This is a genomic window from Deltaproteobacteria bacterium, assembly GCA_029210625.1.
Taxonomy (GTDB): Bacteria; Myxococcota; Myxococcia; order SLRQ01; family SLRQ01; genus JARGFU01.
The window spans coordinates 1-55,906 of record JARGFU010000017.1 but is presented as its reverse complement, the minus strand read 5'-3'; the positions used below and the strand labels follow the sequence as shown (position 1 = coordinate 55,906).

General features: G+C 72.1%; 49 protein-coding genes, 1 tRNA gene and 2 pseudogenes (1 of these 52 cut by a window edge). 25 read left to right on the top strand and 27 right to left on the bottom strand.

The window, feature by feature from the left end; all coding sequences use genetic code 11:
• The 4 genes from P1V51_16485 to P1V51_16470 all read right to left on the bottom strand — a co-directional run.
• Positions 1-236: the 5' portion of an NUDIX hydrolase gene (locus tag P1V51_16485; protein ID MDF1564642.1), read on the bottom strand. The gene continues 193 nt to the left of window position 1, outside the view; the window shows 236 of its 429 coding nt (coding positions 1-236); it begins with the start codon at positions 234-236; its stop codon lies beyond the left edge, outside the window.
• Complete coding sequence (locus tag P1V51_16480) at positions 233-2,047, bottom strand: ABC transporter ATP-binding protein (GenBank protein MDF1564641.1); 1,815 nt, start codon at positions 2,045-2,047, stop codon at positions 233-235. Before P1V51_16480 ends, P1V51_16485 begins: the two co-directional genes overlap by 4 nt.
• Complete coding sequence (locus P1V51_16475) at positions 2,037-3,845, bottom strand: ABC transporter ATP-binding protein (GenBank protein ID MDF1564640.1); 1,809 nt, start codon at positions 3,843-3,845, stop codon at positions 2,037-2,039. Before P1V51_16475 ends, P1V51_16480 begins: the two co-directional genes overlap by 11 nt.
• A gap of 94 nt (positions 3,846-3,939) precedes the next feature.
• Positions 3,940-5,565 carry a hypothetical protein gene (locus P1V51_16470; protein ID MDF1564639.1) on the bottom strand — a complete coding sequence of 542 codons (1,626 nt, stop codon included), beginning with the start codon at positions 5,563-5,565 and terminating at the stop codon, positions 3,940-3,942.
• Positions 5,566-5,664: 99 nt separating this feature from the next.
• Here P1V51_16470 and moaD point away from each other — a divergent pair.
• The 4 genes and pseudogenes from moaD to P1V51_16450 all read left to right on the top strand — a co-directional run bounded on the left by moaD (position 5,665) and on the right by P1V51_16450 (position 8,827).
• Positions 5,665-6,338, top strand: a pseudogene (moaD, locus tag P1V51_16465) (molybdopterin converting factor subunit 1).
• Positions 6,339-6,410: 72 nt separating this feature from the next.
• Entirely contained in the window at positions 6,411-6,602 is a 192-nt protein-coding gene (locus P1V51_16460) for a hypothetical protein (protein ID MDF1564638.1), read from the top strand.
• Positions 6,603-6,773: 171 nt separating this feature from the next.
• Positions 6,774-8,303: a polyphosphate:AMP phosphotransferase gene (gene pap, locus P1V51_16455; protein MDF1564637.1), complete on the top strand. Its 1,530-nt coding sequence runs from the start codon at positions 6,774-6,776 to the stop codon at positions 8,301-8,303.
• Between the two features lie 14 nt (positions 8,304-8,317).
• Complete coding sequence (locus tag P1V51_16450) at positions 8,318-8,827, top strand: histidine phosphatase family protein (protein MDF1564636.1); 510 nt, start codon at positions 8,318-8,320, stop codon at positions 8,825-8,827.
• A gap of 4 nt (positions 8,828-8,831) precedes the next feature.
• Here the strand turns inward: P1V51_16450 and P1V51_16445 are convergent, their stop codons facing one another.
• Entirely contained in the window at positions 8,832-9,773 is a 942-nt protein-coding gene (locus tag P1V51_16445) for a CHAD domain-containing protein (protein MDF1564635.1), read from the bottom strand.
• A gap of 62 nt (positions 9,774-9,835) precedes the next feature.
• On the opposite strand from P1V51_16445, the gene ppk1 reads away from it, so the two are divergent.
• Complete coding sequence (gene ppk1 / locus P1V51_16440) at positions 9,836-11,890, top strand: polyphosphate kinase 1 (protein ID MDF1564634.1); 2,055 nt, start codon at positions 9,836-9,838, stop codon at positions 11,888-11,890.
• Positions 11,891-12,049: 159 nt separating this feature from the next.
• Here ppk1 and P1V51_16435 read toward each other — a convergent pair whose 3' ends face one another.
• From P1V51_16435 to cdd, 3 genes are read right to left on the bottom strand one after another with little or no spacing between them, the layout of a single operon-like run.
• Positions 12,050-12,487, bottom strand: coding sequence for a hypothetical protein (locus P1V51_16435; GenBank protein MDF1564633.1), 438 nt, complete (start codon positions 12,485-12,487; stop codon positions 12,050-12,052).
• Positions 12,488-12,504: 17 nt separating this feature from the next.
• Positions 12,505-13,836 (bottom strand): 5'-deoxyadenosine deaminase, encoded by a 1,332-nt coding sequence (locus P1V51_16430; protein MDF1564632.1) that lies wholly within the window; start codon positions 13,834-13,836, stop codon positions 12,505-12,507.
• Between the two features lie 60 nt (positions 13,837-13,896).
• A complete protein-coding gene (gene cdd / locus P1V51_16425; GenBank protein ID MDF1564631.1) occupies positions 13,897-14,334 on the bottom strand; it encodes a cytidine deaminase in 438 nt (145 codons plus the stop codon).
• 68 nt (positions 14,335-14,402) lie between these two features.
• Between cdd and prfA the strand changes: the two genes are divergently transcribed.
• The 4 genes from prfA to P1V51_16405 all read left to right on the top strand — a co-directional run bounded on the left by prfA (position 14,403) and on the right by P1V51_16405 (position 18,364).
• The gene (prfA, locus tag P1V51_16420) at positions 14,403-15,473 is read left to right on the top strand and encodes a peptide chain release factor 1 (GenBank protein MDF1564630.1); all 1,071 of its coding nucleotides are present in this window, start codon (positions 14,403-14,405) and stop codon (positions 15,471-15,473) included.
• Complete coding sequence (gene prmC / locus P1V51_16415) at positions 15,470-16,339, top strand: peptide chain release factor N(5)-glutamine methyltransferase (GenBank protein MDF1564629.1); 870 nt, start codon at positions 15,470-15,472, stop codon at positions 16,337-16,339. Before prfA ends, prmC begins: the two co-directional genes overlap by 4 nt.
• Before the next feature lie 244 nt (positions 16,340-16,583).
• Complete coding sequence (gene murA / locus P1V51_16410) at positions 16,584-17,858, top strand: UDP-N-acetylglucosamine 1-carboxyvinyltransferase (GenBank protein ID MDF1564628.1); 1,275 nt, start codon at positions 16,584-16,586, stop codon at positions 17,856-17,858.
• 119 nt (positions 17,859-17,977) lie between these two features.
• Complete coding sequence (locus P1V51_16405) at positions 17,978-18,364, top strand: zf-TFIIB domain-containing protein (protein ID MDF1564627.1); 387 nt, start codon at positions 17,978-17,980, stop codon at positions 18,362-18,364.
• 7 nt (positions 18,365-18,371) lie between these two features.
• On the opposite strand, the gene P1V51_16400 is transcribed toward P1V51_16405, so the two are convergent.
• A complete protein-coding gene (locus P1V51_16400; GenBank protein MDF1564626.1) occupies positions 18,372-19,244 on the bottom strand; it encodes a hypothetical protein in 873 nt (290 codons plus the stop codon).
• A gap of 90 nt (positions 19,245-19,334) precedes the next feature.
• On the opposite strand from P1V51_16400, the gene P1V51_16395 reads away from it, so the two are divergent.
• Positions 19,335-19,410 (top strand) — tRNA-Gly (locus tag P1V51_16395).
• 93 nt (positions 19,411-19,503) lie between these two features.
• On the opposite strand, the gene P1V51_16390 is transcribed toward P1V51_16395, so the two are convergent.
• From P1V51_16390 to P1V51_16380, 3 genes are all read right to left on the bottom strand, one after another.
• A complete protein-coding gene (locus tag P1V51_16390; GenBank protein MDF1564625.1) occupies positions 19,504-20,448 on the bottom strand; it encodes a hypothetical protein in 945 nt (314 codons plus the stop codon).
• A gap of 70 nt (positions 20,449-20,518) precedes the next feature.
• A complete protein-coding gene (locus P1V51_16385; GenBank protein ID MDF1564624.1) occupies positions 20,519-20,947 on the bottom strand; it encodes a hypothetical protein in 429 nt (142 codons plus the stop codon).
• Positions 20,947-21,927, bottom strand: coding sequence for a diguanylate cyclase (locus tag P1V51_16380; protein MDF1564623.1), 981 nt, complete (start codon positions 21,925-21,927; stop codon positions 20,947-20,949). Before P1V51_16380 ends, P1V51_16385 begins: the two co-directional genes overlap by 1 nt.
• 88 nt (positions 21,928-22,015) lie before the next feature.
• On the opposite strand from P1V51_16380, the gene P1V51_16375 reads away from it, so the two are divergent.
• Positions 22,016-23,413, top strand: coding sequence for a hypothetical protein (locus P1V51_16375; GenBank protein ID MDF1564622.1), 1,398 nt, complete (start codon positions 22,016-22,018; stop codon positions 23,411-23,413).
• Positions 23,414-23,461: 48 nt separating this feature from the next.
• Here the strand turns inward: P1V51_16375 and P1V51_16370 are convergent, their stop codons facing one another.
• From P1V51_16370 to dusB, 7 genes are all read right to left on the bottom strand, one after another.
• Positions 23,462-24,367, bottom strand: a complete 906-nt coding sequence (locus tag P1V51_16370; protein MDF1564621.1) for a DUF4388 domain-containing protein — start codon at positions 24,365-24,367, stop codon at positions 23,462-23,464.
• Positions 24,368-24,485: 118 nt separating this feature from the next.
• Positions 24,486-25,124, bottom strand: coding sequence for a site-2 protease family protein (locus P1V51_16365; GenBank protein ID MDF1564620.1), 639 nt, complete (start codon positions 25,122-25,124; stop codon positions 24,486-24,488).
• 13 nt (positions 25,125-25,137) lie between these two features.
• Positions 25,138-25,896, bottom strand: coding sequence for a tetratricopeptide repeat protein (locus P1V51_16360; GenBank protein ID MDF1564619.1), 759 nt, complete (start codon positions 25,894-25,896; stop codon positions 25,138-25,140).
• Positions 25,897-25,908: 12 nt separating this feature from the next.
• A complete protein-coding gene (locus P1V51_16355; protein ID MDF1564618.1) occupies positions 25,909-26,583 on the bottom strand; it encodes a hypothetical protein in 675 nt (224 codons plus the stop codon).
• Entirely contained in the window at positions 26,580-27,530 is a 951-nt protein-coding gene (gene bamD / locus P1V51_16350) for an outer membrane protein assembly factor BamD (protein ID MDF1564617.1), read from the bottom strand. Before bamD ends, P1V51_16355 begins: the two co-directional genes overlap by 4 nt.
• Before the next feature lie 50 nt (positions 27,531-27,580).
• Positions 27,581-28,582 (bottom strand): ATP-binding protein, encoded by a 1,002-nt coding sequence (locus tag P1V51_16345; GenBank protein ID MDF1564616.1) that lies wholly within the window; start codon positions 28,580-28,582, stop codon positions 27,581-27,583.
• A gap of 4 nt (positions 28,583-28,586) precedes the next feature.
• Entirely contained in the window at positions 28,587-29,669 is a 1,083-nt protein-coding gene (gene dusB, locus P1V51_16340) for a tRNA dihydrouridine synthase DusB (GenBank protein ID MDF1564615.1), read from the bottom strand.
• A 68-nt stretch (positions 29,670-29,737) separates the two neighbouring features.
• Between dusB and P1V51_16335 the strand changes: the two genes are divergently transcribed.
• Genes P1V51_16335 through P1V51_16325 form a run of 3 tightly spaced genes read left to right on the top strand, consistent with a single transcriptional unit; the run spans position 29,738 to position 34,520 of the window.
• A complete protein-coding gene (locus P1V51_16335; GenBank protein ID MDF1564614.1) occupies positions 29,738-31,126 on the top strand; it encodes a hypothetical protein in 1,389 nt (462 codons plus the stop codon).
• Complete coding sequence (locus tag P1V51_16330; GenBank protein MDF1564613.1) at positions 31,099-32,799, top strand: cytochrome c family protein; 1,701 nt, start codon at positions 31,099-31,101, stop codon at positions 32,797-32,799. The genes P1V51_16335 and P1V51_16330 overlap by 28 nt, the downstream gene beginning before the upstream one ends.
• Positions 32,796-34,520 carry a LysM peptidoglycan-binding domain-containing protein gene (locus P1V51_16325; protein ID MDF1564612.1) on the top strand — a complete coding sequence of 575 codons (1,725 nt, stop codon included), beginning with the start codon at positions 32,796-32,798 and terminating at the stop codon, positions 34,518-34,520. The genes P1V51_16330 and P1V51_16325 overlap by 4 nt, the downstream gene beginning before the upstream one ends.
• Here the strand turns inward: P1V51_16325 and P1V51_16320 are convergent.
• Both P1V51_16320 and P1V51_16315 read right to left on the bottom strand, forming a co-directional pair.
• On the bottom strand, positions 34,517-34,813 hold the full coding sequence (locus P1V51_16320; protein ID MDF1564611.1) for a hypothetical protein: 297 nt from the start codon (positions 34,811-34,813) through the stop codon (positions 34,517-34,519). The two genes, P1V51_16325 and P1V51_16320, sit on opposite strands and share 4 nt — an antisense overlap.
• 64 nt (positions 34,814-34,877) lie before the next feature.
• Positions 34,878-35,600 (bottom strand): hypothetical protein, encoded by a 723-nt coding sequence (locus tag P1V51_16315; protein ID MDF1564610.1) that lies wholly within the window; start codon positions 35,598-35,600, stop codon positions 34,878-34,880.
• Between the two features lie 185 nt (positions 35,601-35,785).
• Between P1V51_16315 and P1V51_16310 the strand changes: the two genes are divergently transcribed.
• The 3 genes from P1V51_16310 (at position 35,786) to P1V51_16300 (ending at position 38,263) form a co-directional block, all read left to right on the top strand.
• Positions 35,786-36,403 (top strand): hypothetical protein, encoded by a 618-nt coding sequence (locus P1V51_16310; protein ID MDF1564609.1) that lies wholly within the window; start codon positions 35,786-35,788, stop codon positions 36,401-36,403.
• 39 nt (positions 36,404-36,442) lie between these two features.
• A complete protein-coding gene (locus P1V51_16305) occupies positions 36,443-37,321 on the top strand; it encodes a hypothetical protein (protein ID MDF1564608.1) in 879 nt (292 codons plus the stop codon).
• A 207-nt stretch (positions 37,322-37,528) separates the two neighbouring features.
• Positions 37,529-38,263 carry a hypothetical protein gene (locus P1V51_16300; protein ID MDF1564607.1) on the top strand — a complete coding sequence of 245 codons (735 nt, stop codon included), beginning with the start codon at positions 37,529-37,531 and terminating at the stop codon, positions 38,261-38,263.
• Between the two features lie 42 nt (positions 38,264-38,305).
• Here P1V51_16300 and P1V51_16295 read toward each other — a convergent pair whose 3' ends face one another.
• The 3 genes from P1V51_16295 to P1V51_16285 form a co-directional block, all read right to left on the bottom strand.
• Positions 38,306-39,139, bottom strand: coding sequence for a cytochrome C (locus P1V51_16295; protein MDF1564606.1), 834 nt, complete (start codon positions 39,137-39,139; stop codon positions 38,306-38,308).
• 243 nt (positions 39,140-39,382) lie between these two features.
• Positions 39,383-40,150 (bottom strand): DUF4350 domain-containing protein, encoded by a 768-nt coding sequence (locus P1V51_16290; GenBank protein MDF1564605.1) that lies wholly within the window; start codon positions 40,148-40,150, stop codon positions 39,383-39,385.
• 83 nt (positions 40,151-40,233) lie between these two features.
• Complete coding sequence (locus P1V51_16285; GenBank protein ID MDF1564604.1) at positions 40,234-41,775, bottom strand: DUF4388 domain-containing protein; 1,542 nt, start codon at positions 41,773-41,775, stop codon at positions 40,234-40,236.
• Between the two features lie 82 nt (positions 41,776-41,857).
• Here P1V51_16285 and P1V51_16280 point away from each other — a divergent pair, with 82 nt between their 5' ends.
• Positions 41,858-42,769 carry a hypothetical protein gene (locus P1V51_16280; protein MDF1564603.1) on the top strand — a complete coding sequence of 304 codons (912 nt, stop codon included), beginning with the start codon at positions 41,858-41,860 and terminating at the stop codon, positions 42,767-42,769.
• Here P1V51_16280 and P1V51_16275 read toward each other — a convergent pair.
• Positions 42,760-43,401 carry a lysoplasmalogenase gene (locus P1V51_16275; GenBank protein ID MDF1564602.1) on the bottom strand — a complete coding sequence of 214 codons (642 nt, stop codon included), beginning with the start codon at positions 43,399-43,401 and terminating at the stop codon, positions 42,760-42,762. The two genes, P1V51_16280 and P1V51_16275, sit on opposite strands and share 10 nt — an antisense overlap.
• Positions 43,402-43,527: 126 nt before the next feature.
• Here P1V51_16275 and P1V51_16270 point away from each other — a divergent pair, with 126 nt between their 5' ends.
• A complete protein-coding gene (locus P1V51_16270; protein ID MDF1564601.1) occupies positions 43,528-44,148 on the top strand; it encodes a peptide-methionine (R)-S-oxide reductase in 621 nt (206 codons plus the stop codon).
• Here the strand turns inward: P1V51_16270 and P1V51_16265 are convergent.
• Positions 44,132-45,835: a hypothetical protein gene (locus P1V51_16265; protein MDF1564600.1), complete on the bottom strand. Its 1,704-nt coding sequence runs from the start codon at positions 45,833-45,835 to the stop codon at positions 44,132-44,134. The two genes, P1V51_16270 and P1V51_16265, sit on opposite strands and share 17 nt — an antisense overlap.
• Positions 45,832-46,575 carry a glycosyltransferase gene (locus tag P1V51_16260; GenBank protein MDF1564599.1) on the bottom strand — a complete coding sequence of 248 codons (744 nt, stop codon included), beginning with the start codon at positions 46,573-46,575 and terminating at the stop codon, positions 45,832-45,834. The genes P1V51_16265 and P1V51_16260 overlap by 4 nt, the downstream gene beginning before the upstream one ends.
• Positions 46,576-46,699: 124 nt before the next feature.
• On the opposite strand from P1V51_16260, the gene P1V51_16255 reads away from it, so the two are divergent.
• The 6 genes and pseudogenes from P1V51_16255 to P1V51_16230 all read left to right on the top strand — a co-directional run bounded on the left by P1V51_16255 (position 46,700) and on the right by P1V51_16230 (position 55,783).
• Complete coding sequence (locus P1V51_16255; protein MDF1564598.1) at positions 46,700-48,349, top strand: NAD(P)/FAD-dependent oxidoreductase; 1,650 nt, start codon at positions 46,700-46,702, stop codon at positions 48,347-48,349.
• Complete coding sequence (locus P1V51_16250) at positions 48,342-48,950, top strand: TetR/AcrR family transcriptional regulator (protein ID MDF1564597.1); 609 nt, start codon at positions 48,342-48,344, stop codon at positions 48,948-48,950. Before P1V51_16255 ends, P1V51_16250 begins: the two co-directional genes overlap by 8 nt.
• Before the next feature lie 478 nt (positions 48,951-49,428).
• Positions 49,429-50,988: pseudogene (gene malQ / locus P1V51_16245) on the top strand (4-alpha-glucanotransferase).
• 81 nt (positions 50,989-51,069) lie between these two features.
• On the top strand, positions 51,070-52,974 hold the full coding sequence (gene glgB, locus P1V51_16240) for a 1,4-alpha-glucan branching protein GlgB (GenBank protein ID MDF1564596.1): 1,905 nt from the start codon (positions 51,070-51,072) through the stop codon (positions 52,972-52,974).
• Positions 52,971-55,442: a DUF3536 domain-containing protein gene (locus P1V51_16235; protein ID MDF1564595.1), complete on the top strand. Its 2,472-nt coding sequence runs from the start codon at positions 52,971-52,973 to the stop codon at positions 55,440-55,442. Before glgB ends, P1V51_16235 begins: the two co-directional genes overlap by 4 nt.
• A complete protein-coding gene (locus tag P1V51_16230) occupies positions 55,439-55,783 on the top strand; it encodes a cupin domain-containing protein (GenBank protein ID MDF1564594.1) in 345 nt (114 codons plus the stop codon). The genes P1V51_16235 and P1V51_16230 overlap by 4 nt, the downstream gene beginning before the upstream one ends.
• Positions 55,784-55,906: the final 123 nt, after the last annotated feature.

Sequence of the window (55,906 nt, the reverse complement as noted above, 5' to 3'; positions counted from 1 at the left end):
CGGGCGGGATCGGAGTAGACCCCCAGCAGGCACTCGAGCTCGACGGTGAGCCCCGTCTCCTCCTTCGCCTCCCGCCGGGCGGCGTCGGGCAGCCGCTCGCCGTAGTCGACGAAGCCGCCGGGGATCGCCCAGCCGTGGGGCTCGTTCTTGCGCTCGATGAGCACGATCTTCCGCTCGGCGCCGAGCTCGATGATCACGTCCACCGTGGGGACCGGGTTCCGATGTCCTTCGATCATGTCGTCCTCGAGCTCGTCTCCGTGCCCCCTCCATACTGCAACTCGTAGAGCCGTGCGTAGTAGCCCCCGCGGGCCAGCAGCTCGGCGTGGGGTCCCTCCTCGACCACCCGGCCCTGATGGAGCACCACCACCCGGTCCGCCCGCTCGATGGTGGAGAGGCGGTGGGCGATGATGATCGCGGTGCGGTCCTCGAGGAGGGTCTCCATCGCCTCCTGCAGGAGGGCCTCGGTCTCGCTGTCCACGCTGGCGGTGGCCTCGTCGAGGACGAGGATCTCGGGATCCCGGATCAGGGCCCGGGCGAAGGCGACCAGCTGCCGCTCCCCCGCCGAGAGGTTCGAGCCGCGCTCGTCCACGGCCGCCTGCAGCCCCTCGCTGCGACGCGCCGCCAGGGCGTCGACCCGGGCGCCGCGAGCCGCGGCGGCGATCTCCTCCGGGGTGAAGGTCTCCTCGCCCAGCGTTATGTTCTCCGCCAGGGTCCCCTGGAAGAGGAAGGCGTCCTGCAGCACCACCGCGAAGTGGGAGCGCAGGGAGCGAGGGTCGAGCTCGCGGATGTCCCGTCCGTCGAAGGTGATCGTCCCCTGGGCGAGCGGTCCGCCGGGCTCGTAGAGGCGCAACAGCAGGCGGACGAGGGTGCTCTTGCCGGAGCCGGTGGCGCCCACCAGGGCCACCCGCTCGCCCTTGCGGACCTCGAGATCGACCCCGCGGAGCACCCGCTCCCGGCCGTCGTAGCTGTAGCTCACGCCCTCGAAGCGCAGGGCGTCGGCGAGGGGCGGGAGGGACTCCAGCGCTCCGCCCGGCGCGACCTCGGCGTCGAGGAGACCGAAGACCCGCTCGGCCGAGGCCATGGCCGACTGCATCACGGTGTACTTCGCCGAGAGGTCCCGGATGGGGATGAAGAACTTCTGGATGTACTCCACGAAGGCCACCAGCACCCCGAAGGTGAGGACCCCCGAGGCGATGTCGCCGGCCGCGTACCAGACGATGCCGGCCACGGCCACCGAGCCGATCATCTCCACCACGGAGTAGAGGAGCGCGTCGTAGCGGATGGCCAGGAAGTAGGCGTCCCGGTAGTCGCCGTTGAGCCGCCGGAAGACCCCCAGGTTGTGCTTCTCCCGCACGAAGGCCTGCACGACGCTCATGCCGGAGAGGTTCTCCTGCAGGTAGGTGTTGATCCGCGAGACCAGGGAGCGGGTCAGCCGGAAGGCCTCCCGGGCCCGGAGTCGGAAGGCGTTCACCAGGAAGGCCAGCGGCGGGACGACGGCGAAGGAGATCAGGGCCAGCTTCCAGTCGATCCAGAGCATCACCGCCACGATGCCCAGGAGGGTGACGAAGTCGGCGATCATCGTGACCACGCCCCCGGCGAACATCTCGGTGATGTTCTCGATGTCGTTGGTCATCCGGGTCATCAGCCGGCCGAGGGGCACCTGGTGGAAGGTGCGCTGGGGCAGGCGCTGCACCTTGGAGAAGACGTGCATCCGAAGATCGTTCGTCGAGCGCACGCCGAGGGCCTGCAGCTGGTAGAGCTCGGCGAAGGTGACCATCAGCTGCACCACGAGCGCGGCGATCAGCGCGCCGGCCAGCAGGCCCAGCCCCTCCAGCTTGCCCACCGCGATGTGCTCGTCGATGGCGATCTTCAGCAGGTAGGGCTGCGCCAGCTGCGCCGCCGAGGCCACCGGGATGAGCAGCATCACCAGGGCGAAGCGCTGGCGGTAGGGCAGTACGTAGCGCCAGAGGCGCCGGATCAGGCGGGCGTCGTAGGCCTTGCCGAGGACGGGCTCGTCCTCGAGGCCGCGGAGGGAGTCAAGCGACATCGGCGCCATCTCCCAGGGCATCGGCGGCCAGCGCCTGCAGGCTCGACTCGAGGCGCTGCCGCCGCCAGAGCTCGGCGTAGAAGCCGGAGCGCTCGAGCAGGGTCGCGTGGTCCCCCACCGCCGCGAGCCGGCCCTCCTCGAGGACCAGGATCGTCTCGCACTCCATCACCGCCACCAGCCGGTGGCTGACGACGACGCTCGTTCGCCCGGCGAGGACCTCCTCGAGGCCCGAGAGGATCCGGGCCTCGGTGTCGGCGTCCACCGAGGAGAGGGAGTCGTCGAGGATCAGCACCGCCGGATCCTTGAGGATCGCCCGGGCCAGGGCCACCCGCTGCCGCTGACCACCGGAGAGGGTCACGCCCCGCTCTCCCACCAACGTCTCGTAGCCCTCCGGGAAGCTGGCGATGTCCTCGTGGATCGCCGCCAGGCGCGCCGCCCGCTCGACCTCCTCGCGGCTGGCCTCGGGGCGGGCGAAGGCGATGTTGGCGTGGAGGGTGTCGGAGAAGAGGAAGGGCTCCTGGGGGGCGTAGCCCACCGAGCGGCGCAGCAGGCTCAGCGGCAGATCGTTGATGTCGATGCCGTCCACGAAGAGCTGGCCCCGGGGTACCTCCGCCAGGCGGGGGAGGAGGTCGACCAGGGTCGACTTGCCGCTGCCGGTGGGGCCGACGATGCCCAGGCGATGCCCGCGCTCGAGGCGGAAGGAGAGCCCCGTGAGGGCCGGGCCCTCGGCCCCGGGGTAGGTGAAGGAGAGCCCCCGGGCCTCGAGGCTCCCCTCGATGGCCTCGAGGGCGACGGGGTCCCGGTCCCGCAAGGTGGGCTCGGCGGTGAAGATCTCGTTGAGGCGCTCCATCGCGCTCAGCCCCCGCTGCCAGACCGAGAGCATCCAGCCCAGGGCGATGGTGGGCCAGGTGAGGTGGGCGAGGTAGCCGTTGAAGGCCACCAGGGCCCCGAGGGTGATCCGCCCGTCGATGACCGCGCTGCCCCCCAACCAGAGCACGACCAGGGTCTCGAGGCCGGTGATCAGGCCGAAGATGGGGACCATCGCCCCGCGGGTGAAGGCCAGATCCAGGCTGCGCTCGAGGAGGTGCTGGTTGCGGCCGGCGAAGCGCTCCTTCATCTCCTCCTGCAGGTTGTAGGCCTTCACCACCTGCTGGCCGGCGAGGTTCTCCTGCACGAAGGTCGAGAGGGTGCCCAGGCTCTCCTGGACCGCGCGGGACTGGCGGAAGAGGCGCCAGGAGAAGCGGCGCACCACCAGCAGGAGCAGGGGATAGGGGGCCAGCGCCGCCAGGGTCAGCCAGGGATCGATGGAGAACATCAGCCCCAGGCCCACGGTGTAGGCCACCGAGGTGTTGACCAGGTTGAGGATGCCCGGCCCGAAGATCAGCCGCACCTGCCCCAGGTCGTTCACCGCCCGGCTCATGACGTCGCCCACGCTCATCTGCTGGTAGTGGGCGGGAGGCAGGCGGGAGAGGTGCTCGAAGAGGGCGTTGCGGGTGTCGAACTCGATCTTGCGGCCGGCGTTGAAGATCACCACCCGGCTGAGGGTGCGCACGCCCCCCATCAGCACCGCGACCCCCGCGATGAAGAGGGCGTAGCGGCCCGCCTCCGCGGCCCCGCCCCCGGTGCCCCCCATCTCGGGGCTGGCCAGGGCGTCGATCGCCTGCTCGAGGAGCCAGGGAATCGAGAGCGCCAGGAGGTTGGTGGTCAGCAGCGCGAGGAAGCCCAGGACGAACTCCCCCCGGTAGCGGCGGAAGTCGTCACGCAGGCGCCTCGGCGCGTTGATGGACGGGGCAGACATGGGCGCTCTTCAGGCCTCGAAGCTGGGCCCGAGCTCGGGCCTCCGCCAGCTCACGGGCCGGCGGAAGGCCAGGAGGAGTGAGGGGCCGCCGGCGCTACTGGCAGAGATCCTGGCCCGGGAGGCAGACCTTGGTCGCGACGCAGCGGTGCTTCTGGAAGCCGGTCTCGGCGCAGCGAGTGTCGGTGGGGCAGTTGGTGTCGGCGGGCGCTCCACCCGAGGTGCAGTCGCAGACGTTGAAGGCCGCGTGGCACTTCTGCACGCCGTCGGCCGGGTCGGCCACGCAGGACTGGCCCGCGTCGGTGTTGCAGTCGTTGTCGCTGGTGCACTGCGGCCCGTAGGGGGCGTCGTCCACGCAGGAGCCTCCGGTGCCGCACTGGTCGGGCTGGGTCGGATCGCAGCCCGCGAAGAGGTACTGGCAGCCCCAGAGGGTCGGGCAGTCGGTGTTGGTCTGGCAGGTGGGGCTGCAGACGTTGTTCAGGCACTTCCCGGTGTCGCGCGCATCCTCGACCGGGTTCGAGCCCGCGCACTCGGCGTCGTCGCCGCAGGACTGACACCAGGGCGGGTTCGGGGCGATCACGCAGCCGTCGAGGGCCGGCTCGCCCTGCGGGGTCTCGGAGCCGTTGCAGGCCCAGGGATCGCAGGCGTCGCGGGAGGGGTTGCCCAGCACGTTGCGGCACTCACCGCAGCAGATGTTGTTGGGCAGGCAGGCCAGGGGGGCGCCGCCACGCTCGAGGCAGGTCATGGGCACGCAGGCGCCGCTGTTGTCACAGCGGTTGGGGAGCTTGCAGTCGGGGTTGCTGCCGTCGGCCTCGGTGCGCTCGGGGCGGCAGCGATCGAGGACGCAGGCGTGGCTGGTGAGCTCACAGAAGCCGACGTAGGGGCTGTCCTGCGGGACCTCGCACTCGATGTTGTCGATGCAGCCGTCGTGGCGGCAGCGCCAGTTCCCGCCGGTGTCCTCCTTGCAGATGAACTCCGGGTTGAAGTCGGCGCAGTTGTCGTTCTGCGGATCGCAGGGCAGGCGGCACTTCCCGTCCTCGTGACAGACCTGGTTGCTGGCGCAGGTCGAGTCGCCGGTCTCGAGGTCGAAGACGCAGCCCTTGGCGCAGGTGCCGGTGGAGAGGTTGCAGATCGGCCGCGCCGGCGGGCAGTCGGCGTCGGCGACGCAGGCGAAGACCGAGGCGCAGTCGCCGCCGGCCGGCACGCAGACGTTGTTGGCGTCGGGCTCGTAGCCCTGGGGGCAGCCGCGGGTGCCCGCGGGGGCCAGGCAGACCGTCTCACCGCCGTAGGAGACGCAGTCGGCGGGCCGGTCGTAGAGGGGGTGGTTGCCGCACTGCTCGTTCGACGCGCAGGGCTCGCAGAGGATGCGGCGCTCGCGGCAGATGCTGTCCGCCGGATCACAGACGCAGTCCTCGGGCCCGGTCATCCCGCAGCCCGCCCCGTCGGTGGGGAAGTTGCAGTTGGCGAAGCCCAGGGAGGGGTTGCAGGCGTTGCCGGCGATGCAGTCGCCGGTGGCGTCCTCGCAGATCTCACCGGTGTCGCACTCGTAGTCGGAGCGGCAGAGGGTGGGTCCGGCGTCGACGCCGCCGCCGTCGGTCCCGCCCCCGTCGCCCGAGGCGTCGGGGGTGCCGCCGTCCCCGTCGCCGTTGTTCTTGGGGCAGCCCGGGGCGAGGAGGAGTGCGCAGAAGAGCAGAGGGAGGGCGAAGCGGCGCAGGAGAACCATGAAGACGACCCTTTGCGAGGCGGGAGGTTTCACCCGTGAAAAAACCGGGGCAGTCCGGTCATCTTGGCAGTCCGGGAGGGGGTGTGCAACCATCCCCCGATGCAGCTTGAGATCCTCTTCTTCGCCGCGGCCCGGGACGCCGCCGGAGGCCAGAGCGAGGCCGAACTGGCCGTCGAGGAGGGCCTCGACGTGGGCGCGCTGCGGGTCCGGCTGGCGGCCGAGTGGCCCGGGCTCGAGCGCCTGCTGCCCCGCTGCCGGCTGGCGGTGAACGAGGACTTCGTGGACGACGACGCCCCCCTGCGGGAGGGCGACGAGGTGGCGATCATCCCCCCGGTGGCCGGGGGATGAGCGCGCATCCGGGCGCCATCGCCGTCCTCGACGCGCCGCTGGATCCGCGCGCGGTCGAGGCCTGCGTCACCGACGACGGCGCCGGCGGCGTCGTCACCTTCCAGGGGCAGGTGCGGCGCCAGAGCCGGGGCAAGCAGGTCGTGCGCCTGGAGTACGAGGCCTACCGGCCGATGGCCGAGCGGGTCCTGCGCCGGATCGCCGACGAGGTGGAGGCCCGCTGGCCGGGCGCCCGCTGCGCCATCCACCACCGGGTGGGCGTGCTCGGCCTCGGTGAGCTGGCCGTGGTGATCGCGGTGGCCGCGCCGCACCGGGCGGAGGCCTTCGAGGGCTGCCGCCACGCCATCGAGGCCCTGAAGGCCGACGTCCCCATCTGGAAGCGCGAGGTCTTCGAGGACGGCGCCGAGTGGGTGGGTCTGGGCCCCTGAAGGAGGAGTCGGCACCCCCGGTGACACTTTCCCGAAGCCCCGGTGTTGAAGGGGGCGAAAGGAGAGCCAACCGTGCTCAACCCCCGCTTCGACGCCACCCTCGCCCTCGCCCTCGTCCTCCTCACCTCCGCCGCCTGCCTCCCCGTGGAGCACGATCGCCGGTCCCAGGTCTTCGACGAGGCCCGTCCCGCCCCTCTCCCACCCCCGGGAGAGGGGCGTCTTCTCGTCAGCCCGCCTGCTGCGCCGCACGCGCCGGCGCGCTAAACCAGAGATCATGATTCCCGAACAGCGGATGGCGCCGCGGACGTGCCCGGATGCAAGGAAGGGTGAGGGAGCCTAGCCTTAGCTAGGTGACCGAGGCCTGACGCCGCAGGCGGGTGCGGCCTGCAAGCCGGGCGTGTTCGGGAATCATGATTTCTGGTTTAGGGTGGTGGAATGTTCGAGGCTGCGGAGGTGGGGCACAAGCTCTCGAAGGCCCAGTTCGAGAAGCGCGTGCCGGAGCTGAGGATGGGGCTGGTCCAGGCGCAGCAGGATGCTGCCGCGGCGGGCCGGCCGATCATCATCCTCGTGGCGGGGGTCGAGGGCGCGGGGAGGAGCCTGCTGGTCAATCAGCTGACCGGCTGGCTCGACGCGCGCACCGTCAACACCGTGAGCTTCTGGCAGCTCACGGACCAGGAGGCGGCCCGCCCCTGGGCCTGGCGCTACTGGCAGCAGCTCCCCCCGGGGGGGCGCACCGGCGTGCTCTTCGGCGGCTGGTACACCGACCCCATCAATGGCCGGGGCTTCGAGGAGCTGGACGAGGCGAGCTTCGAGCGGCGCCTGCACCAGATCGCCGACTTCGAGCGCACCATCAGCGACGGCGGCGCGATCCTGGTGAAGCTCTGGCTTCACCTCTCCGCCGACGCCCAGAAGAGGCGCCACAAGGAGTCGAAGAAGAAGAACTGGACCGTCTCGCCGATGGCGAAGAAGTACGCGAAGCACTACGAGCGGATGATGGCCGCGACCGAGCGCGCGATCCGCATCACCGACACCGGCGCCTGCCCCTGGCACGTGGTCGAGTCGACCGATCCCCTCTACCGGGACATCACCGCCGCCGAGCTGATCCTCGAGACCACGCGCCGGGCCCTGGACCACGCCGCCGAGAAGCCCTCCCGGCCCTCGGGGGATCCCTCCGCCGAGGCCGGGCACACCATCCTCGACACCGTGGACCTCTCGGCGAAGCTCACCAAGAAGGGCTACCGCTCCCGGCTGGCCGCCGCCCAGACCCGGCTGCAGGCCCTGGGCTGGGAGCTCTACCAGCAGCGCATCGCGACGGTCTGCGCCTTCGAGGGCTGGGACGCCGGCGGGAAGGGCGGCGCCATCCGCCGCCTGATCTCCCCCATCGACGCCCGCCTCTACCGGGTCGTCCGGATCGCCGCGCCCGAGGGCGAGGCGAAGCTGCAGCACTACCTCTGGCGCTTCTGGCGCGAGATCCCCGCGGACGGCATGGTGCGGATCTTCGACCGCTCCTGGTACGGGCGGGTGCTCGTCGAGCGGGTGGAGGGCTTCGCCACCGAGACCGAGTGGCGGCGCTCCTTCGGGGAGATCAACGCCTTCGAGGACCACCTCATCGACCACGGAATCGTGCTGTGCAAGTTCTGGCTGCACATCAGCAAGGAGGAGCAGCTGCGCCGCTTCGAGGAGCGGCAGGCGACCCCCTGGAAGCAGTTCAAGATCACCGACGAGGACTGGCGCAACCGGGAGAAGTGGGGCGCCTACGAGGCCGCGGTGAACGAGATGGTCGATCGCACCAGCACCCACGATGCGCCCTGGACCCTGGTGGCCGGAGACGACAAGCGCCACGCGCGGGTGCAGGTCCTCGAGACCGTCATCGAGCGCATGGAGGCGGCCCTCGAGAGCCGCGGCAAGCGCAAGAAGGACGCCCGCTCCCGCAAGAAGGCCCCGGGGAAGAAGGCCGGAAAGTAGACCGGGGAGAGCCCATGGATCCCAAGCACATCCTCCTCTTCCGCCACGGGATCGCCATCGAGCGGGGAGAGCCGGGCTGCCCTCGCGAGGACGCCGAGCGCCACCTCACCGAGCGGGGCCTCGAGCGCACCCGGCAGGCGGCCCGGGGGCTGGTGCTGGCCTCCGGCGCCCCGGGGCTGATCCTCTCGAGCCCCTACCTGCGCGCCCGCCAGACGGCCGACCTCCTGCGCGAGGCCTGCGGCGAGGCCGAGGTGGAGCAGCTCGAGAGCGCCCACCTCGAGCCCTTCGGCTCGATCCCGCAGTCCCTCACCCTCATCGCCGAGCTGGAGTGCCGGATCATCGCGGTGGTGGGTCACGCCCCCCACCTCGACCTGCTCCTGGCCGGGCTGCTGGGGCGCGCGGATCCCGCCTGGCGCCTCAAGAAGGCCGGCGCGGCCCAGGTGGAGTGGCACCCGGGGGGCCCCGGCCACCTCCTCGCCCTCCATCCTCCCCGGGTGCTGCGTCACCTGGCGGCGAACGCCTGAGGGTTCAGCGCCGGCCCGCGAGCTCCCAGTAGGCCAGGAGGCGCCGGGCCTCGGCCGCCGGGGGATCGACGAAGAAGAAGGCGCCCTCCTCCAGGGCTCGGGTCTCCAGGGCCCGCTGCCGGGCCTTCAGGAAGCGCAGGTAGGCGCCGCGCGCCCGGGGCTCGAGGCCCAGGCGCCCACCCTCCTGCCTCACGCGCTGCCCCAGCACGGTGAGGTCGTGGTGGTCCCCCAGGCACTGCCCGAGGGCCTTCACCCGCTCGAGGCGGGCGGCCAGCCCCGCGGGCCAGGCGCCCTGGAGCAGGCGCAGGTGGTAGCCGTGGTACTTCACCCGCTTGCGCCAGCCGTGGAAGGCCTCCTCGCCGGGCGCCTCCTCGCAGCGGGCGAGCTCCCGCCGCCCCCGGGCGTAGGTCCGGCGCAGACCGCGGCGCAGGGTCTTGCGGCCCGAGCCCCGCAGCTCCCAGCCGGCCATCCGCTGCCGGGCCTCGTCCATCGCGTGGGCGAAGGCGCCGAGCCGCTCCTCGAGGTGCCCGGGGTCGGCGCGCAGGGCCTCCCGCCGGGCGCGCAGCCGGCCCACGAGGGCCGAATGACTCCGGCGCAGGCCCGGCGTGCCGAGCGTGCCCTCGAGGGCCTCGCAGGCCTCCAGGAGGGCGTCGTCGTCCCGCCACTCGGCGAGCAGGCGTGAGGCGTCGCGGAAGGCGGCGTTCTCGCGGCGGTAGACCGCCTCGCCGAGCGCGGGGCGCAGCAGCCGCAGGAGGGCCCGGACCTTCTTGCAGCGCTTGCGGACCTCGTGGACCAGCTCGTCGGCGGGCAGGTCGCGCGCCGCGAGCTCGTCCAGGTTCGCCTCCACCTGCTCCCGGGCCACCCGCCGCAGCTCGGGGAGGAGCGGGCGGCCGGGCACCAGCTCGAGCGCCCCCACGCCGGGGGCCTTTTCCGCGACCTCGCTCATGGCATCGCCAACCCGTACCGAATGTTACCCCCCGCTCCAGATCTGTGCCTATGCTCCTGGGGTTGGACTCGAACGAGATTCGCAACAAGGAGATCAGCTGGCTCTCCTTCAACGAGCGCCTGCTACAGGAGGCCGAGAACCCCCTCGTCCCTCTCGAGGAGCGGATCCGCTTCCTCGGCATCTTCTCCTCCAACCTCGACGAGTTCTTCCGGGTGCGGGTCGCCACCCTCAAGAGGCTGGCCAAGCTCGGCAAGCAGGCCCGCAAGTACGTGCCTCACGATCCGGCCACGGTCCTCAGGCAGATCAACCGGATCGTCCTCGAGCAGCAGCGGCGGCGGGACGCCGCCCACACCGCCACCCTCGAGGCCCTGGCCGCCGAGGGCATCCACTTCGTCGACGAGAACACCCTCGACGAGGCGCAGACCGACTTCGTCCGCACCTACTTCGAGGAGGAGGTCCGGCCCACCCTGATGCCGGTGATGCTCGACCAGGTCGCCGACGTCCCGGACCTAAACGACTACGACATCTACTTCGCCTGCCGCCTCCACCGCTGCCGCCCGGGCAAGCGGCCGCTCCACGCCCTCATCCGGCTGCCCACCGACCTGCTCCCCCGCTTCGTGCAGCTCCCCTCGAAGAGCGGCGCGACCCTGATCTGGCTGGACGACATCATCCGGCACCGCCTGGTGGTGCTCTTCGCCACCCTCGGCGTGGATGAAGCCGAGGCCTACACGATCAAGCTCACCCGGGACGCCGAGCTGGACATCGACGACGACGTCTTCGAGAGCTACGTCGACAAGGTCGCCAAGAGCCTGGAGAAGCGGAAGGCGGGCGACCCGGTGCGCTTCGTCTACGACCGCTCGATGCCCGACGACACGCGGCGCCTGCTCACCCGCAAGCTGGGGCTCAAGGGGAGCGACAGCGACTTCCTGCCCGGAGGCCGCTACCACAACCTCAAGGACCTCATCCGCTTCCCGGCCGTGGGCAAGGCCAACCTGCGCTACCGCCGGCACGTGCCGGCGCCCCACCCCGCCCTCGAGGGCGCCAGCAGCATCCTCGCCCGCATGCAGCGGGGCGACGTCCTGCTGCACTTCCCCTACCAGTCCTTCACCCACGTCATCGACCTGCTGAGGGAGGCCTCGATCGACCCGAAGGTGCGGTCGATCCAGATCACCCTCTATCGCCTGGCCTCGCAGTCTTCCGTCATCAAGGCCCTCATCAACGCGGCGAAGAACGGCAAGGAGGTCACGGCGGTCATCGAGCTGCAGGCTCGCTTCGACGAGCAGGCCAACATCCACTGGTCCGAGGAGCTGCAGCGCGAGGGCGTCCGGGTGATCCAGGGGGTGCAGGGCCTGAAGGTCCACTCCAAGCTGATCCTCGTCACCCGGCGCAGCAGCAAGGGCGACGACCTCCACGCCTGCATCGGCACCGGAAACTTCAACGAGACCACCGCTCGCCTCTACAGCGACCACGTCCTGCTCACCACCAACCGCAAGATCACCCGGGAGGTGGCGAGGGTCTTCGAGTTCCTCACCGGCACCTACGAGGTCTCGGGCTACCGCCACCTGCTCGTCTCACCCTTCAACGCCCGGCGGAAGTTCGATCGCCTCATCTGCCAGGAGATCGAGAACGCGAAGGCCGGCCTGCGCGCCCGGATCACCGTGAAGCTCAACAACATCACCGATCCCGAGCTGACCCACCGCCTCTACGAGGCGGCCGAGGCCGGGGTGGAGGTCGAGCTGATGGTCCGCGGGATGTTCTCACCGGTCATCGCCGGCAAGAAGCGCAAGGCCCGGATGGAGGCCACCGGCATCATCGATCGCTTCCTCGAGCACAGCCGGATCCTGGTCTTCTTCAACGGCGGCGACGAGAAGGTCTACCTGACCAGCGCCGACTGGATGCCGCGCAACCTCGACCGCCGGCTCGAAGTGGGCTGCCCGATCTACGACGAGGAGATCAAGAAGGAGCTGCTGGCCTTCCTGGACTTCCACCGGCGGGACACCCAGAAGGCGCGCCTCCTCCACGGCAAGCGGCTGAAGAACGAGCTGCGCAGCGAGGTCTCCGGCCGCCGGATCCGCGCCCAGGAGTCCCTGCGCCTCTGGCTCAAGAGCGGCGGCTAGCCGCCAGGAGGGGGAGCGGAGCTCTCCCCCGCGAATGAGATCCGACGACCCCGGGCAGAAGCGCGCGAAGGCGGCGCGAAGCCGCCGCAGCGCAGCGGTCCCGAGTACACGCTGGCTCGCCCTGGGGGGGCCCGCGGGGGGGAGCGGAGCTCTCCCCCGCTAGTACGCCTCTATATCGGCGTCGGAGAGCTCGTCCTCGGAGAAGCCCCCCTCGTCGTCGCCCTCGAAGTCGAGGGTCCAGTCCCGGACCTCGAACTTCAGCACCCCGGCCTTCACCATCGGATCGCCCTGGGCCAGGGCCTTCATGTCGGCCTTGGTCGCGCCCTTCGGGCCGAGCGCCAGCACGAGGTTCTTGCCCTTCACCGAGCCGACGTGGGTCACCTGCTTCGCCTTGAAGGCCTTCTTGAAGTAGACGACGTGCTTGGCGAAGCCGGTCTGCAGGCGGATGCCGGTGCCGTAGTTCCAGGAGGACCCCGGCTCGAAGAAGACCAGGTAGCGGGTGCTGGTCTTGGCGGCGACGGCGGTGGCCGCGCTCCCGGCGATCGCGCCGAGGGTCGCCACGGCGACGAGGAGGGTGACGAGCTTCAGCTTCTTCATGGCGGTACCTTCTGGCGCTAGCCGATCCGGCCGACGATCGCTCTCGCGTGGGCGTCGGCCTCCCGCAGCACCCGATCTCGGTCGAGGGTGAGGAAGACCCCGTGATCGAACACGATCTGGCCGTCGATGGCCACCGTCTCGACACAATCCCGGCCCGCCGAGAAGACGAGCCGACTGTAGATATCCTGCCCGCCGGGCAGGGTCGCGGGGCGCTGGAGGTCGAGCACCGCCAGGTCGCCCCGCTTGCCCACCTCCAGGGAGCCCACCTCCTGCTCCAGGCCGAGCGCGCGCGCCCCCCCGAGGGTGGCGGCCTCGAAGACCTTGCGGGCCGGGAAGCCGGCCGGCCCCACCCGCGGCAGGTGGATGAGCGCCATCAGCCGCATCTCCACCCACTGATCGAGGTTGTTGTTGCAGGGCGCCCCGTCGGGGCCGAGGGCGACGTGCACGCCGAGGGCCTCCAGCTCGGGGATCTTCGCCAGCCCCGAGCCCAGCTTCAGGTTGCTGGAGGGGCAGTGGAGGAGGTGGGTCCCCGTCTCGGCGAGGATCCGCTGCTCGCGGGCGGTGAGCCAGACGCAGTGAGCCAGGGCCACCCGCTCACCGGTGAGGCCGAGGCGGTCGAGGTAGGCGACGTTGTCCAGGCCGCTGCGCTCGCGCACCGCCGCCAGCTCCTCCTGGCTCTCCGAGGCGTGGGTGTGCACCCGGGCCCCGTCGGCGCAGCGCTCGGCCACCCCCTGCAGCAGCTCCTCGGTGCAGGAGAGGACGAAGCGGGGCGCGTAGGCGTAGCGCAGCCGGCCCCCGGCCTCGCCCTCCCAGCGCTCTCGCAGGCGGTCGCTCTCCTTCAGGGAGTCGGAGGTCTTCTCCCGGAGGCCCGCCGGCAGCCCCCGCCGCACGTCCATCATGGCCTTCCCGCCGGTGAGTCGGAAGCCGGTCTCCTCGGCCGCCTCGAAGATGGCGTCGGTGTGGCGGACGGTGCCCATGTCCAGGCAGGCCGTGGTCCCCCCGGCGATGAGCTCGGCGATGCCCAGCTCGGCGCTCACCCGCAGGCTCTCGGGGTCGTGCGCCGCCTCGAAGGGCCAGATCCGCTCGCGCAGCCAGTCCAGGAGCTCCAGCTCCTCGGCCTGTCCCCGGAAGAGGGTCTGGCAGAGGTGCACGTGGCTCTGGATCAGGCCCGGGATGAGGATCTTGCCCCGGCAGTCCACGGGCCGCTGCCCGTGCCCGGCGGCCAGCACCTCGCCGGGGATCTCCCCCAGCGCGACGATGCGGCCGTCCCGGACCAGGAGGTCCCCCTCGAGCACCCGCCGCTCGGGGTCCATCGTGACGATGGTGCCGCCGGAGAAGAGCAAGTCCATGGATGCAGCCTTGTAGCCCCAATCCGGGGGTGAGGGCTACCGGATCGGGGGAGCCCCCGCCTAGTCTTCCAGGCTCTTCTTCTGGAAGCGGACCGGGAGGAGGGTCGTGAGCTGGAGGCGGGCGCGCTCACCCTGGGGGTTCACCAGCACGACCCGCAGGTCGGTCTCGAACTCTGCCAGGGTCTGCAGGCAGACGCCGCAGGGGGGCGAGGGGGGGGAGCTCTGGGTGGCGACCGCCACCATGGTGAAGTGCTGGTGCCCCTGGGCCACCGCCCGGGCCACCGCCGTCCGCTCGGCGCAGATCGAGAGGCCGTAGGAGGCGTTCTCGACGTTGCAGCCCCCGACGATCTCCCCGCTCTCGGTCAGGAGGGCGGCCCCCACCAGGAAGCCGGAGTAGGGCGCATAGGCCTTCTTCCGGGCCTCGAGGGCGGCCTCGACCAGGGTGTCTTCCAGGGCCCGGAGGTCCGGGGTGCCCTGCTTTCGCTTGGCGCTTGCCACGGAGGTCATGGTACGCGGGGCCGGATCCGCGAGCCATTATTTTTCTTCGTGCTATTAACGGTGCGGCCATGTGGGACAAACTCGAAAACGTCGAGCGTCGCTTCGACGAGCTGACCGAAAAGATGTCGCAGCCCGAGCTCGCTGCGAGGCCAGGTGAGTTCCAGGCCGTCGCCAAGGAGCGCGCCGGGATCGAGCCGCTGGTCCTCAAGCTGCGCGAGGCCCGCGCGGTCCTCCAGCAGATCAAGGACGCCGAGGAGCTCCTCGAGGCCGAGAGCGACCCGGAGATGCTGGAGATGGCGCGAGAGGAGCTCTCCGAGCTGCGCGCCAGCAAGGAGAACCTGGAGAAGGCGCTCGAGGTCCTCCTCCTGCCCAAGGACCCGTACGACGAGAAGAACGTCATCCTCGAGATCCGGGCCGGCACCGGCGGCGAGGAGGCGGCCCTCTTCGCGGGCGACCTGATGCGGATGTACCTGCGGCTGGCCGAGCGCCACCGGTGGAAGGCCGAGATGCTCTCGGTCTCCGAGAGCGATCGCGGCGGCGTGCGGGAGGCGATGATCCGGCTGGCCGGAGAGGCGGTCTACTCCCACCTGAAGTTCGAGAGCGGGGTCCACCGGGTGCAGCGGGTGCCCGAGACCGAGAGCCAGGGGCGGATCCACACCTCGGCGGCCTCGGTGGCCGTCCTGCCCGAGGCCGAGGAGGTCGATCTGAAGATCGATCCGAGCGACCTGCGCATCGACGTCTACCGCTCCAGCGGGCCAGGCGGGCAGAGCGTGAACACCACCGACTCGGCGGTGCGCATCACCCACCTCCCCACCGGCATCACGGTGGCGATGCAGGACGAGAAGAGCCAGCACAAGAACAAGGCGAAGGCGCTGATGGTGCTGCGCTCGCGCATCCTCGAGGCCGAGCAGCAGAAGGCCCACGACGAGCGCGCCGAGATGCGCCGGAGCATGGTGGGCACCGGCGATCGCTCCGACAAGATCCGCACCTACAACTTCCCCCAGGATCGCCTCACCGATCATCGCATCGGCCTGACCCGGCACAACCTCGACGGCGTGCTCGACGGAGATCTCGACGACGTCATCGTCGCCTGCCGCACGCACTTCCAGGCCGAGGCGCTCAAGGCCTCCCGTCCGTGACCGCCGGCTCCCCCGCGGGCAGCTGGACGGTGAAGGAGCTGCTGGGCTGGACGACGCCCTTCTTCGAGAAGAAGGGGGCGAGCAGCCCGCGCCTCGACGCCGAGCTGCTCCTGGCCGAGGTGCTCTCCTGCGAGCGCCTCCAGCTCTACCTCGATCACGACCGCCCGGTGGACGAGGACGAGCGGGCCGCCTTCCGCCGCCTGGTCGAGCGCCGGGCCGCCGGCGAGCCGGTGGCCTACCTCCTGGGGCGGCGCGAGTTCTACGGCCGGAGCTTCCGGATCGACAGCCGGGTGCTGGTGCCCCGCCCCGAGACCGAGCTGCTGGTCGACGCCGCCCTCGCCCTGATCCCCGGTGGTGGGCAGGACCCGGTGCTCGATCTCTGCAGCGGCAGCGGGTGCATCGGCGTCACCCTCGCCGCCGAGCGCCCCACCCTCTCGGTGGTGGCCGTGGAGCTCTCGCCGGACGCCGCGGCCCTGGCCCGCGAGAACGCCGAGCAGCTCGGCGTGAGCGAGCGCTACGAGCAGCGGGAGGGCGACCTCTTCGAGGCCCTCGCCGAGGGCGAGCGCTTCGCGGCCCTGACCGCGAACCCGCCCTACATCGCTCCGGCGAGCTGGGAGGGCCTGCCCCCGGAGGTGCGGCACGAGCCGCGGATGGCCCTGCTGGCCCCGGAGGAGGGCCTCGCCCTCTCCCGGCGGATCCTGCGGGAGGGCAGAGCCTTCCTCCTCCCCGGAGGGCACCTCCTCCTCGAGCACGGCGAGGAGCAGGGCCCGACCCTGCGCGCCGAGGCCCTCGCGCTCGGCTGGAGCGCAGCCGAGGTCCGGCGGGACCTGGCGGGACACGATCGGCTCCTGGTGGCGCGGGCCTGACGGCCCCGTCAGTGTCGGCGTTGACACGCACGGATCCCCGGGATAGAGCCAGAGCGCCGTGATTTCGCGGCCTTGCGTCACCCCGCCCCTCGGGCCCGGGCTGGCACTCGCCTTGCGATTCGAAGACAGGAAGATGCTCCAGACCACCCAGACCGCCGTCCTCGACTCGCTCACCTCCACCCGGGAGAGGTCCCGGCCGGGAGCCCAGGCGGGCCCCCTGCGGACCACGGGAGGCCCGCTGCAGATGGATCGGCTGAAGATCGAAGGTGGACAGCCCCTCTCCGGAACCGTTCGCACCAGCGGGGCGAAGAACGCCGCCCTGCCCATCCTCGCCGCCACCCTCCTCTGCGAGGGGGAGCACGAGCTGCGCAACGTCCCCGATCTCGCCGACGTCCGGACGATGATCCGCCTGCTCTCGCGCTGCGGCGCCTACGCCCACCGCGGCAGCGGCCGGGCGAAGGATCGGGTGATCGTGGAGGTCGACCGCGACGTCCTGCCCGTCGCCGAGTACGACCTGGTGAAGACCATGCGCGCCTCGGTGGTGGTGCTCGGCCCCCTGCTGGCCCGCTGGGGCCGGGCGCGGGTCTCGCTGCCCGGCGGCTGCGCCATCGGCGCCCGCCCGATCGACCAGCACCTCAAGGGGCTCGAGGCCCTGGGCGCCCGGATCGAGCTGGCCCACGGCTACGTCGAGGCCCAGGCCCGGCGCCTGACCGGCGGCCGGGTGGCCTTCGACATGCCCACGGTCACCGGCACCGAGAACGTGCTCATGGCCGCCGTCCTGGCCCGGGGCAGCAGCGTCCTGGAGAACGCGGCGCGGGAGCCCGAGATCGTCGACCTCGCCGACTTCCTCCGGGGCCTGGGCGCAAAGATCACGGGTGACGGCACCGGCCGGATCGAGGTCGAGGGGGTCCAGCCCGGGGATCTGCGCCCGGCACCCCACGCCATCCTCCCGGACCGGATCGAGGCCGCCACCTTCGGGGTGGCCGCCGCCATCACCGGCGGTGAGGTCACCGTGGCCGGCTGCCGCCCGGAGCACCTCGGCGCGGTCCTCGACCGCCTCGAGGAGGCGGGCGCCCGCGTCCAGCGCGGCGCGGACAGCTTCACGGTGAACGCGCCCCGCCGGCCCCGCCCGGTGCAGCTCCGCACCGCGCCCCACCCCGGCTTCCCCACCGACATGCAGGCCCAGCTCATGGCGCTGTGCACGGTGGCCTCGGGCGACTCCTCGATCCAGGAGACGGTCTTCGAGAACCGCTTCATGCACGTCTCGGAGCTGGCCCGGATGGGCGCGAGGATCCAGGTCGACGGCCGCACCGCCATCGTGCACGGCGTGAAGTCCCTCTCGGGCGCCCAGGTGATGGCGACCGACCTGCGGGCGAGCGCCAGCCTGGTCATCGCCGCGCTGCGCGCCGAGGGCCCGACCACCGTGCACCGGGTCTACCACCTCGACCGGGGCTACGAGCAGATCGAGAAGAAGCTGCGGGGACTCGGCGCGAACATCCGGCGCCTGCGCGCCCGCTGATCGCCGGTCGGCGCGAGGCCCCCAGGAGGCGGCTTGAACCGGCCGCGCGCGCCTGGGTATGCTTCGTCCAGCACCGAGGTCGAGCGACGGCTCGTCGCCCCTGGGTGCGAGGAGGAACGATGGACTGCCCGCAGTGTAGCGGTATGGAGATGGAGGAGCTGGCGACCGAAGACGATCTGGTCTTCGCCCGCTGCTCCGAATGCAACGGCGTCTGGATCGACTCGGGTGAGCTCTCGCGGGCCCTCCTGCGCAACCGGCTGCCCGGCCTCGACGCGCTCGGCGGCCGGGTGAACCTCGACGAACCCGCCGGGACCTGCGCCGAGGATCTCGCCGACCTGATGGTCATCGAGGCCTCGACCAACCACGCCTACCCCTACGCCATGTGCGAGGTCTGCGGCGGGGTCTGGCTCGACAATGGCGGCGAGGGCTTCCAGGCGGAGGGGGCCGACCCGATCCTGGACGAGATCCTCGAGTACTTCCGCGGCTTCGCCGCGGCCGTTCACTGAGATCGAGTCAGAACCTGTCCCGGTACTGATCGGGGACGATCGTCTTCTTGCCCGCGACCCTGCCCTTCAGGGTGAGGGTCTGCATCGGCTCCCCCATGTCGTCCTCGACCAGGGCGTGCTTCACCCGCGCGGCCAGGGGCGGGCCGCCGCCGCTCAAGGTCAGCTTCTGGCCGACGAGGGTCCAGCGCCCGTTGATCGCGAAGCCCTTCAGGTCGGGGTCGTTCGGCCGCAGGACGAAGCGGTAGCTGCCGTCGTGGCGCAGGGTGAGGAACTTCTCGGCGGCCCCCGCGGGGCCGGCGACCCAGGCGCCCTGGATCTTCGAGGCCAGGCCCTTCCACTTCGGATAGGACGCCGCCCCCGAGAGGGGCTTGCCGCGGGCCACGAAGATCAGGTCCGAGAGGCAGACCATCTCGCCCTCGCCGTGGACCTCGGCGATGCGCAGGGTGACCTGATCGGCGGTGATCGGCGGATCGAGGCGGACGACCTGCTTCTTCTTGTCGTCCTCCAGCTGGACCTCCCGCTGGTACTCGGGCTCGAGCAGGATCAGCTTCGCGACCCGGGCGCTCTTGCCGAAGGCGGCGGGGCTCCGGCCGTCGCCGTTGACCAACCTCAGCTCCCGCGCCTGGGCCTTGCCGGTGAAGCCGACCGTGAAGGTCGACTCGGCCAGCGAGTCGGTGGCGAAGCAGGCGACCGTCTGCGCCTTTCCGTCGAGGAGGTTCCCCGGGTAGAAGCGCGCCGGCGCCTTGTCCGACTGCGCCCAGGCCTCGCCGCGGATCCAGGCCACCTTCACCGGCGGGGCAGCCCTCGCCGGTCCGGGCCAGAGGAGCACCCCGGCCGTGAGAGCGAAGAGAGCGAGCACCTGCTTCCCCCGTGCTGCCATGCCCGAGAGCCTAGCAGGTGGCCGGCGGCAGACCCAGGAATCTACCCTCTTGACGCCTCCGGTGGCCCCGCCTACCTTCCCCCCCTCGATGCGGGAATAGCTCAGTTGGTAGAGCATCAGCTTCCCAAGCTGAGGGTCGCCGGTTCGATTCCGGTTTCCCGCTCCAAGGAGGGTCAGTCGTTCGACTGGCCCTCCTTTTTTCGAGCGCCGGCTGTCTGCCGAAGGCAGACGGCAAGCAACCGGCGTCAGCCGGTCGCCGTCAGCGGACGTAGACCTGGGTGAAGAAGTCCTCGGTGGCGTTGGCGCCGTACTCCCGGAAGGAGGCCTGGCCGCCGTCGACGCAGTAGTACCAGGTGCGTCCGTCGATCGAGACGGTGCCGTTGGTGGCGCTGTAGGCCGCCGTGTCCTGGGTGGCGCTCACCACGGTGACGTCGCACTCGCAGGTGATCACCGCGTCGGAGCAGGAGACGGTGGTGACGTAGGGCTGGAGGGTGCTCTCGATCGTGCCGCAGCCCATCAGGGCGCAGACGTCGGTCTTGGGGAAGGAGAGGCTGATCGAGGCGGTGACGTCGATGTCCCGCGCCACCAGGCCGACCCCCGGCCCGTCGAAGTGGAGGGAGCCGGTGTACTGGAAGGTCTCGGCGGTGACGCTGGCGGTGGCACAGGCCTGGCGGACCGTGTCCTGGAAGGAGTCCCCGGAGCAGGCCTCGGCGAAGGTCCAGGCGCCGGTGAGCACTCCGCCGCAGGCGTCGCCGGCCCCCATGGTCGGGTTGCAGCTGACCGCACCGCAGGAGGGCGGGGTCCCGGGGACGCAGACCTCCAGGGTGGCCGCGCAGTCCTCCTGCATCACCCAGTCGGTGCCCACGCACTGCTGGCTGTCGTTCTCGTGGCAGCGCCACTCTCCGGCGCTGCAGGTGGTCGGGCAGGCCGTGGGGCAGGAGCCACCGCAGTCGGTGCCCTCCTCGTCGCCGTTCTGCACGCCGTCGGTGCAGGTGGCCCCGCCGCCCCCGTCGGTGGTGCCGCCATCCGTCGTCCCTCCACCGTCGCTGGCGCCACCGTCGCTGGTACCACCATCGCTGCCGCCCCCGTCGGTCACCGAGCCGTCCGCGCCGCCGTCGCCTCCGCTGTCGTCGACCGGGCCGCAGGCCGGCGAGGCGAAGAGGAGCAGGGTCGAAGCGAAGATCGGAAGCAGGATGCGCCGCATGGTTCCCTCCCGTGGCTGCGGGTCACGGGGGAGAGGATCGCACAGCGGCGCCCCGGGGCGCCAACCCCCTTCAGTCCTCCAGCGGCAGGTGGAGCCGCCAGCGCCCCTCCTGGAGGCGCATCTCGAGCTCCACGGTCTCTCCGCCCGGATCCTTCACCCGCAGGCGGGCGACGCCCCCCTCACGGGAGAGCTCCTCGATCGACTCCACCTCCCGGATCATCTCCAGGCCCTGGCCGAAGATCAGCGCCTTGCCGTCCCGGGGAGGGGTCTCGCCGGCGGCCAGGAGGGCCTCGCGCACGGCCGCCACCATCACGTCGGCGGCCTGGCGGGTCTCGGGGGTGAGCCCCTCCCAGGCCCGATCGTGATCCCCCGCGGCGGCGGCGGCGATGAAGGCCCGCAGGCTGGCCTCGGGCGAGGGCGTGTCGTCACAGGCCGGGAGGAGCGCGATCCCCAGGAGGAGCGCCGCGGGAAGGATCCGCGAGGCCCACCGGCGGCGCATCAGGCCCCGATCTCGACTCGATTGCGGCCCTGCTCCTTCGCCCGGTAGAGCGCGGCGTCCGCCACCCGGAGCAGATCGTCGTCGTTCTTGATCGTCTCGTCGGGGATCGCCGAGACCCCCACCGAGATGGTCACCCCGACCGGCTTCGCGAGGCCGTCGTGCTCGAACTTCGCCTCGGCCACCGACTTGCGCAGGCGCTCGGCCACCTCGGCGCCCCGCTCGAGGGGCGTCTCGGGCAGGACCACGACGATCTCCTCCCCGCCGTAGCGGGCCAGGATGTCGACCTTGCGCAGCGCGGCGGTCAGGACCTTCGAGACCCCCTTGAGCACGGTGTCGCCCACCTGGTGCCCGTGGGTGTCGTTGACCTGCTTGAAGTGATCGATGTCGATCATCACGCAGGTCAGCGGCGAGCGGTAGCGATCGGAGCGCTGGAACTCGTAGGCGAAGCGCTTGGTGAAGAAGAGCCGGTTGTAGAGCCCGGTGAGGGTGTCGGTCATCGAGAGCTCGTGGAGCTTCTCGTTGATGTCCTGCAGCCGGGCGTTGGTGGAGATCAGCTCGTCCTGCAGGCTCTTGATCCGGAGCATCGAGCGGACGCGCGCCGCGAGCTCGAAGAGGTTCAAGGGCTTGATGAGGTAGTCGTCCGCGCCGAGGTCGAGGCCCTCGACCTTGAAGGAGGACTCCTCGCGCGCGGTCATCAGGATGAAGGGGATGAAGGAGAAGCGCCGGTTGTTCTTCAGGATCCGGCAGACCTCCAGCCCGTTCATCTTGGGCATCTCGACATCGCAGAGGATGATGTCGGGGAGGTTGTCCCGCACCGCGGCCAGGGCGGCCTCGCCGTCGTTGGCGGAGAGGAAGTCGTACCCGGAGCCAAGGCCTTCCTGGATGAAGCGGATCGCCGCCGGGTCGTCGTCGACGACCAGGATCTTGCGCCCGTTGAAGTCCTGGGAGGTGGGCAGGCCGGTTGCTGAGATGACGGTCACCCCTAGAGTCCTAACTCCGGCGCCCCCCTGTGGGCAAGAGGCCACCCTCTCGCCCTTTCCGAACCCCGTGGGCTACAATTCGGTGATCATGAAGCGTTCACCTCGATCCTGGGCTCTCATCGGTCTCCTCCTCGCTGCCTGCGGTGGCGGCAACGACTCCACGCTGATCATCAGCGTCAATCCCCAGCAGGTACCCGGGGACGGGAGCAGCAGCGCCACCGTCACGGTCCGCGCGATCGCGCTGGACGAGCCGGTGAAGGACGGTACGACCATCAACGTCACCTGCACCGGCGGCACCTTCGAGCAGGGCAAGGAGACGACCACCGAGACGATCCGCACCGTGGGCGGTGAGGGCACCGTCACCTGGTACGCCCCGGTGGTCCAGGGCGAGTACCGGATCTCGGCCTCCTACCAGGACCTCTTCGGCAAGCAGAAGCAGGCCCAGACCTCGGTGCAGGTGATCGAGCCCACGCCGATCGACGGCGCCTCCTTCTCCTTCTCCTGCACGGCCAGCAACGTGGGCGTGCCGCGCTCGGGGGAGGACGACCTGCGCCTGCCCTGCAACGTGTCGGCCCGGGATCGCAACGGCGTGGACGTCCCCTTCGATCTGAACCGCTTCGGTGTGCTCACCGAGACCGGCACCCTCGAGGTCGACGCGAACGGCGACATCTTCTTCGTGCTCTCGCCGGGCCAGGTGCCCAAGGACACGACCCCCGAGGGGGACGCGGTCAACGGCGAGCCCCGCTGGCTGGACTCCGCCTCGGGCAAGACCCGCAACCCCCGGGACGGCTTCGCCACCCTGGTGGTCCACACCAACGGCACCCTCACCGGCGCCCACGACGCCCTGCAGGGCGAGCCCTACCTCGACGAGAACGACGACGGGATGTGGAACCCCGGCGAGAGCTGGTTCGACGCCGACGAGAACGGCTCCTACACCCCCGCCGGCGGCGCCGTGGGCGAGGGCCGGATCTGGCGCTGGGTGAAGATCCTGCTCACCGGCATGGTCTCCGAGCAGGGCCCGGTGGACGCCGGCCTCGGCCTCTGGAGCACCGCCAGCGGCTCCCTCGCCCTCGACGTCCCCTTCGGCGGGACCGGCACCTTCTCGGTCATCCTGGTGGACGCCAACCTGAACCCGGTGGCCTCCCACGCCGCGGGCGGGACCCAGGACACCATCGAGCCCCAGTGCAGCAACACCTCCGGCGCCATCACGCCCCGGCAGGTGCAGCTCGACCGCGACGCCGCCGGCGTGGTCTTCAACCCGAGCACCGGTGCCATCGACGGGCGGGCGACCCGGCCGGCCTACACCCAGGGCCTGACCGACTACACCTTCACCCTGACCAACAACCTGCGCAGCACGGTCACCGCACCGGAGGCGTGGGCGCTGGAGCGGATCACGGTGAAGCGGGTGCCCTACCCCGGCGCGCGGCAGATCACCGAGACCCTCTCGCCGGCGACGGCGGTGAGCGGCGACCTGCTGGCCCCCTAGGGGTCAGCCGACCGACGAGGACCGAGGGGCGGCCGGCGACGCCGGCCGTCACACCTCGGTGATGTAGCCCTTCTGGATCAGGTGGGCCAGGATCTGCGAGGTCTCCAGGTCCCCCTGCTCGGACTGATCGAGGACGTCCTGGTGCGTGGTGAAGTTGTGCACCAGCTGCAGGACGTCGAGGTAGTCCGGCTCGAGGTCGGAGAGGGGCGCCGCGATGGGCTTCTCGAGCTCTACCACGGCGTCGACCGAGGGGAGATCCTGGCGCACCTGGCGCAGCTCGTCGAGCTGGCGCAGGGCCTCCATGATCAGGGCCTCGGGGGCCTCGTCGAGCTCGATCATGAACTCCTCGTCCGAGGGCGGAGAGAGCTCGAAGCGGCCCTCCTCCCAGGCGACGATCCGGTTGAAGGCCTTCTGGGGTCCGAGGTCGTGATCGTCTCCGATCACGGCGTAGTAGACCCTGCCCTCGCGCAGGAAGACGCGGCCGGTCTGCTCGGCCTTGATCACCAGCACGCCGCTGCGCTTGCTGGTCTGGAAGAGCTGGAGGAGGTCGGGCACCGGCACGTCCTCGACGCGGCCGGACATGGTGGAGTCGCGCTTGCCCTTCTTGGCCGCCTCCTCCATCTGCACCCGGGCCTCGGCCTCGTCCACCGGCCCGCCGCTCGACTTGGCGATGAGCTTCAGGATCGAGGTGCCGACGAGGATCCGGTCGCCCTCCTTGAGGCGAGCCTTCTTGATCTTCTCGCCGTTGACGAAGGTGCCGTTGGTGCTGCCGAGGTCCTGGATGACGACGTTGGACTCGCTGGTCACGATCTTCGCGTGCTTGCGCGAGACCATGTCCTCCACGAGGACCATGTCGAGCTCGGAGCTCCGCCCGATGACGATCTCTCGGTTCGGGCGCAGCGGAAACTCACCACCCTGGTACTTCCCACTGATGAACTTGAGCGCAAAAGCCATGCAGCCCCATCCTCCGAAGGATTTCCATAGCAGGGACCGGTTCCCAAGGCCATAGAGGCCCGGGAGGCGGGCTACGGCTCACTGCGTCAGAGCGCGTCCAGGTGCGCGCGGTCCTCGCCTACTCCTGCCCCGTCGCCGTCTTCCAGTTGGTGAAGACGAGGAAGAGGGCGATCAGGCCCATGAAGAGCGAGCGCTGGGAGGCGGCCCAGGCGAGGATCGGCACGGTCAGGGCCATCGAGACCCAGGCGGCGGCGACGTCGGCCCGGCGCGGGGTGAAGATCCGCAGCACCGAGCGGAAGGCCTGCCCTCCGTCCAGGGGGACGATCGGCAGGACGTTGAAGACGCCCAGGAAGAGGTTGACCATGAAGAGGATGTCGAGGAACTGCGCCACCGCTCCGGTGGAGAAGAAGAGCAGCCCGACGAAGGCGCCGGCCAGGAGCGCGAAGTTCACGGCCGGGCCGGCCAGGCTGACGCCGATCTGCTGACCGGGGGAGGGGCGGGAGCGGGAGAGGGTCACTCCGCCGAAGCCGTGGAGGACGATCACCGACTCCCAGCCCAGGGCGCGGATGACCAGGGCGTGGCCCAGCTCGTGGAGCAGGATCGACAGGGCGATGGCCGCCACCAGGTAGAGGGCGATCGTCCCCTGCCCGGCGCGGACGTAGGGCATCATCAGGATGAAGCCCAGGATCAGGGCGCTCGGGTGGATCTGGACCGGGAAGCCCAGCAGCCGACCGACCTTGATACCGCCTTCGTCCATCGACTCGCTCGATTCAGCCGGTGCTGCCCGGCTCGTCCGAGGCCCCGGCCTTCACGACCGCGTCGGCGTCGGCGCCGGACTTCACCAGGCTCAGGTACATCTCGGCGGTGCGGTTGCCGGGGTTGGCGTCCAGCACCGCCTCCCAGGAGGCCACCGCCTCGTCCACCCGGCCCGCCGAGTAGAGGGCGACGCCCAGCGCGATCTGGCCGGCCAGGTAGCCGGGCTTCTGCTCGACCGCCATCTGCAGCTCGGCCACCGCCTCTTCCTTCTCGCCGGCGTCCCGCAGGGCGGAGGCCAGCTTCATCCGGATGTCGACGAAGGTGGGGCAGAGGTCGAGGGCATGGCGGTACTCGCGGATGGCCTCCTGCCAGAGGCCGCTCGATGCGAAGACGTCTCCGATGTCCGCGTACATGTTGGAGATCTTCCCCTTGACGAAGGGATCCATCTCTCCGGGCGCCGAGGCGCTCTTCGAGAGGGCCGAGGTGTAAACCTCCTTGGCCTCCTGATACTTCCCCATGTCGTTGTAGATCACGGCCAGGTTCAGGGCGGCCTCGGTGTAGCCCGGGTTCAGCCGCAGGGCGGCCTCGAAGGCCCGGCGGGCCTTCGCGAACTGCCCCTGGTCGTGGAAGATCACGCCCAGCATGTTGTAGACGTCGGCGAAGCTCTGGGTCCGCTCGACGACCTGGGTGAGGTAGCGTTCGGCGCGGCCGAACTCCTTGCGTTGATAGTGGCTACGACCCAGCGCGAGGAGGTGCTTCAGCGTCTCATCCATGGGAGGAGAACGTTACAACAGCCCACTCTCGAAGCGCCACCCATCGTTCGTGGGCTCCAGCACGTAGGCGGCGCGCCCCTCCTCGATCCGCGGGCTCTGGCCCTCGAGCTCGAAGACGAAGCGGAACTCCTCGGTGACCTGCGCCTTGCGGGCCTCGATGCGCAGCACCCGGCGGCGGATCTCCTGCCGCACCGTGCCGCTGCCGGAGAGGATCTTCGCCAGCCGGGCCAGCGCCTCGTCGCGCTCCGCGGGCGCGCCGCCATAGCCGGGCCCGAGGAGGCGGCCGTAGGCCTCCACGTCCTGGGCCTCGAAGGCCTGCCGCCGGGCCTCGAGGGCGTCGGTGACCCCGGCCAGCCGCGCGAGGGGGAAGCCCTCGAGCTCCCAGCCCGCCTCGCCGCGCCGCAGGAAGAAGCGCTCGACGCAGATGCAGCTCACCTCGCTGCCGCGGTAGCTCCCCTCCACGTCCACCCGGGCGAAGACCTCGGCGCGCTCCCCCTGGATGCGGATGGCGCTGATCGCCAGGTCGAAGTCCGCCTCGAGCCCCTCGCCCCGGTAGCCCTCCTGGCCGAGCCGCTTGAGCTCCCGCCGGATCTGATGCTCCGGTCCGGTGAGCAGCTCGCAGCCCTCACAGGCCGGCAGCAGCAGGGCGGCGAACAGCACGAGCGAGCGAGGGCCCGGCCGCGTCATTCTCCGGCGCCTGGATCCTCCCCGTCCACGTGCACGTCCACGTCCACGTCCACGGCCTCTCCCGCGGGAGTGACGGGCGCCTCGCTCTCCTCCGGCGCCTCTTCCTTCGCCGGCTCCGCCGCCGGCGGATTCTCGATCCGATAGCGGAGCTGCTTCGCCTTCGCCGCCAGCCCCGGCTCCTCCGCCAGCTCCCCGGCCTGCTCGAGCTGGGCGCGCGCCTCCTCGAGGCGCGGCGGCTCGACCTCCAGGTAGGCCTCGGCCAGGGCCACCCGGGCCTGGCTATCGAGCCCGACCCCGGGGAAGTCCTGCAGGAGCCGCTCGAGGCGCGTGGCGACGCCGTTCCACTTGCCCTTCCGGCGGTAGAAGCCCGCGACGTAGAGCTCGTGGTCGGCGAGCCGCCGGCGCAGGCTCGTGCGCAGCTCCTCGCCGTCCTTGCGATACTCGCTCTCGGGGTAGGCCGAGAGGAAGCGGTCCGCGGAGGCCACCGCCTGCCTCACCTCGGCGAGGTCCTTCTCGTGGGAGGGAGGGAAGAGGAAGAAGTCCGAGGGGGCCTCCTTCGCCAGCGCCTGGACGATCCGGTAGGAGGCGTAGTCCGCCTCCTCGTGGGTGGGCCGCGCCCGCACGAAGGCCCGGTAGCCGTCGACCGCCTCGAGGTACTTGCCCTCGGCGAAGGCCGTGTCGGCAAGGCCGAGCTCGGCCAGGGGCCCGTACTTCGTGTAGGGGAACTTCGCCCGCACCTCCTGGAAGCGCGAGGCCGCGTGGAGGTAGTCGCTCGAGTCGAGCGCCTTGCGGGCGGACTCGTAGAGGGCCTCGGCGGCCTGATCGTAGCCGGCGGTGCCGGGGGTCGGGGTGATCTTCGGGCCGCTGGCGCAGGCGGCCGCGCCGAGCAGGAGCAGGAGGGCGAGGAGGGGGGCCTTCGGACCGGCAACGGGCTGGGAAGTACGCATCGCGAGAGGGGCGATAGCACGGCTCCTCCGGCCTGGGTACCTCTCACCCCTCATGGCTGCGCCGAGAGGGGCAGGACGAGCTGCACCCTCGCGCCCCCCGCCGGGTCGTTGGCGAGCTCGATCAGCCCCTGCTGGGCCTCGATCAGGCGCCGGCAGAGGGCCAGCCCCAGGCCGGTCCCGGAGGGCTTGGTGGTCACGAAGGGGGTGAAGGGCTGCTCGAGCACCCGGGGGTCGAAGCCCGGGCCGCTGTCGCGGACCACCAGGCGGGCCATGCTGCGGCGGGCGTGGGGGGGACCGGAGCGCAGGCCCAGCGCGACCCCGGTGCTCACCGTGATGCGGCCCTCTCCCGCCGGGGCCAGCACCTCCACGGCGTTGCGCAGCAGGTTGTGCAGCACCTGGGTCAGGTGCTCGGGGTCGACCTCGAGGGGCGGCAGGGAGGGATCGAAGCGCCGCTCGATCCGCAGCCCGGCGGGCAGGCTGGCCTCGGTGAGCCGGAGGACCTCCTCCAGCAGGCGGTGGAGGTCGGTGGGCCGCGGCTCCGGCGGGCGGGGCCGCGCGAGGTCCATCAGGCCGGTCACCAGGCCCTCGATGCGGCGCGACTCCTTGGTGACGACCTCGGCCAGAGGGGCCAGCTCGCCCTCCACCGAGCGGGCGAGGAGGGTGGCGGCGCCCTCGATCCCGGCGAGGGGGTTGCGCAGCTCGTGGGCCAGGCCGGCGGCCAGGGAGGCCCAGCGGCTGGCCTCGGCGGCCTCGTGGGCCCGGCGATCGAGCTGCCCGGGCGGCCGCAGGGAGAGCACCGCGCCGCCGGCGGGCAGGGGCGCCCCCCGCACCTCCACCGGTGAACCCCCGAGGAGCACGCTCCCCCGGAGGGGCTCCTCCACGGCGCGGGCCAGGAGGGGCGCCAGGGCCGGCACGGCCTCGGCCAACCGATCGCCCTCGGAGAGCTCGCCGGGCAAGAGCTCGCGGGCAGCGGGGTTCAGGGTCGCCAGCCGCCCCTCGGCGTCCACCGAGAGGATCCCGTCGGGGAGAGCGGCGAGGAGCGCCTCGAGCATCGGTCTACCCCCACGCCCGGGAGAGGGGTCCCACGTCCAGGGCCTCCGCGGGGTCGAGGGTCGGGGCCTCCGGCCGCCCGCCGCTGCCGAAGGCCTCGGGGGGGAAGTGGAGGTCGAGGGCGCGCTCGACGTCGAGGGAGGTGTGCAGCTCGGCGATCCCGGCGCGGAAGGCGCTGGCCCCGGGGCGGCCCCGGCTGTACCAGCCCAGGTGGCCGCGGAACTCGCGCACCGCCCGCCGCTCGTCCCCGCCGCGCCGCTCGATGAGGGCCGCGAGGTGGCGCCGGATGACGCTCCGCCACTCCGCGGGGGTGGGGCCGCTCACGGGCCGACCGGCGAGGAGCGCGTCGATCTCGCGGAAGATCCAGGGGTTGCCGCAGGCGCCCCGGCCGATCATCACGGCGTCGACGCCGCTCTCGGCCAGCCGCCGCAGGGCGGTGGGCGCGTCGGTGACGTCCCCGTTCCCGATCACCACGAGCCCGGGCACCTCGGCCTTCACCCTCGCGATGGGCCCCCAGTCCGCGTGGCCCTCGTAGGCCTGCGAGCGGGTGCGGCCGTGGATGGCGATGGCCGCGGCGCCGGCCTCGTGGGCCAGGCGGGCGACCTCGACGACGTTGATCGAGTGGACGTCCCAGCCGAGGCGCACCTTCACCTGCACCGGCACCGAGACCGCCGCCACCATCGCGGCGATCACCTCGGCGAGCTTCGTGGGCTCCTGGAGCAGCGAGGCGCCGCTGCCCCCCCGGCAGACCTTCTTCACCGGGCAGCCGGCGTTGATGTCGATGAGGTCCGCCCCGAGCTGCTCCACCTCGGCGGCCGCCCGGGCCATGGTCGGCGGGTGCGCCCCGAAGAGCTGCACCGCGAAGGGCGCCTCGTCGGCGGGGCGCTCGAGGTAGCTGTGGGTGCGGTCCCCTCCGCGGGTCAGGCCCTCCGAGGAGACCATCTCGGTGTAGGCGAGGGAGGCCCCCTGCTCCCGGGCCAGGACGCGGAAGGGCCAGTCGCTCACCCCGGCCAGGGGGGCCAGGAAGAAGCGGCCGGAGAGCTCGAGGCTACCGATGCGCAGGGGCGCGGCTGGAGGGGGGGCCGGCATCGCGAGAGGAGATAGGCCACCCGAAGGGATCCGGCAACCATCCGCAGAAGTTGGTAGCCTTGGGGACCATGAGAGGGATCATCTTCAGTGGAGGGTGCCTGCTGCTGCTCGGACTGGCGGCGGGCTGCACCGGAATCGGCGGTGGCGGGAAGAACGACGCAGGGGTTCCCTGCACGCTCTACACCGACTGCCCGGACAACCATGACTGCGTCGAGGGCATCTGCACGCTCGTGACCGGCGACTGCGGCAACTCGATCTGCGCCGGCCACACCTTCTGCGACACCGATCAGACCTGCAAGAGCTCGACCCAGAAGGTCTGCAGCTCGGACGCCGACTGCGGCGGCGACTTCATCTGCCCGCCCACCGCCGGCGTCTGCATGGAGCCCTGCACCTTCGATGACGAGTGCGACGTGGGCTTCATCTGCAACAACGGGGTGAGCGGCTGCGCCGAGTGCGCCTTCGACAGCCAGTGCCTCGACCCGCTGCGCCCCCTGTGCCAGTCGGCCTCCGGGCGCTGCGTGGCCTGCACCGGCCCGGGCCAGTGCGCGGACGGCGAGCACTGCGACGACGGCAGCGCCAACCCCCAGAACGTGAACACCTGCCAGCCCGGCTGCCTCGAGGCGATGGACTGCGCCGTCGGGCAGCGCTGCGAGGGCGCGGGCTCGGGGATCGCCGGTCAGTGCGTGGAGTGCACGGTGCCCACCCAGTCGACCGACTGCACCCTCTCGGCCCGGCCCTACTGCCACCCCACCACCCGCCAGTGCGTGGAGTGCACCGAGGGCGGCCAGTGTCCGGGCGGCATGGTCTGCAACCCCGAGGGCACCTGCGTGGAGTGCCTCACCGACACCCACTGCCCCATGGGCAGGGTCTGCGACCCGGGGCCCTCCACCTGCGTCTCGGGCTGCGCCTCCTCGGCGAACTGCCCCCCCGCGGACGCGCTGGACCAGACGGTCTGCGATCCGAACGCCGGACCCTTCGGTGCGTGCGTCGAGTGCATGATCGCCACCGACTGCAACCCCGGCTACAAGTGCACGGCCAACGCCTGCGTCGAGGGCTGCGACTCCTCGGCGACCTGCCCGACGGACCGGCCGGTCTGCAACCTGATCGCGGATCGTTGCGTGGAATGTCTGCGCGATCAGGACTGTACCAACGACCTGGCCTGCGATACGGCCTCCAACACCTGTGTCTGTCTGAACATCGGCGAGACGTGCACGGCGAGCGCACAATGCGGCAATCCCCCCTTCGACGGCTTCTGCGCGGCGGTCCACCGCTGCGTCACCCGGGTCGAGTGCCCCAGCACCGGCTGGCGGGACATCTCGACCCAGGTCTGCGGGCAGGCCTGCTCCATCGTGAACAACCCCGACACCTGCCCGAGCGGCTACACCTGCCGGCGGGTGGAGTACGAGGGGGGCACCAACCCGAACCTCCAGTGCGTGCCCAACAACTCCTGCCTCTGAGTACCCGCCTCGCCGCGGGCCTGAGCCTGCTCCTCCTCGCCCTGCCGGCCTGCAAGACGCCGGCGGGCGGCGCGGACGAGGTGCCGGCGGCGTCGCACGACACGCCGGTGCGGCTGGTGGTGCTCTCGGATCTGCGCGGCTACCTGGAGCCCTGCGGCTGCGTCCAGGACATGCTCGGGGGCCTGGCGCGCACCGCCGGACGGATCGAGGCCCTCTCCCGGGAGGGCCCCACCCTCTTCCTCGACGCCGGCCACACCCTCGGGGGAGGCGAAGCCGAGTCCGGCGCCGACGCCGGCGCGGCCGAGGTCCAGGCCCGGGCCAAGCACCAGACGATCATCGACGTGCTGCGCCAGCTCGACGTCCACACGGTGGTGGCGCCCTCCGACCGCAAGCTCCTGCCCTCCCTGGCGCGGCGCTGGGACGAGGCCGAGCTCTCCGAGCCCGGCAACGCGGTGAACGCCCAGATCTTCCCGCTCGGCTCCGAGCGGATCCTGGTGGCCCAGGCCGCGCTCGACGACCTGCCCGAGAGCGGCAAGAGCGACCGGGTGCTCGCCGGGCGGATCCGGCGCCTGATCGCCTCGGCCATCGGCACCGGCGCTCGCCCGGACTTCTCGGTCCTGCTGATGACCACCGGCGCCGCGACGGCACGCCGGATCGCCCCCCTGGTGGAGGGCGGGGTCGATCTGATCGTGGTCTCCGGCTACGACTCGGTGAAGGACGGGGAGAAGGCCCGCGTCATCGACGGCGCCGTCCCCATCGTGCGGCTCCTGAGCCAGGGCCGGGGCCTGGCCGTCATCGAGCTGCGCCTGCCGGGGGGGCCGCCCTCCGGGAAGACCCCGCGCGTGCGCCCGCGGATGCTGACGACGCCCGCGAGCGAGCCGCCGGCCGATCTCACCGAGCGCATCGCCCGCTTCGAGGAGAAGGCCCGGGCGGCCCAGGAGGCCGGGGACGAGGAGTCGAGCTCCTTCTACCGCCAGAAGGTGAGGATGCTCCGGGAGGAGATCACCGCCGCCCTCGCGGGGGAGCCCTGGCCCGAGGGGGCGCCGGCCTTCCGGGTGAGCTTCGAGGCGGTCGAGGCCTCGCTGGCCGAGGCGGAGTGGGCGCGGGAGCTGATCCAGCGCTACGACGAGACGGTGGCCGAGGTGAACCTCGCCCACTCCCGGGAGCGGGGCCGCCCCTGCCCGGAGCCGCCGGACGGGGGCCCGAGCTACGTCGGCGGCGGGACCTGCGAGGGCTGCCACGCGGAGGCGACCGCCTTCTGGCGGACGACCTCCCACGCGACCGCCTGGCTGACCCTGGTCCAGGATCAGAAGACCGCCGACCTCGACTGCGTGGGCTGCCACCTCACGGGCTGGCAGCGCGACGGCGGGGTCTGCCGCCTCCACCTGATCGAGCGCGCCTACGCCGGGCTGGGCGCCGGCGGCGTCCAGTGCGAGGCCTGCCACGGCCCCGGCAGCACCCACGTCCGGGAGCAGGACGCCGCCTCGATCCGGCGGGAGCCCCCCGCCGGGCTCTGCCGTCAGTGCCACCGCGGCCTGCACAGCCCCGACTTCGAGCCCGCCGCCTACCGGGCCAAGATCCTCGGACCGGGCCACGGCCAGGACGCCGCCCGGGAGGCGCCCGCCGCGGGGGAGCAGCAGCCTCCCGGCCCCGGGGGAGAGGCCGGGCGATGAGGTCCCTGGGCCTCCTCGTCCCCGGACTCCTCCTCGCGCTGCCGCTCGCCGCGCGCGCCCAGACCGACGCCGCCCCCGACGAGGGCGCCACCCCGGCGACCTCCTCGGTCGCCGCCACGGCGGCGGCGGGCGCGGGCGCGGCCGGCGCGGGAGTCCTGAGCGTCGGGCTCCTCCCCACCCCGGCCGAGGTCGGCGGCGCGGCCTGGGACGAGGCCTGCCGGCTGCCCGCGGGGAGCCCGCTGGCGCTGCGCGCCCAGGCGGCCCTCTTCCCCTCGCTCGGGCCGGCCCACTTCTGCGCTGGCTGCCCTCCCCCCTCCCCGGGCCTGGCGAGCGGCCAGCAGGGGCTGGCGGCCCTCGACCTGCGGGTGGCCCAGCGGATCTTCGACATCCCGCTGGTGCTCAACGACGAGGTGCGCGAGCTGATCCACTACTTCAGCGAGGGGAGCGGGCGGAAGCACTTCGAGCGCTACCTGCAGCGCAGCGGCAGCCTCATCCCCTTCCTCCAGCGCCACCTCGCCCGGGCCGGCGTCCCGCGGGATCTGGTCTTCCTCTCGATGATCGAGAGCGGCTACTCGCTCCACGCCTACTCCTCCGCCAGCGCCGTGGGCCTCTGGCAGTTCATGAAGCCCACCGGCCTCGAGTACGACCTGCGGATCGACGAGTGGGTGGACGAGCGCCGCGATCCCGAGGCCTCCACCGAGGCCGCCGCCCGCTTCCTCTCCTGGCTCCACGGCGAGTTCGACGACTGGTTCCTCGCCTTCGCCGCCTACAACGGCGGGCCCGGCCGGGTCGGACGCGCGATCACCCGCCTGGGCGACGACGACTACTGGTCGCTCTGCCGCAAGAAGGCGCTCCCCACCGAGACCTGCCGCTACGTCCCGAAGATCGTCGCGGCGGCGATCATCGGCACCTACCCCGAGGCCTTCGGCTTCCAGCGCCCGGCCCCGGTCCTCGACGCCTTCACCTACGACGTGGTGGAGGTGCGCCGGCCCCGGGCCCTCACCGACGTGGCCGACGCCCTCGGGGTCCCGGTCGAGGCCCTCAAGGAGGCCAACCCCTCCCTGCGCAAGTGGATCACCCCGCCGGTGCCCGTCGGCGATCCCCCCTTCCGGCTCAAGCTCCCCCCCGGCTCCGGGGAGCGCTTCGAGACCCTGCGCGAGAGCCTCCCGGTGGCGAGCCTGCACCAGGCCGGGAGGGTGCACGTGGTCGAGGCCGGCGAGACCCTCTGGGGTATCTCCCGCCGCTACGGGCTCTCCACCGACGCCCTGATCCGCGCCAACGCGCTCGCCGATCCCGGCTCGATCCGGCCCGGGCAGAAGCTGCAGATTCCGGGGCAGAGCGCGCCGCCCCCCCGGGCGGCGGCCTTGATCCGCCGCGGCCCCCTCCCCGAGTTCCACCACGTCGAGCGGGGCGAGAGCCTCTGGTCCATCGCCCGCCACCACGGCCTCACGACCCGCACCCTCTGCGAGCTCAACCAGCTCGACTGCGGCCCCAAGGTCGACCTCGCGGTCGGCCAGCGCCTGCGGCTGAAGCCCGCCGCCGACGCCCCGGTGAAGCAGGCCGAGGCCGAGCCCGTCCGCTTCCACACCCTCGCCGCCGGCGAGACCCTCTGGCAGCTCTCCCGCAAGTACGGCGTGACCGTCGAGGAGATCCAGGCGTGGAACGCCATCGAGGATCCCACCGACCTGAAGATCGGTCAGCAGCTCCGGATCGCTCCCTAGGGGAGCGGCACCTCCTCCTCGCGGCCGTCGTGGTGGCGGACGAGGACCGAGGTGCCGCCGGGAGCGACGAGGACCTCCTCCACGCCGGAGTAGGAGGCGTCGCCCCACCCTCCGCCGTCCGTGCTCAGGCTGGCCTCCATCAACCCCTCGAAGGTGAGGACCACCTGGTCCGAGCGCCGGTCGATGACGTGAAAGCGGGTGCGCTGCTCGAGCTCGTAGAGATCGCCTCGCGGCGCTCCCTTCTCCACCCGCACCTCGTAGCGCCCCGCCTCCGGCCGGTCGTTCTGGGCCACGCCTCGCCTCCTCGCCCCGGTGACGACCGGGCGCCGCTCCATCGTAGCGCGGCCCGGCGGCGGGCTAGAACTGCTGACCGTCGTAGCGGAAGAGCAGCCAGGTGGGGTCGCCGGAGTCCGGGGCGACGACGATGGCCCCGTCCGGGTAGTTGTCGTTCCGGTGGATCTGATGCGCGCTGGAGGGGTAGGCGCCGTCGCAGTAGGCGAAGACCGAGACCGGCGCGCCTTCGGTGAGCGCAGCGCAGAGGAAGGCCACCGCCCCGTCCATCGTGACCGACTCGAAGTCGGCGGCGTGCACCCCCAGGTCGCCCGGGTAGTCCACCGTCACGTTCTCGTGCCAGCCCTCCTGGTAGGGAGGACCGACGAGGGGCGCGGCGATCGCGTGCACCCCGACCCCATCCAGGGCGACCACCAGCCGCTGGATGTGACCCTGGATGGAGAGCTGCAGCACCGCGTGGTCGTTGTTGTAGAGGGCGCAGCCGGTGTCCCCCGGCCGGACCATGGCGAGGAGCGTTCCGTCGGCCCGGCCGTTGCTGCGGGTGAAGAGGGTGCCGAAGTCGGCCACGTCGGAGACGCAGGCGGCCGCGAGGGGATCGCAGCTGGGGCCGGCATCCGCTCCCCCGTCGCGCTCCCCGCCGTCGCCCGGCCCGGCATCGCTCACCCCACCATCCTGGTCGCCCGCCGCGTCGGCGGACGATCCCTCCGGGTCGCCGCCCGGGCAGCCCCCGAGGCCGGCGAGCACGACGAGAGCGAGGAGGGCGAGGAGGGTGCGGCGAGGGGAGCTCATGGCCCGGCATCCTAGACCAGGTCGCGGGATCCAGGCCCCGATCCCGGGGGTCGGCACCCCTCAGGCCCGCCGGAGTGAGCCGGGTCCCGATCTGCCAAGCCACCGGAATTCCATGATCCGGGGCGCAGGCCGGGACCTGCCAGGCGTGCCAACTCCCTGGCACGATCTCTGCTCCTACCAGGGGCATGCGTCTCCTCCCCGCCTTCCAGACCCTGACCCTGCTCTCCCTCGCCCTGCTGCCCGCGGCGGCCCTCGCCTCCGGCTCCTTCGAGGACGACGCGAGGTTCCTGGGGGAGATCGACACCTCCCGGGCGCCGCCGGTGACCCGCAAGAGCGGCAAGGAGCTGGACCTCGAGGATCAGCTGGCCTTCGCCGAGGGGCTGGTGCGCAAGGGGATGCCCGAGGCCGCCCTGCCCTTCTTCCGGCAGGCCGCCCGCGCCCACCCCGAGCGCCCGGATGTCTGGCGCCTGCTGGCGAACACCCTCGAGTCGGTCGGGCACGAGCGGGAGGCGCGCGAGGCGCGCGACCGCTACCTGGCCCTCGGCTCCACCTACACCCCCCCGGCCGCGACCCAGCCGCGCCGCTACGAGCCGCTGGCCAGCTGGAGCCCGGCGGCCGCCTCCACCGAGCCGAGCCCGGCCCGCGCGAGGCCCACCGCGATCGTGCTCCCGGATCCGGAGCCGGAAGCCCCGGCCGCCCGCGCGGCCCCGGAGGCGCGCCCGGCCCCCTCGCGCGAGCGTTCCGCCCGTCCGGCGAACCGCAAGCAGGTCAAGGGCATGCTCGAGGCCCTCGGCGAGCTCTAGCCCACCTCCGCGGAAGCGGCCTGGGCTATCCTGGGCCCCGTGCCCGCCAGCGACCTCTCCTTCGAAGCCCTGCGTGAGCCACCGCGCCGCGTCTCCCTCGGCGCCCGGATCGTCGTCCTCTTCTCGGGGACCGTGCAGCTCATCGGCTGGGCCTTCCTGGCGATGGGCCTGATCGGCACCGCGGTCTTCGTGGGCAACGCGGACCTCGGCTCCTTCCTCCTCGACGAGGAGGACGCCCGGCGCCGGCCCGGCGAGCTCGTGGCCATCGAGGGCACCTCGGCCTCGGTGAACGAGCAGCCGGTGATGGCCCTGCGCGCCCGCTACCCCGACGGCCGGGGCGAGCAGCAGGAGGTCGTCAGCTACGTCACCGGCGGCTACGACTACCAGGTCGGGCAGGCGGTGACGGTCCTCGACTTCCCCGACCACCCCGAGGCGGCGGTGATCGTCGGCGCCCGCCGCTCCCTCTTCGGGGCCGCGGTGCTCTTCGTACTCCTCTTCCCGATCATCGGGCTCGCCTTCGTCGTGACCCGCCTGCGCGTCCAGGGCCGCTGGCAGGACCTCCTGGTCCACGGCGAGGCGACCCGCGCCGTGCTGAAGCTGAAGAAGCCGACCAACACCCGGATCAACGAGCAGCCGGTCTACGAGCTGGTCTTCGAGTACTTCGATCGCCAGGGCTCGGATCACACCTTCTCGGTCCGCACCCACGAGACCGCCGCCCTCGAGGACGAGTCCACCGAGGCCATCCTCTTCGATCCCCGCAAGCCCGCGCGCGCCGTCCCCCTCGATCTGATCGGCGCGCACCTCCAGCAGGACGCCTCGGATGGGATCGTCGCCGCCTCCGCCGGCCGGGTCATCGGCCTGCTGCTGCGGCCGGGGATCGCCCTGATGGTCTTCCTCGCCTGGCTGCTCCTCGCCTGACGGCCCCGACCGCCCCACCCTAAACCAGAAATCACGATTCCCGATCACGCCTGGCTTGCAGGCCGCACCCGCCTGCGGCGTCAGGCCTCGGTCACCTAGCTAAGGCTAGGCTCCCTCACCCTTCCTTGCATCCGGGCACGTCCGCGGCGCCATCCGCTGTTCGGGAATCATGATCTCTGGTTTAGGATGCCAGCGGGAGGCACGATCATGAGCCGAGCGCTGGAGCGGGAGTGGAAGGTCCTCGAGCATGGCGCGCTGGAGCCGCTCGCCGAGAACCTCTGGCGGGTCGAGGGCGCGCTCCCGAAGATGGGTCTGCGGCGCGTGATGAGCGTCGCTCGCACCAGCGAGGGGAAGCTGGCGCTGCACAGCGCCATCGCCCTCGACGAGGCGGGGATGGAGGCGCTCGAGGCCCTGGGCCAGCCCGCCTTCCTGATCGTCCCCAACGGCTGGCACTGCCTCGACGCTGCCCGCTACGTCGAGCGCTACCCGGGCCTGAAGGTGATCTGCCCGGTGCCCGCCCGCAAGATGGTCGCCGCCAAGGTGCAGGCCGTCCACGGCACCTACGACGACTTCGAGAGCCTCGACCCCGAGGGGACGGTGAGGCTCTCCCACTTCGACGCCGAGCGCCACGTCGAGGGGGCGATGATCGTGCGCAGCGAGGACGGCCTGAGCCTGATCTTCGCCGACAGCCTCTTCAACCTCCCCCACCAGCCGGGCCTGTGGTGGTGGCTCTACGGGCGGGTGCTCGGCTCGACCGGCGGCCCACGCGTCACCCTCATCGGCCGCCTCATGATGCGCGTCAGCCGGAGCCGCGCCGCCTACCGCGACTTCCTCGCCGCCCAGGCGGAGAGCGGCGAGGTCGTCCGCCTCGTCCCCGGCCACGGGGCGGTGATCGAAGAGGGGGCGAGCGAGGTGCTGCGCACGCTCGCCGCCTCGCTCTGAAGCGTGGCGGCGGCCCGCGAGGGGACCGCCGCCGGGCCGCCGCTACCGGCCCTTCTTCTTCGCCGCCGGCTTCTTGGCGGGCTCCGCGCCGCGGGTCCAGTTGTTCAGATCGTGCGCGATCTTGTGGCACTGGTTGCAGCTCGGGAACTTGCTCATGATCCCCGCCGGGTGCGGCACCTTGTGGCACTGCTGGCAGGTGGGCATGGCCTTGTGCTTCGACTGGTGGCAGCTCGCGCAGACCTTCGAGGTGTGCTTCGTGCCGTTGCTCTGCAGCAGCTGGTAGGGCGAGGCGTGACAGGAGGCGCAGAGCTTCGAGTCGGTGCCGTCGGCGTAGGTGACGTTCAGGGGCTGGTGCGCCTGGTGGCAGACGCCGCACTGGTCGTCGCCCATGTCCTTGGAGTGGGGCTGGTGGCAGCTCACGCAGGCCGGGATCTTGCCGTGCTTGTCGTGGCAGGAGGAGCAGGCCTTCAGGGAGTGCTTGCTCTTGAACGACTTGAGCTGATCCATCTGATCGGTGTGGCAGGTCAGGCAGGCGTCGGTGACGTTCTTGCCGAGGGTGATGTCCTTCGGGCGGTGCGGGTTGGTGTGGCAGTTGAGGCAACCCTTCAGCTCGAAGTGCTTCTCACCCTCGTGGCAGTTGCTGCACTGGGGGATGTTGTTCTTGCTCGCGGGGCGGTGCCCCTCGTGGCAGTCCTGGCAGCCGATGTCGGTCTTGTGGGCCAGGCCGGCCTCCTTGATGTCGGCCGGCGGCTTGGCGTGGCACTTCACGCAGTCGCCGTCGGAGAGCTGGGCGCTCGCCGGAGCGGCCTGGAGACAGAGCGCTCCCACGCAGAGGAACACCGACAGCTTCGCCCACAGGATTGCCTTCTTCGACACGATCTCTCCTCCTGATAGTTGCCTGACGCTCGATGACCCATCCTCGGGCCGAGATGCTCGTACCGCAGCTCCCGCCCCCCCCTTTCGCCATTTCGACCCGGCCAGAAGGGGGAGATCACCGGCGCCGCGATCGGTGCCGGTGGAGGGAGCGGCGGCAGCATAGCCTCAACCTCGTCCGGGACTCCAGACGGTCGGGCGACCCCGTGCTCCGGGGCGGAGGGGGCCCCGGAGGTGCACTCGGCCTCAGCGGGCGCCGAGGAAGGCGCCGAGGTTCTTCGCCAGCTTCAGGTTCTCGTCGACCAGGAACCGGTTCTGGAAGATGGCGTCGTCGGCGAAGACCACGAAGGCCCCCTGGCCGAGCTCACCGCCGACCACCACCCCGAAGCTCTGCACGGCGTCGCCCTGCCCGAGCTTCTGGTCGCGATCGAGATCGACCCAGGCGCCGGCGTCGGTAAAGGCGAGGACCTGCGCCTTCTCGCTGGCGGGGCGCAGGGGCCAGCCGCCGTAGAGGTTGAAGCTCTCCAGGCCCGCGTTGAGGGGGTGCTGGGTCAGGTCGGGGACCCGGAAGTTGATGGCCTTCTCGTCGAGCTGGTGCTTGGGATCGCGCACCACGCCGTTGGCGACCTCGACCCCGAGGTCCCCGAGCACGCCCCACACCGGCTGCGCGATGTGGAGCATGATGGCCAGGCGGCCGCCGCCCTCGACCCAGGCCTTCACCGCCTTGCCCTCGGCGGGGCTGTAGGCCTTGAAGGGCCCCGAGATGACGAGGGCGTCGACCCCGGCGAGGAGCTCGGGGGTGATCGGCTCGGTGGTGGAGGCGACCTCGAGGCCCTCCCCCCGCAAGGTCTCGGCGAAGCGCCCGAGCTGGAGGTCCCCCTCCTGCTCGATGGTGAAGCGCTGGCCGTGGCCCTGGTCGAAGAGGAGGTGCCGGGGCTGGCTCTCGCCGGGGCAGCCGGTGGCGAGGGAGAGGAGGAGGGCGAGGGCGAGTCCGGCGGGGAGCAGGCGCGACATGATGGATCTCTCGAGGCAGGGGTTCCGGTGGGAGGGGCAGCAGCATGGCCACCCCGCGCCGATCTCGCAACTCCGGCCGCGCTTCAGGCCAGCTCGGCCAGGGCCTTCGCGTAGTCCGCGCGCTCGGGTGCCAGCTGCACCGCCCGGCGCAGCGCCGCCGCTGCCCCCTCGAGGTCGCCCGCCGCCCGCCGGGCCGACCCCAGGAAGAAGAAGATCTCGGCGACGCGGGGCGCCTCCCGGGCCGCCCCCTCCAGGAGGGTGACGGCCTCCCTCGCCTCGGCGCTGCCGGGGCCGCCGCGGCGCAGGTGCGCCCAGCCCAGCCAGGCCCGGTGGAGCGGCCGGGGGTCGATGTCCACGGCGTACTGGAGGTGCTCGATCGCGCCGGCCACCTCACCCTTCGCCAGGAGCGCCCGGCCCTTGCCGAACTGGGTCTCGCCGTCGAGGAGGTCGGTGCGGATCGTGAAGTCGGGGCCCTTGCGACGCACCTGCCTCGAGGCGGCCCGCTCCTGGCGGCGGCGGACGCACTCGCTGCGCCGGCCGGCGTCGGCGAGCTCGGCGAAGGCCCGGGCGCCGGCCAGGAAGAGGAGGCCGGCCTTCTCCTCGACCTCCGCGGACACCTCCCCGGAGGCGGAGAGGGACCAGGGGGCGAAGCGCTCCCCGAAGGCGAGGAAGGCCTCCCGCAGCGCGGCGAAGTTCGACTCCTCCGAGACACCGAGCAGGTCGAAGGGATCGAGATCGCGGTAGCGCAGGAAGAGGCCCATCACCTCGTCGCGCACCGCCTCCGGCGAGCGGCCCGGCCGGGCCGCCGGCACGGGCGCGGGCGCGGCGGGCGCCTCGGAGACGGGAGCGGCCGCGGGCGCCGGCCCGGGTGAGGGCATCCGGGCGACCTCGTCGGCCGGGGCGACGAAGCCCAGGAGGAGGAAGGCGTAGAGGCGCCGCAGCACCTCCTCGTCGTCGAGCGCGCTGGTCGCCAGCAGCGAGCCCAGATCGGGCGCCGCCTCGAAGGCCTTGAGGAGGCGGGAGTCCTTCCCCGAGAGCTTCAGCTTGCCGAGCTCGTGGGGCGGTGAGGGAACGAGCGCGAAGCGCTCTCCGGCGACCGCGGCGAGGGCGGCGGTGACCGTGGTGTAGAGCAGGCTGCTGCTGCAGCCGGTCAGCACCAGCTGCGCCGGGTTGATCTTCAGCGGCGTCGCTCCGGACTCGGCGTCCAGGGCCAGGCGCCAGCGCCCGCTGGACCAGCGAAAGGCGTCGAGGATCTTCAGCGCCAGGGACTTCTGCATCAGCCGGAAGAGATCGTAGGGCGCGAGCAGCTGCTGCTGGACCAGCCACTCGCCCATCCGGACGCCGGTCGAGGCGCACTCCCCGAGGGCCGCCTGGTACTGCTCGTCGGTGATCTTCTCCTCCCGCACGAGGAAGCGGCCGAGGGTCTCGTGGAGGAGGTTGGTCTCGCAGCCGACGGGCACTCCGTCCTCGAAGAAGATCTTCTTCTCGAGGTTGTTGTGCTTCAGCTCCAGGCAGAGGGTGCGCGCCTGCACGGCGATCGCGTTCAGCAGCAGCGGGAAGGCCGTGCCCTCGAGCTCGCCGGCGCCCGCGGCGAGCACCTCCCTGGCAGGGGGAAAGAGGCCCATCGCCCGATCTGTACCACGCGGAGCGCCCCCCTGCCCGGCCGGAGCTTCACCCGGGGCCGGAAGCGGGGGGATACTCGGGGACATGATCGTCGAGTGCGGACACTGCGGGGCGCCCCTGGACGTGAAGGGCGAGAGCCGCACGACCCGCTGCGCCTACTGCGGCACCCCCAACGCCGTGGGCAGCGCCACCCGGATCTCCCTGGAGACCCCCGCCGGCTGGCAGCCCCCGGCGCAGTGGACGCCCCCGGCCCACTCGGCGGCCGGCGCCGGGAGCCCCCTCCCCTACCAGGCCCGGCAGGCCAGCCGGATCATCGTGGCGGTCGCCGCCGGCGTCGCGGTGATGGTGATGGGCGTGGTGGTCTTCGTGATCACCCTCGCCGGAGGGGCCGTCGAGCAGAGCACGAGCTTCGCCGTCACGACCTCCACCGCGTCCCGGGCCTCCTCGGAGCGCGCCCTGCAGCAGGCCGCCCAGGCCCTCGAGCAGGCGCGCGCCCAGGTCGAGGCCGTCGAGCGGCAGGTGGGAGGCGCCCGGCCCGAGGGCGCCGGCACCCTCCTCTCCTCGGCCGGGGTGGCCGAGGCCCTCGCCGCCTACGAGGCGAAGCTCGGGGCGCCCCTGGCCCTCCTCGAGCTGACCGTGCACGAGGGCCACTCCTCGATCGAGGCCCGCAGCCCGGAGAACCCCCGCCACGTCGATCGCTACCGCTACCGCGGCGTGGCCGCCAGCGAGGGGGAGCCGGTGCGCCTCTCGGGGAGGCAGAAGGAGCGCCTCGAGGCCTACCTCTTCGACCCCCGCCAGGTGGCCCTCGAGCGCCTCGACGAGCTGAAGGAGACCGCCCTCTCCCGGCTGGGTCACGAGGGCGCCGAGGTCACTCACCTGATCGTCGACCGCGACCACGACGGCGCGCTCGCGCTGCGGATCTACGCCAGCTCCGAGCGAGAGAGCGGCTACGTCCGCTTCGACCGGCAGGGGAAGGTCGTCCGCGTCTACCGCTGAGGCGCGGCCGCCTGCATCGCCGAGGCGGTGATGCCCAGTTGGCCGGCCCAGTAGGTCAGCATGACGATCAGGTCCGCCGCCCCGAAGGGGGTGTGGAAGAGGTCGAAGGCCAGCACGCTGTCCGAGACCCCGAAGGTCAGCGCGCCGATCAGGGCCAGGCGCGCGGCGGGGAGGGAGAGGTCGCGGGCGGCCGCCCGCCACATCATGGTCTGGATCACGCAGAGGTAGACGATCACCGGCACCAGCATCTCGCCGAGCTTCGGGCCCAGGACGAGGGCGGCCACCGCGCCCCAGGTGAGGAAGGGCAGCAGGCGCAGCGGCGCGAGGCGCCGCTCGTGCCAGAGGAAGGCGGCGATGTAGCCGAGGTGCGCCAGGAGGAAGGCGACCAGCCCGGGCAGGAAGTACCCCTCGCCCGGCAGCGAGAGCAGCACGTCCCCGACCGCCGAGAGGCCGAGGCCCACCAGGATCAGCCGGGTGGGCGCCCCCCGCCCCCCGCGCAGCAGCAGGGCCGCGGCCAGGCAGAGGACGGGCGCCGCCTTCAGGGAGACCCGCAGGAGGGTGTTCGCGTCGTCCGGGACCAGCAGGTAGCCGGCCCCCGTGACGAGGCCCAGGAGGAAGAGGACGCGGATCACGGGAGGCACTCTACCCCGGCGAGGCGGCGAGGGGACAATCACCCCCGGAGTGTGCCCCTGGGGCATGAACCCCGTTGAAACCCCCGATCGCGAGGAGGGATGATCTCGGCAGAGAGGAGCCCGACCATGCACGCTCCTGCCCGACCCCTCGCCAGACTCCGTCAGGTCGTCCTCGGCCTGGCGCTCTCGGGACTCTGCGGTGGTTGCTTCCTCGACGAGCTCGTCGATGGCCTCGACGGGATCGAAGAGGACGAGGGGGTCGAGCTCAAACCCTCGGCCGACGGCCGGGTCCGCCTCTCCGAGGAGGAGTGGCAGACCCGGCTCTCCGAGGAGGAGTTCGCGGTCCTGCGCGGGGGCCGCACCGAGCGCGCCTTCACCGGCGCCCTCTGGCAGCACGACCAGCGCGGCACCTACCTCTGCGCCGCCTGCCGCCTGCCCCTCTACGACTCGCGCGACAAGTTCGACGCCGGTGACGGCCGTCCCTCCTTCATGCGGGCGATCGACGGCGCCAACATCGACGCCAGCGCCGAGTGGAACTACGGCACGCTCCGCATCCAGCTGACCTGCGCCCGCTGCGGCTCGCACCTCGGCTACGCCTACACCGGCGGCCCCTCCACCTCGGGGATGCGCCACTCCCTCAATTCGCTGGCCCTGGACTTCGAGACGCCGCGGGAGACGGCGCGGCGGGTGCGCCGGGAGGCGCGGGAGCACGATCGCCAGGAGGCTTGGCTCAGCTCGGCCCGATGAGCTGGAGGAGCTCGGCCTCGGCCGCCTCGTCCGGGATCCACTCCCGGGGCGGGTCCCAGGCGTCGACGAAGAAGCGGTGGAAGAGCGACGCCTCGGCGGGCTCGGTCCGGAAGACCTCGATGTCGCGCCCCTGCCGGGAGAGATCGACCATGAAGTAGTCGTCCACCTGCCGGTAGGGGTGCCGGGCGGCGAGCGCCGCCCGCCGCGGGAGCGGCACCGCGCTCAGCGGAGCGACGAAGACCCAGCGCTCTACCGGTGAGCGGGGCGCCACGGAGGGGACGTTGCCGACCTCCCGGTACTCGCGGTCGAGGGTGATGAAGAAGCGGGGCTCCGGGATCGTCTCGCGGATCGCGCGGTGGACGAGCACCCCCGTCTCGCGGTCGGTCGCCGCCCGCACCCAGCGCGCCAGGCGCAGCTCGGGGTAGCCGCCCCAGTAGGTCTGGATCGGCTCGTCGCGGACGCGGCGCACGAACCAGAGGGCGCCCCCCACCTCTCGCCCGGCCGGGACGAGGATGGCGGCGTGGGCGTAGGTGCCGACGATCGCGAGCGCGAGGGCGAGGGCGCTCGCCCGGGTCGCGCGGCTCCGGGGCCACGCCGCCGGCAGCAGGTCGGCCGCGGCGATGGCGAAGAAGGGGAGCATCGTCCAGGCCCAGTAGGAGTGGACCACCGCGCTCCAGGGGAAGGCCAGGTAGTGGATCAGCCCGCCCACCCCGAAGATCAGGGGCACGAGATCGCGATCGCGCACCTCCCCGCGCCGCACGCGCCGCGCGAAGCGCGCGGCCCAGAGGAGCCCGGCGCCCAGGAGGAACCACCCGATGGCGATGGGCGGCACCACCCGCAGGTGGTAGGCCCAGCGGGACCAGGGGGGGGTCGCCCGCGCCTCGGCGGTGGAGGCCAGCTCACCGAGCCCGCCGGCGAAGAGCTCGACGAGGATCGCGTGGGTGGCCACCGTGGCGAGGCCGACGAGGAGGAAGACGAGGAGGTGGAGGAGGTGCTCGCGGGTCTCGCCGCCCTCCTGCCGACGCTGCCGCCAGGCGAGGCCCAGGAGGTGGAGGGAGACGCCGGCGGCGAGGTAGGCCGCCGGCCAGTCCCAGAGGGCGGCCATCACGAAGGCCAGGAGGAAGCCCAGCCGCCACCGGCGGGCGGCCCGGCGCTCGCCCCGGGCGAGGGCCCGCAGCGCGGCGAGGTGCAGGCCGAGGGCCGCGAGCCCCCAGGCGAGGAAGCCCGAGGAGTGGTTGGCCATGTTCAGGTAGATGGCGTTGATCGGGATCGCCACGTAGACGAGCCCCGCGATCGCCGCCGCCCCCGGGCTCCAGAGCCACCAGAGCAGGACGCAGAGGGCGAGCACCACCAGCAGGCCCTGCAGGGCCATCACGCCGCGCACCACCCAGGTCTCGTCTCCGAAGAGGCCGTAGGCGGCGGTGTTGTGGAGGTGCATCCCCAGGGGGTGGTGGGTGTAGAGCTCGTCGGGCCGGGGCGGCGTGACCCCGGTGTCGTACTGCAGCGGGAAGAGCACCCCCCAGCGCCAGGTGTTCTTGGCGGACTGGTGGTAGGCGGAGGTGTTCCAGCCGTTGTGCCCGCGGTTGAACTCCCCGGCGAAGTTGAAGAGGCCGAGGCCCGCCTGCAAGAGGAGGGCGAGGCCGACGCCCGCGGCCGCGAGCCGGTGAGCCTTCAGGGCGCACATCATGGCGCGGCCAGCGCCTCGAGGGTGGCGGCGTACTCACCCCGCTGCAGCCGCCAGCGGATGCGCGCCAGGGCCCGGGCCATCCGCAGGCTGTCCCGGCCGAGGCGCACCCGCGACTCGGCGCGGTGCCGCATCTCGACCGGCACCCGCGCCACGGGCAGGCCGGAGAGGCGGGAGAGGACGAAGAGCTCCACGTCGAAGGCGAAGCCCTCCTCGCGCAGCCCCTCGAAGAGGCGGCGGCCGGCCTCGGCCTCGAAGGCCTTCAGCCCGCACTGGGTGTCCCGATCCTCGGTGGGCAAGAGCTGGCGTAGGAGCGCGCCGAAGAGGGCGCTGGCCAGGCGGCGCGCCGGGCCGTAGCCCGCGTCGCTGACCCGCTCCCCGGCGGCGAAGCGCGCCCCGCCCTCGAGGGCCTCCACCACCGCGTCGATCGCCTCGGGGCCGTAGGCCAGGTCGGCGTCGACGAAGGCGATCTTCGCTCCGGAGGCCCGGGCGAAGCCCTCCTTCAGGGCGCCGCCCTTGCCCCGGTTGCGGGGGTAGCCGGCGGCGACCACCCGGGGATCGCGGCCGGCAAAGGTGCGGGCGATCTCCGCGGTACCGTCCCGGGAGCCGTCGTCCACGACGATCAGCTCCCAGGACCAGCGCGAGGCCTCGAGGTGCTCCACCAGGCGGCGGAGGGTCTCCTCCAGGCTCGCCTCCTCCTCGTAGCAGGGCACGAGGAGCGAGAGATCCGGTGAGGTCGGCATGCGCCCTACTACCCATCACCGGCGCCCGGCAGCAAGAGAGCGCGCCCCTCCCTCCCCCGGCCCGACCGGGGCCGGGATTGTAACGGCTGTTGTGAATTCATAACGCGCGTTATAATTCCTGACCATGCGCGACTACGACGTGATCGTCATCGGAAGCGGGGCCGGCGGCCTGACCGCCGCGGTGGCCCTGGCCCAGGCCGGCCGCAAGGTCCTGGTCCTCGAGCAGCACTACCTCCCCGGCGGCTGGTGCCACTCCTTCACCCTGGACGGCTTCAGCTTCTCGCCCGGCGTGCACTACATCGGTGAGCTGGGCGAGGGGCAGCGGATGCGGGCCATCTACGAGGGGCTGGGGGTCTCCGACGACCTCACCTTCCTCGAGCTGAACCCCGAGGGCTACGACCACGTCCGCTCGGGCGAGCGCGCCTTCGACTACCCGCGGGGCAAGGAGCGGCTGATCCAGCGCCTGGCCGACCACTTCCCGAGTGAGGCCGCCGGAGCCCGGCGGGTGGTCGAGACCCTGGACGCGGTTGGCTCGGCGGTCGACGCCGTCAGCACCCTGCGCCGGCCGAAGGACCTCCTCTCCCGGCGGACGGAGGTCTCCACCTTCGCCCGCAAGGGCCTGCGCAGCCTGAAGTCCACGATCGAGTCCAACGTGAAGGATCCCTTCCTCCGCGCGATCCTCGCGGTGCAGAGCGGCGACAACGGCCTGCCGCCGAGCCGCGCCTCCACGGCGCTGCACGCGATGGTGATGCGGCACTACTTCGACGGCGGCTTCTATCCCAAGGGAGGCGCCCGCGCCCTGCCCCGGGCCTTCGTCCGCGCCCTGAAGCGAGCGGGCTCGGAGATCCGGATGCGCGCGAAGGTCGAGGCCATTCTCCTGGAGGGCAGCGGCGACCGGCGGAGGGCCGTGGGCGTCCGGCTCGAGGACGGCGAGACCATCGGCGCCGACGTCGTGATCTCGAACGCGGATCCGCGGGTGACCTTCGAGCGCCTCCTCGATCCCTCGGAGCTCTCCGGGAAGCTGCAGCGCAAGCTGAAGCGCACCCGCTACTCAGGCTCGGGGGTCAGCCTCTTCGCCGCCCTCGACGTCGACCCACGGGAGCACGGCCTCGACTCGGGCAACTACTGGCTCTCCGACACGCCGGACCTCGAGACGATCTACTCCGGGCAGGCGCCGCGCTGGCTGGTGCAGGGCGGCACGCCCCCCGGGCTCTTCGTCACCTTCACCACCCTCAAGGATCCCTCCAAGAGCTACGGCGGCCTGCACACCCTGGAGGCCTTCGCCATGGCCCCCTACTCGGCCTTCACCGCCTGGGAGGCGAGCCAGCACGGCGACCGCCCGACGGCCTACGACGCCCTCAAGGCCCGCCTGGCCGACCAGATGCTCGCCGGCGTGGAGCGGATCCTCCCGGGCGCCCGGGCCCACGCCGTCTTCAAGGAGATCGGCACGCCGCTGACCAACCGCTTCTACGTCGAGGCGACCGAGGGCAACTTCTACGGCATCGAGAAGACCCTCGATCAGCTCGGCCCCTTCTCCTTCCCGATCCGCTCCGAGATCCCGGGGCTCTTCTGCTGCGGCGCCAGCACCCTCGGTCACGGCGTGGCCGGGGCGACCCTCTCGGGCCTGGCCGCCGCGAGCTCGGTGCTGCGGCTGCGGACCCGCGAGCTGCTCAAGCAGCAGGGCAAGCCGATCGAGCTGCTCCCCTGCGACGCCCCGGAGACCTGGCCCGCCCACCACCGGCCCGCCGACCTCGAGGAGCAGAAGGTTGCTTGAGCTCGGCTCCACCCCGCCGCGGCCGGGCTCGGTGCGTGAGCTGCGCCGGGAGGAAATCCTCGACGCGGCCGAGGGGCTGGTCGTCGCCGGGGGCCTCGAGGGCCTCACCGTCGCCGCCCTGGAGGGCCGCCTCACCTACACCCGCGGCGTGATCACCTACCACTTCGCCGGCAAGGACGAGATCGTCTTCGCCCTCCTCGAGCGGGCCGTCGAGCGGATCGACCGGAACGCCGACCGGAAGGTGAAGGAGAGCGCCCGGGGCCGGGGCCGCCTCGGCGCGGCCGTGCGCGCGATGGTCGACGGCTTCCTCTCCGAGGGCGCGGCCTGCGCGATCCTCTTCGCCTTCTGGAGCCGGCTGCAGCACGATCCGGCCGCGCGGGAGATCAACGCCCTCCTCTACGCGGGCTACCGCCAGCGCTCCGAGCGGCTCCTGGCCGAGCTCGCCCCCCGGCTCTCGGAGCGGCGCCGCAAGGCCCTGGCCACCCTCCTGGTGGGGCAGGTCATCGGCATCGTGACCCAGGCCTACTTCGAGCCGGGCGCCATCGACCTCGAGGCCTCGGTGCGCGAGGCCGGCCGCGCCCTGGAGGCAGCCCTGGCCTGAGGGCTACCCGGGCCTTCCCCGGGGGACGAATGAGTATAGAGTGCGCGCCGTGAGCCGCAGCGAGATCGAGACCCTCCACGCCCTCGCCCAGGCGGCGGGCATCGAGACCGCCTACCACGACGTCACCGGCGTGCGCCGGGAGGCGAGCCCGGAGGCCATCTGCGCGCTCCTGCGCGCCCTCGGCCACGACGTCGACGACCCCGCCGATGCCCACGAGGCCCTGGCGGCCCACCGGGCGGGGGGCGCCGCCCGGGCGCTGCGCCCCACCCTCTCGGTGGAGGAGGGCGCGCCCGGCGCGATCGCGGTGGCGGCCTCGCGGCGGCGCAAGTGGCTGAAGCTCACGCTCGAGCTCGACTCGGGCGAGCGCCGGGAGCTGAAGCTCCCCCTCGAGCACGGCGAGGCCGGCGCCCGGGCGTCGCTCCCCGCCGACCTCCCGGCCGGCCGCCACCGCCTCCACGCCGACCTCGGCGAGGGCTCGGTGAGCTCGACCCTGATCGTCGCGCCGCGCCGCGCCAGCGACGGCGGAGTCTCGCCGCGCAGCTGGGGCGGCTTCCTGCCCCTCTACAGCCTGCACTCCCAGCGCTCTCCGGCGATGGGCGATCTCACGGATCTGCAGGCCCTGGCCCGCCACCTCGGCCGGCACGGCGCCTCCCTCCTCGGGACCCTCCCCCTCCTCGACACCTTCCTCGACGCGCCCTACGAGCCGAGCCCCTACGCCCCCATCTCCCGGCGCTTCTTCTCCCCCCTCTACCTCGACCTGGCCGCCCTCCCCGAGATGGCCACCGCGCCCGCGGCCCGGGAGCTCCTCGCCTCGCCCGACGCCCAGAAGACCCTGCGTCAGCTGGGCGAGGGCAACCGCGCCGATCACCGGGCGGTGTGGAAGCTCAAGCGCAAGGTGCTCTCCCGCCTGGCCGCCAGCCTGGAGGAGGGGCCCTCCAGCCGGCTGGAGGCCTTCGAGGACTTCGCCGCGAAGCACCCCGAGGTCGTGGACTACGCCCGCTTCCGGGCCCTCACCGAGGCGCGGGGCGAGGGCTTCCCGGTCTGGCCGGAGCCCCTGCGCTCGGGCACCATCGACCTGGGCGAGGTCGACCCGAAGCGGGTGCGCACCCACCTCTTCGCCCAGTACGCCGTCCGCCAGCAGCTCGATCGCATCTCGGCCGAGCTCGCCGCCGACGGGATGGGGCTCTACCTCGACCTGCCCATCGGCGTGCACCCCGACGGCTACGACGTCTACCGCGAGCGCGAGCTCTTCCTCTCCGGCATGAGCGCCGGCGCGCCGCCGGACCCCTTCTTCACCGGCGGCCAGGACTGGGGCTTCCCGCCCCTCTCGCCGGCCGCCTCCTCCGCCACCGGCCACGCCTACTACTGGCAGTGCCTCGTCGCCCACCTGCGGGTCTGCAAGGTGCTGCGCCTCGACCACGTGATGGGGCTGCACCGCCTCTACCTCGTGCCCCACGGCTTCGCCGCCACCGAGGGGCTCTACCTGCGCTACCCGCGCGAGGAGCTCTTCCCCCTGACCGTGCTGGCCTCCCGGCAGTACGGCGCGCGGATCATCGGCGAGAACCTCGGCACCGTGCCCAGGGAGGTCGAGGAGGCCCTCGCCCACCACGACGTGCAGGGGATGTGGGTCGGGCAGTTCGGCATCTCCTCCGACCGGCGCGCCGCGATCCCCGATCCGCCCGCCGGGGACCTGGCCTGCCTCAACACCCACGACGCGCCGACCTTCGCCGGCTTCGCCGCGGGCAGCGACATCGCGATCCAGGAGGAGCTCGGGCTCCTCGACGCCGAGCAGGCCGAGGAGTGGCAGGCCGGCCGCAAGCTGCAGCTGCGCGCCCTCGATCGCTTCCTGCGCGACCGCCGCTTGATCCGGGGCGGCGGCGACGACGAGGACCTGGCCTGCGCGGCCTACGAGCACCTCGCCGCCTCGGAGGCCGACCTGCTCCTGGTGAACCTCGAGGACCTCTGGGGGGAGACCGAGCCCCAGAACGTACCGGGCACCCACCTCGAGCGGCCCAACTGGCAGCGGCGTGCGGCGCGGGATCTGCGCGGGATCCTCGAGGACGAGAAGATCGCCCACGCCCTCGACCGCATCGATCGGGCCAGGCATCCTCGGGCCGGGATGAGCCGCAGCGAGAGCCAGGAGGCCGGGCGCCTCACCGAGGACGACCTCTACCTCCTCGGCGAGGGCAACCACCACCGCCTCTACCGCCGCCTCGGGGCCCACCCCCTCGGGGGCGGCAAGGGGACCCGCTTCGCGGTCTGGGCGCCGGACGCCGAGTACGTCAGCGTGGTCGGCGACTTCAACGGCTGGGACGCCGACGCGACGCCGCTTTCGCCCCGCGGCCAGTCCGGCTGCTGGGAGGGCACCGTCCTCGGCGTCGCCAGCGGCGCCCTCTACAAGTACCACCTGCGCTCCCGCCACGGCGGCGAGGTGCGGGAGAAGGCCGACCCCCTCGCCTTCTACTGTGAGGAGCCCCCCCGCTCGGCCAGCGTGGTCTGGGACCTCGACGGCTACGCCTGGCGAGACGGGGCCTACCTCGCCCGCCGCGCCGCGAAGAACACCCTCGACGCCCCCATCTCGATCTACGAGATGCACCTGGGCTCGTGGATGCGCGCCGAGGACGGCAGCTGGCTCTCCTACCGCGAGCTCGCGCCCCGGCTGATCGAGCACCTCGGACGCACGAGCTTCACCCACGTCGAGCTGCTGCCGGTGATGGAGCACCCCTACTACGGCTCCTGGGGCTACCAGGTCACCGGCTACTTCGCCGCCAGCGCCCGCTACGGCACGCCGCAGGATCTGATGTTCCTGATCGACGAGCTGCACCAGGCCGGCTACGGCGTGATCCTCGACTGGGTGCCCGCGCACTTCCCGAACGACGAGCACGCGCTGGCCCGCTTCGACGGCACCCACCTCTACGAGCACGCCGATCCCCGGCTGGGCTACCACCCCGACTGGGACACCCTGATCTTCAACTACGGCCGCAACGAGGTGAAGAGCTTCCTCCTCTCCTCGGCGCTCTTCTGGCTCGACCGCTTCCACGCCGACGGACTGCGGGTCGACGCGGTCGCCTCGATGCTCTACCTCGACTACTCCCGCAAGGAGGGCGAGTGGATCCCCAACGCCCACGGCGGCCGGGAGAACCTCGAGGCCCTCTCCTTCCTGCGCCGGATGAACGAGGTGATCTTCTCCGAGCACCCGGGGGTGCAGACCTGGGCCGAGGAGTCCACGGCCTGGCCGGGGGTCTCCCGCCCCACCTACCTGGGCGGGGTCGGCTTCGGCTTCAAGTGGGACATGGGCTGGATGCACGACACCCTGAAGTACTTCCGGGAGGATCCGATCCACCGGCGCTGGCATCACCACCAGCTCACCTTCCGGGGGCTCTACGCCTTCTCCGAGAACTTCGCCCTGCCCCTCTCCCACGACGAGGTCGTGCACGGGAAGGGCTCGCTGCTGGGCAAGATGCCCGGCGACGCCTGGCAGAAGCGCGCGAACCTGCGCCTCCTCTTCGCCAACCAGTGGGGGCAGCCCGGCAAGAAGCTCCTCTTCATGGGGGGCGAGCTCGGGCAGCCGAGGGAGTGGGATCACGAGGGCCAGCTGCAGTGGGAGCTGCTCGACGATCCGGATCACGCGGGGCTGGTTCGCCTCGTCGGCGATCTCAACACCCTCTACCGTGAGCAGCCGGCCATGCACCGCCACGACTGCGACGCGCGGGGCTTCACCTGGATCGAGGCGGGCGACGCCGACCAGAGCGTCTACGCCTGGATGCGGCACGGCGACGAGGGCGACCCCACGGTGCTCGTCGTGCTCAACGCCACGCCGATGATCCGCGAGGGCTACCGCCTCGGCGTCCCCGAGGCGGGCCGCTGGCGCGAGGCCCTCAACACCGACGCCCCGATCTACGGGGGCAGCGGCGTGGGCAACCTCGGCGGGGTCGAGGCCACGGCGATGGAGCACCACGGCTGGCCCGCCTCGCTCACCCTCTCCCTGCCCCCCCTCGGGGCGCTCTTCCTCGTGCACGAATGAGCCGCTACGTCTGCATCCACGGTCACTTCTACCAGCCGCCCCGCGAGAACCCCTGGCTGGAGGCGGTGGAGATCGAGGACTCGGCCGAGCCCTTCCACGACTGGAACGAGCGCATCCACAGCGAGTGCTACCGGGCCAACGCCTCGGCGCGGCTCCTCGACGGCGAGGGGAAGATCCGGGCGATCCAGGACAACTACCGGCGCCTCTCCTTCAACCTCGGCCCCACGCTCCTCTCGTGGATGCAGCGCGCCCGGCCCGAGGACCACGACCGGATCATCGCCGCCGACGCTGCCTCCCGCGCGCGCTTCGGCGGGCACGGCAGCGCCATGGCGCAGGCCTACAACCACCTCATCATGCCCCTGGCCAACCGGCGCGACCGCCTCACCCAGGTGCGCTGGGGCCTGGCCGACTTCCGCAGGCGCTTCGGCCGGGAGGCGGAGGGGATGTGGCTGCCGGAGACCGCCGCCGACACCCCCAGCCTCGAGGCCCTGGCCGCGGAAGGACTGAAGTTCACCGTCCTCGCCCCGCACCAGGCCGCCCGGATCCGGCCGGTGGGCAAGAGCGAGTGGCTGGAGGTGAGCGCCGACACCCTCCCCATCGGGCGGCCCTACCTCTGCAAGCTCCCCTCCGGCGCGTCGATCGCCCTCTTCTTCTACGACGGCCCCACCTCCCGGGCGGTGGCCTTCGAGGGCCTCCTCGACGACGGCCGCAAGTTCGCGACGCGCCTCATCGAGGTGGCCCGGCACCTGCCGGCCGACGCGCCGCTGGAGCACATCGCCACCGACGGCGAGAGCTACGGCCACCACCACCGCTTCGGGGACATGGCCCTGGCCTCGGCCCTCGAGCACCTCGAGGCGGCCCCCGACGTCGAGCTGACGAACTACGCCGCCTTCCTCGCCGCCAACCCGCCGACCTGGGAGGTCGAGCTGCGCGAGGAGACCTCCTGGTCCTGCGCCCACGGCATCGAGCGCTGGCGCGCGGACTGCGGCTGTCACACCGGCGGCGATCCGAGCTGGAACCAGGCCTGGCGGGCGCCCCTGCGCACCTCCCTCGACTGGCTGCGCGACGAGGTCGCCCGCCGCTTCGAGCCGGTGGCCGTCCGGCTGCTGAAGGACCCCTGGGCCGCCCGCGACGGCTGGATCGACGTCGTCCTCGACCGGCGCCCCGAGACCTTCCGGGCCTTCCTCGAGGAGCACGCCTCCACCCGCCTCGGCCCGCAGCAGGCCTCGGACGTGGCCTGCCTGATGGAGCTGCAGCGCCACGCCATGCTGATGTTCACGAGCTGCGGCTGGTTCTTCGACGACCCCTCGGGCATCGAGACGCGGCAGGTGCTGCGCTACGCCAGCCGGGTGCTGCAGATGGCCGAGGAGGTCCTCGGCCCCACCCTGGAGCCGGCCTTCCTCTCCCGCCTGCAGGAGGGGCGCAGCAACCGGCCGGGGGTCGGCTCGATGGCGTCGATCTACCAGCACCGGGTGCTCCCCTCGCGGGTGCGCCTGGCCGACGTCGCCGCCCACTGGTCGGTCAGCACCCTCTTCGCCACCGGGGAGCCCCCGGCGCAGGTCTACGGCTACGCGGTCGAGGCGGAGGCGGCCCACCGCCGCACCCTGGGCGAGGCCACCCTCTTCTACGGCCGCCTGAAGGTGCGCTCGACGGTCACCCTGCGCGAGCGGCAGGTCGACTTCGGCGTGATCCACTTCGGCGACCACAACCTCTCGGCCTCGGTGCACGACCGCCTCGACGACGGCGCCTGGCGCGCCTTCGAGGTCGCGCTGGTCGAGGCCTTCGAGCAGGGCGACCTGCCGGGGGTGGTGCGCCTCTTCGACGCCCACCTCGGCGGCACCCACCACTCCCTGGGCTCCCTCTTCCGGGACGAGCGGCGGAGGGTCCTCGGCCGGGTGCTGGAGAACCCCCTGCGCGAGGCCTCGATGGCGCTGCGGCAGCTCTACCGCAGCCACGCGGGCCTGCTGCGCTACCTCCACGGGCTGGAGGTGCCCCTGCCGGTGCCCCTGCAGGCGGCGGCACGCTGGGTGCTCGAGGCCGATCTCGCCCACGCCCTCTCGCACAGCCCGCCGGACACGGCCGCCGGGGAGGAGGCCGCGAAGGCCGCCGCTGCCCTGGACCTCGGCCTCGACACCGACCGCCTGGCGCCCGAGGCTCGCCTGGCGGTGGACGCCGCGCTCACGGACCTGCGGGCGAGGCCCGGCGATCCCGAGCACCTCCTCGCCCTCGACGGAGTGCTGGCCCTCTGCGAGACCGTGGGCCTGGCCCCCGAGGTCTTCGAGGCCCAGAACCTGGTCTGCGCTCTGGCCGAGGCGTTCGGCTCGCGGATGCTGGACGAGGACGAGGTGGCGCGACGCTGGCGCGAGGCGCACGCTGCCCTCGCCGAGAGGCTGGGCATCATGCCGAGCCTCGATCCCCCCCCCACCACCGAGGGCGAGCTCGCCCGGATCGAGAGTGAACCGTCATGAGCAAGAGCTGGGAAGGCGAGGCAACGGTCTTCGACGTCAACGCGGCCCTGGACTTCTCCGAGGGCGGCATCGTCAGCAAGACCCTCTACGCCGGCGACGACGCCCGGGTCGTGCTCTTCGGCTTCGACGCCGGGCAGGAGCTCACCGAGCACACCGCCGCCGTCCCCGCCCTCCTCCACGTCCTCGAGGGTGAGGGCGAGATCGATCTGGCCGGCGAGAAGCACCCGGTCGGGCCGGGCTTCTACACCCGGATGCCCGCCCACCTGCCCCACTCGGTGAAGGCCACCGGCCGACTGGCCCTGCTCCTGGTGCTCCTGCGCTCGGGCAAACCCAAGAAGTAGCGCCGCGTTTCCACCTGGAGCTCGGGCCGGTGGACTTCCCGCGCCGTGCTTGTGTCGGGTCGAGACGGCGCAAAGCGCCAGTCGCCTGGAGTGTCTTGCCAGCGGCCCTCGCCTCGAGCCCAT

What these genes read in the sequence shown, in the direction of transcription:
- P1V51_16345 (MDF1564616.1), bottom strand. Translation starts at nt 28,582, where the DNA reads ATGCTCGAGGCGCTCCTCGCCGCTCTCCCCGACGGGATCCTCTCGGTG.
- P1V51_16290 (MDF1564605.1), bottom strand. Translation starts at nt 40,150, where the DNA reads ATGTCGCGCCTGCTCCCCGCCGGACTCGCCCTCGCCCTCCTCCTCTCC.
- prfA (MDF1564630.1), top strand. Translation starts at nt 14,403, where the DNA reads ATGTGGGACAAACTCGAAAACGTCGAGCGTCGCTTCGACGAGCTGACC.
- P1V51_16230 (MDF1564594.1), top strand. Translation starts at nt 55,439, where the DNA reads ATGAGCAAGAGCTGGGAAGGCGAGGCAACGGTCTTCGACGTCAACGCG.
- P1V51_16285 (MDF1564604.1), bottom strand. Translation starts at nt 41,775, where the DNA reads ATGGGCCTCTTTCCCCCTGCCAGGGAGGTGCTCGCCGCGGGCGCCGGC.
- P1V51_16255 (MDF1564598.1), top strand. Translation starts at nt 46,700, where the DNA reads ATGCGCGACTACGACGTGATCGTCATCGGAAGCGGGGCCGGCGGCCTG.
- P1V51_16265 (MDF1564600.1), bottom strand. Translation starts at nt 45,835, where the DNA reads ATGATGTGCGCCCTGAAGGCTCACCGGCTCGCGGCCGCGGGCGTCGGC.
- P1V51_16300 (MDF1564607.1), top strand. Translation starts at nt 37,529, where the DNA reads ATGAGCCGAGCGCTGGAGCGGGAGTGGAAGGTCCTCGAGCATGGCGCG.
- P1V51_16315 (MDF1564610.1), bottom strand. Translation starts at nt 35,600, where the DNA reads ATGAGCTCCCCTCGCCGCACCCTCCTCGCCCTCCTCGCTCTCGTCGTG.
- P1V51_16435 (MDF1564633.1), bottom strand. Translation starts at nt 12,487, where the DNA reads ATGAAGAAGCTGAAGCTCGTCACCCTCCTCGTCGCCGTGGCGACCCTC.
- P1V51_16280 (MDF1564603.1), top strand. Translation starts at nt 41,858, where the DNA reads ATGATCGTCGAGTGCGGACACTGCGGGGCGCCCCTGGACGTGAAGGGC.
- bamD (MDF1564617.1), bottom strand. Translation starts at nt 27,530, where the DNA reads ATGCGTACTTCCCAGCCCGTTGCCGGTCCGAAGGCCCCCCTCCTCGCC.
- P1V51_16430 (MDF1564632.1), bottom strand. Translation starts at nt 13,836, where the DNA reads ATGGACTTGCTCTTCTCCGGCGGCACCATCGTCACGATGGACCCCGAG.
- P1V51_16365 (MDF1564620.1), bottom strand. Translation starts at nt 25,124, where the DNA reads ATGGACGAAGGCGGTATCAAGGTCGGTCGGCTGCTGGGCTTCCCGGTC.
- P1V51_16445 (MDF1564635.1), bottom strand. Translation starts at nt 9,773, where the DNA reads ATGAGCGAGGTCGCGGAAAAGGCCCCCGGCGTGGGGGCGCTCGAGCTG.
- P1V51_16450 (MDF1564636.1), top strand. Translation starts at nt 8,318, where the DNA reads ATGGATCCCAAGCACATCCTCCTCTTCCGCCACGGGATCGCCATCGAG.
- P1V51_16475 (MDF1564640.1), bottom strand. Translation starts at nt 3,845, where the DNA reads ATGTCTGCCCCGTCCATCAACGCGCCGAGGCGCCTGCGTGACGACTTC.
- P1V51_16235 (MDF1564595.1), top strand. Translation starts at nt 52,971, where the DNA reads ATGAGCCGCTACGTCTGCATCCACGGTCACTTCTACCAGCCGCCCCGC.
- glgB (MDF1564596.1), top strand. Translation starts at nt 51,070, where the DNA reads ATGAGCCGCAGCGAGAGCCAGGAGGCCGGGCGCCTCACCGAGGACGAC.
- dusB (MDF1564615.1), bottom strand. Translation starts at nt 29,669, where the DNA reads ATGCCGGCCCCCCCTCCAGCCGCGCCCCTGCGCATCGGTAGCCTCGAG.
- P1V51_16270 (MDF1564601.1), top strand. Translation starts at nt 43,528, where the DNA reads ATGCACGCTCCTGCCCGACCCCTCGCCAGACTCCGTCAGGTCGTCCTC.
- P1V51_16405 (MDF1564627.1), top strand. Translation starts at nt 17,978, where the DNA reads ATGGACTGCCCGCAGTGTAGCGGTATGGAGATGGAGGAGCTGGCGACC.
- P1V51_16385 (MDF1564624.1), bottom strand. Translation starts at nt 20,947, where the DNA reads ATGCGCCGCCGGTGGGCCTCGCGGATCCTTCCCGCGGCGCTCCTCCTG.
- P1V51_16355 (MDF1564618.1), bottom strand. Translation starts at nt 26,583, where the DNA reads ATGACGCGGCCGGGCCCTCGCTCGCTCGTGCTGTTCGCCGCCCTGCTG.
- P1V51_16470 (MDF1564639.1), bottom strand. Translation starts at nt 5,565, where the DNA reads ATGGTTCTCCTGCGCCGCTTCGCCCTCCCTCTGCTCTTCTGCGCACTC.
- P1V51_16400 (MDF1564626.1), bottom strand. Translation starts at nt 19,244, where the DNA reads ATGGCAGCACGGGGGAAGCAGGTGCTCGCTCTCTTCGCTCTCACGGCC.
- P1V51_16370 (MDF1564621.1), bottom strand. Translation starts at nt 24,367, where the DNA reads ATGGCTTTTGCGCTCAAGTTCATCAGTGGGAAGTACCAGGGTGGTGAG.
- P1V51_16375 (MDF1564622.1), top strand. Translation starts at nt 22,016, where the DNA reads ATGAAGCGTTCACCTCGATCCTGGGCTCTCATCGGTCTCCTCCTCGCT.
- murA (MDF1564628.1), top strand. Translation starts at nt 16,584, where the DNA reads ATGGATCGGCTGAAGATCGAAGGTGGACAGCCCCTCTCCGGAACCGTT.
- P1V51_16335 (MDF1564614.1), top strand. Translation starts at nt 29,738, where the DNA reads ATGAGAGGGATCATCTTCAGTGGAGGGTGCCTGCTGCTGCTCGGACTG.
- pap (MDF1564637.1), top strand. Translation starts at nt 6,774, where the DNA reads ATGTTCGAGGCTGCGGAGGTGGGGCACAAGCTCTCGAAGGCCCAGTTC.
- P1V51_16390 (MDF1564625.1), bottom strand. Translation starts at nt 20,448, where the DNA reads ATGCGGCGCATCCTGCTTCCGATCTTCGCTTCGACCCTGCTCCTCTTC.
- P1V51_16310 (MDF1564609.1), top strand. Translation starts at nt 35,786, where the DNA reads ATGCGTCTCCTCCCCGCCTTCCAGACCCTGACCCTGCTCTCCCTCGCC.
- P1V51_16325 (MDF1564612.1), top strand. Translation starts at nt 32,796, where the DNA reads ATGAGGTCCCTGGGCCTCCTCGTCCCCGGACTCCTCCTCGCGCTGCCG.
- P1V51_16480 (MDF1564641.1), bottom strand. Translation starts at nt 2,047, where the DNA reads ATGTCGCTTGACTCCCTCCGCGGCCTCGAGGACGAGCCCGTCCTCGGC.
- P1V51_16260 (MDF1564599.1), bottom strand. Translation starts at nt 46,575, where the DNA reads ATGCCGACCTCACCGGATCTCTCGCTCCTCGTGCCCTGCTACGAGGAG.
- P1V51_16360 (MDF1564619.1), bottom strand. Translation starts at nt 25,896, where the DNA reads ATGGATGAGACGCTGAAGCACCTCCTCGCGCTGGGTCGTAGCCACTAT.